The sequence below is a fragment of the Candidatus Poribacteria bacterium genome (assembly GCA_009839745.1).
Taxonomy (GTDB): domain Bacteria; phylum Poribacteria; class WGA-4E; order WGA-4E; family WGA-3G; genus WGA-3G.
In genome coordinates, this window is sequence record VXPE01000122.1 from 72,337 (window position 1) to 115,417 (window position 43,081).

At 48.3% G+C, this 43,081-nt stretch carries 41 protein-coding genes and 1 tRNA gene (1 of these 42 cut by a window edge); 14 read left to right on the forward strand and 28 right to left on the reverse strand.

Annotation, left to right across the window (positions count from 1 at the left end):
- Nucleotides 1-270 carry the final stretch of a transposase gene (locus F4X88_19495; protein ID MYA58467.1) on the forward strand. 294 nt of this gene lie to the left of the window's left edge, so 270 of the gene's 564 nt are visible here — the last part of the coding sequence; its start codon lies off the left edge, out of view; it ends in the stop codon at nucleotides 268-270.
- Between the two features lie 28 nt (nucleotides 271-298).
- Here F4X88_19495 and F4X88_19500 read toward each other — a convergent pair whose 3' ends face one another.
- From F4X88_19500 to F4X88_19510, 3 genes are read right to left on the reverse strand one after another with little or no spacing between them, the layout of a single operon-like run.
- The gene (locus tag F4X88_19500) at nucleotides 299-727 is read right to left on the reverse strand and encodes a tetratricopeptide repeat protein (protein ID MYA58468.1); all 429 of its coding nucleotides are present in this window, start codon (nucleotides 725-727) and stop codon (nucleotides 299-301) included.
- 8 nt (nucleotides 728-735) lie between these two features.
- The gene (locus F4X88_19505) at nucleotides 736-1,125 is read right to left on the reverse strand and encodes a tetratricopeptide repeat protein (protein MYA58469.1); all 390 of its coding nucleotides are present in this window, start codon (nucleotides 1,123-1,125) and stop codon (nucleotides 736-738) included.
- Nucleotides 1,092-1,490: a hypothetical protein gene (locus tag F4X88_19510; protein ID MYA58470.1), complete on the reverse strand. Its 399-nt coding sequence runs from the start codon at nucleotides 1,488-1,490 to the stop codon at nucleotides 1,092-1,094. Before F4X88_19510 ends, F4X88_19505 begins: the two co-directional genes overlap by 34 nt.
- Before the next feature lie 182 nt (nucleotides 1,491-1,672).
- On the opposite strand from F4X88_19510, the gene F4X88_19515 reads away from it, so the two are divergent.
- The 6 genes from F4X88_19515 to F4X88_19540 all read left to right on the forward strand — a co-directional run bounded on the left by F4X88_19515 (nucleotide 1,673) and on the right by F4X88_19540 (nucleotide 9,458).
- Complete coding sequence (locus tag F4X88_19515; protein ID MYA58471.1) at nucleotides 1,673-2,737, forward strand: Gfo/Idh/MocA family oxidoreductase; 1,065 nt, start codon at nucleotides 1,673-1,675, stop codon at nucleotides 2,735-2,737.
- 295 nt (nucleotides 2,738-3,032) lie between these two features.
- Nucleotides 3,033-4,148 carry a hypothetical protein gene (locus tag F4X88_19520; protein MYA58472.1) on the forward strand — a complete coding sequence of 372 codons (1,116 nt, stop codon included), beginning with the start codon at nucleotides 3,033-3,035 and terminating at the stop codon, nucleotides 4,146-4,148.
- A gap of 42 nt (nucleotides 4,149-4,190) precedes the next feature.
- The gene (locus F4X88_19525) at nucleotides 4,191-5,663 is read left to right on the forward strand and encodes an arylsulfatase (protein MYA58473.1); all 1,473 of its coding nucleotides are present in this window, start codon (nucleotides 4,191-4,193) and stop codon (nucleotides 5,661-5,663) included.
- Nucleotides 5,664-5,697: 34 nt separating this feature from the next.
- Entirely contained in the window at nucleotides 5,698-6,540 is an 843-nt protein-coding gene (locus F4X88_19530; GenBank protein MYA58474.1) for a phytanoyl-CoA dioxygenase family protein, read from the forward strand.
- 195 nt (nucleotides 6,541-6,735) lie between these two features.
- Nucleotides 6,736-8,346 (forward strand): sulfatase-like hydrolase/transferase, encoded by a 1,611-nt coding sequence (locus tag F4X88_19535; GenBank protein MYA58475.1) that lies wholly within the window; start codon nucleotides 6,736-6,738, stop codon nucleotides 8,344-8,346.
- 14 nt (nucleotides 8,347-8,360) lie between these two features.
- A complete protein-coding gene (locus tag F4X88_19540; GenBank protein ID MYA58476.1) occupies nucleotides 8,361-9,458 on the forward strand; it encodes a lactonase family protein in 1,098 nt (365 codons plus the stop codon).
- A gap of 269 nt (nucleotides 9,459-9,727) precedes the next feature.
- Here F4X88_19540 and F4X88_19545 read toward each other — a convergent pair whose 3' ends face one another.
- The 3 genes from F4X88_19545 to F4X88_19555 all read right to left on the reverse strand — a co-directional run bounded on the left by F4X88_19545 (nucleotide 9,728) and on the right by F4X88_19555 (nucleotide 14,609).
- Complete coding sequence (locus F4X88_19545) at nucleotides 9,728-11,326, reverse strand: arylsulfatase (protein ID MYA58477.1); 1,599 nt, start codon at nucleotides 11,324-11,326, stop codon at nucleotides 9,728-9,730.
- Between the two features lie 186 nt (nucleotides 11,327-11,512).
- The gene (locus F4X88_19550) at nucleotides 11,513-14,236 is read right to left on the reverse strand and encodes a DUF3857 domain-containing protein (GenBank protein ID MYA58478.1); all 2,724 of its coding nucleotides are present in this window, start codon (nucleotides 14,234-14,236) and stop codon (nucleotides 11,513-11,515) included.
- Nucleotides 14,237-14,255: 19 nt separating this feature from the next.
- On the reverse strand, nucleotides 14,256-14,609 hold the full coding sequence (locus F4X88_19555) for a nucleotide pyrophosphohydrolase (GenBank protein MYA58479.1): 354 nt from the start codon (nucleotides 14,607-14,609) through the stop codon (nucleotides 14,256-14,258).
- A gap of 246 nt (nucleotides 14,610-14,855) precedes the next feature.
- On the opposite strand from F4X88_19555, the gene F4X88_19560 reads away from it, so the two are divergent.
- From F4X88_19560 to F4X88_19580, 5 genes are all read left to right on the forward strand, one after another.
- The gene (locus F4X88_19560; GenBank protein ID MYA58480.1) at nucleotides 14,856-15,596 is read left to right on the forward strand and encodes a phytanoyl-CoA dioxygenase family protein; all 741 of its coding nucleotides are present in this window, start codon (nucleotides 14,856-14,858) and stop codon (nucleotides 15,594-15,596) included.
- Nucleotides 15,593-16,597 (forward strand): hypothetical protein, encoded by a 1,005-nt coding sequence (locus F4X88_19565; GenBank protein ID MYA58481.1) that lies wholly within the window; start codon nucleotides 15,593-15,595, stop codon nucleotides 16,595-16,597. The genes F4X88_19560 and F4X88_19565 overlap by 4 nt, the downstream gene beginning before the upstream one ends.
- An 82-nt stretch (nucleotides 16,598-16,679) precedes the next feature.
- A complete protein-coding gene (locus tag F4X88_19570) occupies nucleotides 16,680-17,621 on the forward strand; it encodes a methionine synthase (GenBank protein ID MYA58482.1) in 942 nt (313 codons plus the stop codon).
- A gap of 135 nt (nucleotides 17,622-17,756) precedes the next feature.
- Nucleotides 17,757-18,044 (forward strand): hypothetical protein, encoded by a 288-nt coding sequence (locus tag F4X88_19575; protein ID MYA58483.1) that lies wholly within the window; start codon nucleotides 17,757-17,759, stop codon nucleotides 18,042-18,044.
- An 11-nt stretch (nucleotides 18,045-18,055) separates the two neighbouring features.
- Nucleotides 18,056-18,826, forward strand: a complete 771-nt coding sequence (locus F4X88_19580; GenBank protein MYA58484.1) for a sulfite exporter TauE/SafE family protein — start codon at nucleotides 18,056-18,058, stop codon at nucleotides 18,824-18,826.
- Here F4X88_19580 and F4X88_19585 read toward each other — a convergent pair.
- The 5 genes from F4X88_19585 to F4X88_19605 all read right to left on the reverse strand — a co-directional run bounded on the left by F4X88_19585 (nucleotide 18,823) and on the right by F4X88_19605 (nucleotide 27,419).
- Nucleotides 18,823-19,446 (reverse strand): CDP-alcohol phosphatidyltransferase family protein, encoded by a 624-nt coding sequence (locus F4X88_19585; GenBank protein ID MYA58485.1) that lies wholly within the window; start codon nucleotides 19,444-19,446, stop codon nucleotides 18,823-18,825. The two genes, F4X88_19580 and F4X88_19585, sit on opposite strands and share 4 nt — an antisense overlap.
- A 112-nt stretch (nucleotides 19,447-19,558) precedes the next feature.
- On the reverse strand, nucleotides 19,559-20,143 hold the full coding sequence (locus F4X88_19590; GenBank protein ID MYA58486.1) for a hypothetical protein: 585 nt from the start codon (nucleotides 20,141-20,143) through the stop codon (nucleotides 19,559-19,561).
- Between the two features lie 140 nt (nucleotides 20,144-20,283).
- The gene (locus tag F4X88_19595; protein ID MYA58487.1) at nucleotides 20,284-21,147 is read right to left on the reverse strand and encodes a LysM peptidoglycan-binding domain-containing protein; all 864 of its coding nucleotides are present in this window, start codon (nucleotides 21,145-21,147) and stop codon (nucleotides 20,284-20,286) included.
- Between the two features lie 12 nt (nucleotides 21,148-21,159).
- Nucleotides 21,160-22,032, reverse strand: coding sequence for a hypothetical protein (locus tag F4X88_19600; protein ID MYA58488.1), 873 nt, complete (start codon nucleotides 22,030-22,032; stop codon nucleotides 21,160-21,162).
- Between the two features lie 200 nt (nucleotides 22,033-22,232).
- Complete coding sequence (locus F4X88_19605) at nucleotides 22,233-27,419, reverse strand: hypothetical protein (protein ID MYA58489.1); 5,187 nt, start codon at nucleotides 27,417-27,419, stop codon at nucleotides 22,233-22,235.
- Between F4X88_19605 and F4X88_19610 the strand changes: the two genes are divergently transcribed.
- Together F4X88_19610 and F4X88_19615 are read left to right on the forward strand one after the other, a co-directional pair.
- Nucleotides 27,418-27,831, forward strand: coding sequence for a hypothetical protein (locus F4X88_19610; GenBank protein ID MYA58490.1), 414 nt, complete (start codon nucleotides 27,418-27,420; stop codon nucleotides 27,829-27,831). The two genes, F4X88_19605 and F4X88_19610, sit on opposite strands and share 2 nt — an antisense overlap.
- Before the next feature lie 738 nt (nucleotides 27,832-28,569).
- Nucleotides 28,570-29,310, forward strand: coding sequence for a phytanoyl-CoA dioxygenase family protein (locus F4X88_19615; protein ID MYA58491.1), 741 nt, complete (start codon nucleotides 28,570-28,572; stop codon nucleotides 29,308-29,310).
- A 4-nt stretch (nucleotides 29,311-29,314) separates the two neighbouring features.
- Here the strand turns inward: F4X88_19615 and F4X88_19620 are convergent, their stop codons facing one another.
- From F4X88_19620 to rpmG, 17 genes are all read right to left on the reverse strand, one after another.
- On the reverse strand, nucleotides 29,315-30,325 hold the full coding sequence (locus F4X88_19620; GenBank protein MYA58492.1) for a hypothetical protein: 1,011 nt from the start codon (nucleotides 30,323-30,325) through the stop codon (nucleotides 29,315-29,317).
- 80 nt (nucleotides 30,326-30,405) lie between these two features.
- A complete protein-coding gene (hemG, locus tag F4X88_19625; protein MYA58493.1) occupies nucleotides 30,406-31,824 on the reverse strand; it encodes a protoporphyrinogen oxidase in 1,419 nt (472 codons plus the stop codon).
- A 35-nt stretch (nucleotides 31,825-31,859) separates the two neighbouring features.
- Nucleotides 31,860-32,810 (reverse strand): ferrochelatase, encoded by a 951-nt coding sequence (hemH, locus tag F4X88_19630; GenBank protein ID MYA58494.1) that lies wholly within the window; start codon nucleotides 32,808-32,810, stop codon nucleotides 31,860-31,862.
- Between the two features lie 12 nt (nucleotides 32,811-32,822).
- A complete protein-coding gene (locus F4X88_19635) occupies nucleotides 32,823-34,280 on the reverse strand; it encodes an MBL fold metallo-hydrolase (GenBank protein MYA58495.1) in 1,458 nt (485 codons plus the stop codon).
- An 8-nt stretch (nucleotides 34,281-34,288) separates the two neighbouring features.
- Nucleotides 34,289-35,368, reverse strand: coding sequence for a uroporphyrinogen decarboxylase (locus F4X88_19640; GenBank protein MYA58496.1), 1,080 nt, complete (start codon nucleotides 35,366-35,368; stop codon nucleotides 34,289-34,291).
- 19 nt (nucleotides 35,369-35,387) lie between these two features.
- Nucleotides 35,388-36,236: a LamG domain-containing protein gene (locus tag F4X88_19645; GenBank protein ID MYA58497.1), complete on the reverse strand. Its 849-nt coding sequence runs from the start codon at nucleotides 36,234-36,236 to the stop codon at nucleotides 35,388-35,390.
- Nucleotides 36,233-36,493: a hypothetical protein gene (locus F4X88_19650; protein ID MYA58498.1), complete on the reverse strand. Its 261-nt coding sequence runs from the start codon at nucleotides 36,491-36,493 to the stop codon at nucleotides 36,233-36,235. The genes F4X88_19645 and F4X88_19650 overlap by 4 nt, the downstream gene beginning before the upstream one ends.
- Before the next feature lie 96 nt (nucleotides 36,494-36,589).
- On the reverse strand, nucleotides 36,590-37,660 hold the full coding sequence (locus F4X88_19655; GenBank protein MYA58499.1) for an alcohol dehydrogenase catalytic domain-containing protein: 1,071 nt from the start codon (nucleotides 37,658-37,660) through the stop codon (nucleotides 36,590-36,592).
- 220 nt (nucleotides 37,661-37,880) lie between these two features.
- The gene (locus F4X88_19660) at nucleotides 37,881-38,723 is read right to left on the reverse strand and encodes a hypothetical protein (GenBank protein ID MYA58500.1); all 843 of its coding nucleotides are present in this window, start codon (nucleotides 38,721-38,723) and stop codon (nucleotides 37,881-37,883) included.
- Between the two features lie 263 nt (nucleotides 38,724-38,986).
- Nucleotides 38,987-39,385, reverse strand: a complete 399-nt coding sequence (locus F4X88_19665) for a 50S ribosomal protein L7/L12 (GenBank protein ID MYA58501.1) — start codon at nucleotides 39,383-39,385, stop codon at nucleotides 38,987-38,989.
- 113 nt (nucleotides 39,386-39,498) lie between these two features.
- A complete protein-coding gene (locus F4X88_19670; protein MYA58502.1) occupies nucleotides 39,499-40,065 on the reverse strand; it encodes a 50S ribosomal protein L10 in 567 nt (188 codons plus the stop codon).
- A gap of 286 nt (nucleotides 40,066-40,351) precedes the next feature.
- Nucleotides 40,352-41,050 (reverse strand): 50S ribosomal protein L1, encoded by a 699-nt coding sequence (locus tag F4X88_19675; GenBank protein MYA58503.1) that lies wholly within the window; start codon nucleotides 41,048-41,050, stop codon nucleotides 40,352-40,354.
- A 95-nt stretch (nucleotides 41,051-41,145) separates the two neighbouring features.
- The gene (gene rplK / locus F4X88_19680) at nucleotides 41,146-41,568 is read right to left on the reverse strand and encodes a 50S ribosomal protein L11 (protein ID MYA58504.1); all 423 of its coding nucleotides are present in this window, start codon (nucleotides 41,566-41,568) and stop codon (nucleotides 41,146-41,148) included.
- Nucleotides 41,569-41,675: 107 nt separating this feature from the next.
- Nucleotides 41,676-42,242, reverse strand: coding sequence for a transcription termination/antitermination factor NusG (gene nusG / locus F4X88_19685; protein ID MYA58505.1), 567 nt, complete (start codon nucleotides 42,240-42,242; stop codon nucleotides 41,676-41,678).
- Between the two features lie 31 nt (nucleotides 42,243-42,273).
- Entirely contained in the window at nucleotides 42,274-42,735 is a 462-nt protein-coding gene (gene secE / locus F4X88_19690; GenBank protein ID MYA58506.1) for a preprotein translocase subunit SecE, read from the reverse strand.
- Nucleotides 42,706-42,779 (reverse strand) — tRNA-Trp (locus tag F4X88_19695). The genes secE and F4X88_19695 overlap by 30 nt, the downstream gene beginning before the upstream one ends.
- Nucleotides 42,780-42,839: 60 nt before the next feature.
- Nucleotides 42,840-42,992 carry a 50S ribosomal protein L33 gene (rpmG, locus tag F4X88_19700; GenBank protein ID MYA58507.1) on the reverse strand — a complete coding sequence of 51 codons (153 nt, stop codon included), beginning with the start codon at nucleotides 42,990-42,992 and terminating at the stop codon, nucleotides 42,840-42,842.
- Nucleotides 42,993-43,081: the final 89 nt, after the last annotated feature.

The window sequence follows — 43,081 nt, forward strand, 5'->3', positions numbered from 1 at the left end:
AAAGCGTATTGTAACTATGGTATTGAAGATGCCTTAGCGGCCTCCGGGATTTCGCTGAAACCCATACGTAAGAAAAACGCTAAACGTCAGTATCCGCCTCATGAAGTTTATCTCCAACACTTCCACAGAAAGCGCGTGGAGGTGACCAACAGTCTCGTTGAGCAACTTTTACCGAAGTCGATCCATGCGGTGACAGCAACCCGTTTTGAGTTGAAAGTCTTTCTGTTTATCATCGCTACAAGCATTAGACAACTCTTTGGAGAACAATAGCAACTTGGGTTATCATAGGCTACAAGCATTATCGCTCTTGCACTTGTGTCAACTGTTTTATAATTTGGGCTTTGAGGTTTTCATCCTTTGCTTTCTCTGCCAAATCCAATGCGCTTTGAAAATCTGTTTTCGCTTCGTTGGTGCGCCCCAAAGTGTTTTTGGCAATACCTCGATTGTGGTAGGCATTGGCATAATCAGGGTTTAAGTGGATAGCCGTGTCATAATCGGGGATGGCTTCGTTATGGTGTCCCAGCAGGAATTTTGCGAGTCCCCGGTTGTTATAGGCTGCTGCAATATTTGGATCAAGGTGGATAGCCGTGTCGAAATCAGAAATGGCTTCAAATAATTTTCTTAATCTTCCTTTCATAGTACCTCGATTGCTGTAAGCTCCTGCATTGTTCGGATCAAGGCGGATAGCCGTGTCACAGTCGGAGATACCTTCAAAATGTTGTCCCATCTGGCTCTTTAGACCCCTCGGTTACTGTAGGCTTCCGCGGAATCTGGATTTAGGCGGATCGCTGTATCAAAATCAGAGAGAGCTTCCGAATGTTGCCGTATTTCCGCTTTCACAATACCTCGGCGGTTATAGGGTTCTGAAAAATCTGGGTTTAGGCGGATCGCCTCATTATACTCCGAGATAGCGGATTGATAATCTTTTTGATTGTAGAATGTGTTTCCTCTATTAAGGCAATCTTGGGCAGATAGAGTTGAGTCTTCAGTATTTTCATTGAGGGGTTCCTCCCATAGGATTGGACTTCGACCCTGGATCCGGATAACTGGGCTGAAATTCCAGCACCTCTGAATCAAAAGTAGGAGGTATCTTATTCTGGGAGTGTTGCTGCTTCTTGGGTGTATTCCTCGCTCTTTCTACTTCTTTTATTCCAATTAGACCATAGTACTCGCGTCAGTGGGATGCCGAAAACTCCGGCTATCAGTATATAGAGTAAATTAGAATGCAATTTTGTCCTTTCATCAAGTCTTGCGAGCTGTGTGTTAAGTTCTTGGACGTTTTTGTTTAGCTCCTTCAGATTTACGCTTAGCTCCTTCATATCTTTACTCAAGTCTTTCACATTTCTGTTGAGTTCCCCTACATCTATTTTCTCGGTAACTGTTATAACTCCTGAGTCTGATGGCGCAGGTTGACCTGATGCGATAAAGACAACAGAAAGGAGAAAGAAAATCCCTAATATCCCACACAGCGTGTTCCGCCCATTTCGCATTGTAATTCTCCTATACTTTTATACCATGAAAGCAGCATGCATACTTGCATTAACATTTTAAACTATTTTAGCAGATTATTCAAGAATTTTCAAAAAATGAGATTACGAAAACGACTACAATTTTCCCTTGACTTCTAAAGGCGAAAGGCTTAAAATCAAGAAGACATAATACGAATAAGGAGATGGAAATGCGAACAATTAAATTAGGTTTGATTGGGGCAGGCGGTATCTCAGGAGCGCACTGCAGCACACTTGCTGAGATTGAAGGTGCTGAGATCATCGCTGCTGCCGACCTCGTCCCTGCAAACCTGGAGCGTGCGACAGAACAGTGGGGTATCAAGCGCACGTTCACCGATTACAATGAAATGCTTAAAATGGACGAGATCGAGGCGGTGTATGTCTGCACGCCGACAGGTGTGCATGCGGCACCGACTGTCGCCGCGCTGAACGCTGGCAAACACGTTTTTTGCGAGAAGCCGATGGAAGCGACGTTGGACGCTGCTGCGTCAATGTGGCGTGCTGCAAAAGAAAACGATAAAATCCTCATGGTCGGTTTGAAACTCCGATATTCACCAGAGGTCATTAAAGCGAAAGAGATTGTTGACGCTGGGACCCTTGGCGATATTTACTATGTTGAAACGGTTGCAGATAGACGGCGCGGGAATCCGGGTGGCAGTTTTATCCGCAAGGCGACAGCGGGTTTAGGGGCATCTGCGGACATCGGTGTCTACGCCTTGGATACCGCTCTCTATTTGATGGGACATCCGACACCTGTCGCAGTTTCTGGTATCACCTCTAACTACCTGAGCCACCACAACACGTGGAATCCTGCCCTGAAAGAGACCGAAGTTGAAGATTTCGGTGTCGGTTGGGTGGTTTTCGAGAACGGTGCGCGTATGGTTTTCAAAACGTGCTGGTGCATGAACATGGATTCGCTGGGTGGGACGATTTTCCTTGGCAAAAAAGCGGGACTGCGTCTCGGTATCGGTGAAGTTCGCGGACCGGAGGAGGGTGTGCGCGTCTATGGCGACAAAGACGGTGAGATTTTTGACCAAGAATTCACGGAGTTTGAATCGGTGAGCGTATTCCATGAGGAAGACACGGCATTCATCGATGCTGTTCGTGAAGGGAAACCGTCACCGATCGATCCTTACGGCGTGATGCTCACGAACGTTATTATCCAAGGGGTTATCGACTCTTCAAATGCGGGTGGACGTGAAGTCGCAGTCACGGTGCCGACTTTGTAATATTGTAAGGCGAGGTCTCTATACCTCGCCCTTCGTTTCTGGTGTTTATTTTACTATCTTTTTTCACCCTTGTAGACTCTATACAATATGTACAGAACGCTGCTGGATTTACAAAACTGGTGTTCAACCGAGATCCACGCTTCGGCGCGGAGCATTGTGAGTTTGTCCCTTTCACTGTAACACGCGTTCTCATAGAAAGTGCAGAGGCGTTTCAGGATGAAGGTTGTTGAAATTACGGGTAAAATTCATCGGATGTGTATAATACAAACACAAAGAGGTTTTTTAGGAGCTGAAGATGGCATCTATTAAAATCGCGGGGAGGAAATTCAAATTGGCATCCCGAATGGCACGGTTATACGCGCTTTTTATAGATATTGCGATCTTAGGTGCCGGGCAATCCGTTTTGGGACTTCTTTTATCGGTTGCAATGATCCTGTTTCTTGGAGATAGCTTCTTCGGAGATAGCCCCTTCAATATATTCGGGAAAGTGATGTCTGGTATTGTTGGACTCAGCGTTCTTGCTTCTTTGTTCAGTGCTGCCTTGTGGATATTCGGTCTGTTTTTTATCGACGGCTTCAGAAAAGGTCAAGGTATAGGGAAAAAGTTGTTGTCGCTACAAGTGCTGCGTTTGAAGGATGGCAAACCGTGTACTTTCAAAGATGCTTTCGTTCGCCGATGCGCAGGTATCTTTCAACCCCTTGATTTACTCTGGTTCCTCGGGCAAAAACAGCAACGACTCGGGGATAAGTTTGCAGAGACAGTTGTTGTGCAATATGAGCCGGAATTGGCACAGACCGAGGTTGAAACTGAAGACCCAGATCGGGTTTTAGAGCGTGTTATCGTTGCGATGAAAAACCGGCTTTCAGAGGCACAGGAGAAGGTTGCCGCCTCTATCGGTGTTGAAAAACAGTTTCAGGATGCTTATGAAAACGCTGTTTCCCAAGCGGAGCGGTGGCAAGAACGCGCGATTATCTCTCTTGAAGCCGGACGTGAAGATCTGGCGCGTGAAGACCTGGAAAAACGAAACGAATATCGACGGTTAGCAGATCAATATAAAAACCAGTTGGAAGATCAGAAACAGATGGTCGGGAATCTCAACGATCTCCTTGAACATCTGCAGCAGAAGACGATGGAGGCAGAAGGGAAAAAAGCCGTTGTCATCGCACAACATAGAAACATCGATGCTGAAGCGCATCTGCGCGAGATGCTAAAAGAGATACAGGACAGCAAAGCATTCGACGCGCTTGCGAAAACGGAACAGGATGCGACCGAGGCGGCCACTTTGGCGAAAGTAGCAGCTGAGGTGGATGTCGCATATCAGGATGCGAAGTTAGCGCGTGAATTTTCGAGTTACGCTGAAGAGGCATCGCTTGATAAAGACCTCGCTGAATTAAAGGCGAAATTACAGTAGATATCTAACGCAACTGACCGAACCGTAAGGTAAGTTTAAAAAATGGATACACACAGCTCCCCAAACATTGTCTTTATCATGGCAGACGATATGGGATATGGTGATGTCGGCTGCTATAATCCCGATTCAAAGATTCCGACCCCGAATATGGATAAACTCGCGCAGGAGGGAATCCGCTTCACCGATGCACACTCCCCTTCTGCAGTCTGTACGCCGACACGATACGGGGTCTTAACCGGACGATACTGCTGGCGAAGTCGTCTCAAACACGGTGTGCTCTACGGGTACGAACCTCCGCTTATCGAACCCGAACGTCTAACGGTCCCTGGATTGCTGAAAGATGCGGGTTACAATACTGCCTGCGTCGGTAAATGGCATCTGGGTCTCGAATTTTCGACCGTTCCGGGATACGATTTCGATTTCCATGCGCCGCTCCCGTGGCAGAACGCAGAACGCGAATTGGAAGAACATATCGACTTCACGGCACCGCTCACCGGGGGTCCAATAGATATCGGCTTTGACTATTTCTATGGAAACGCCGGTTGTCCGACGTGCCAACCGCCTTACGGCTTCATTGAAAACGATACGTTTGTCGAGATTCCGAGCGTCTATCATGACGTGCCAGAGTTTACGAGTCGCCGTGGGATGATGGTCCCCGGATGGGAGCACAAAGATGCCGATCCGATTATTGCACAGAAGGCGGTTGAATATATTGAGGGACACGCCGATGCGGATGCTCCCTTTTTTCTCTATCTAACGCCTTCCGCACCGCATGAACCTTGTACAGAGGCAGTCGTCCCAGATTTCGCACGTGGCAAAAGCAGCGCGGGTCCCCGGGGGGATATGGTGTGGCTTGTCGATTGGATGATCGGTGAGGTGATGGATGCGTTGGCGCGGACTGGCAAAACCGATGAGACGCTTATCTTCGTTACGAGCGATAATGGGGCATTGCCGGGTGATCGAATTCCAGGGGACAACAGCCCGATGCCGTATCACCTCTACGATCATAAGTCATGCGGCGATTGGCGCGGCTATAAGGCACATATCTGGGAGGGTGGACATCGTGAACCTCTGATTGCCCGCTGGCCCGGGGTTATTGCACCCAATACGCAAACCGACGCGTTAACCTGTCTCATCGACCTGATGGCGACGTGTGCGGCTATCGTTGGAACAGAAGTCCCCGAAGATGCGGGACAGGACAGTTGTAATATTTTGCCTGCCCTGTTAGGTGAAGAGATAGAGAGTCCCTTGCGAGAGGCTATCGTTCATCACTCCAGCACGGGTGTTTTTTCTATCCGTCACGGCGAGTGGAAGTTGATATTGGGGACACAGGGGTCAGGTGGATGGCCTCCACCACGGGATGGGGGTCCGAAATCGGATGTGCCAGGGCAACTGTATCAGATTTATGAGGATCCAGCTGAAACAAACAATCTGTGGGACGAACACCCAGAGATTGTGGAACGCCTGACGGGATTGTTGGAGAGATTTAAACATGAGGGACACAGCCAGATGTGAAGGTTACAAACTGTTACGAATTGTGTAAGGAGTTATGGCTATGGACACAACGACGACACTTGATTCGCTTTTCCGATTATCGGGTCCGTCTCAGGCAGACCTCGACTCTTTTCATAACGATGGCTACATCGTGTATCCAGACGTATTCACAGACGACGGTAGAGAAGGGTTGATTGAAGAAATCACGCAGCGCTTTGAACCGGCGCGCCAGTTCATTGAGGCGTTGCATAACGGTGAGGAACAAGCACGCTCCTATTTTACTCGTCCATGGAACGATCGCGGTGAATACAGCGACCGACTCATTGACGATCCCTTCATTACGACACTGATACGCGCAACTATCGGGGACGCATACCACTTCTGCCACTCTGCCCTCAATATCGCTCCCCGCGGGATCGGTCCACTTGGATACCATCAGGACCATCACCATTGGAAACATGAGAACCCCGTTAACCTCGCCGAGCGTGATAACTACTATATACAGATTTTGTACTATCCGAACGGCTTCACACGCGGGGATCGGAACCTTAAAGTTATACCGGGGAGCCATAAGGTCGCACCGACGAAAGCGGCGACACCTGAACGGATGCTCACAGGCGATTTCGACGGAGAAGTTGGACGCAAACTACAAGAGAAACGGCTTGAATTGCCTCCGGGAAGTATGGTCTACATTAACGCTCGCATCTTCCACGCGGTGGAGGCGAAACCCGTGGATTCCGCGCAGCTTTATCGTATCTTCGCTATTGACATCTTCAAGGAAGCGGGACCGCCGCACCGTTACACGCAGGAGATTCCTGAGGAATGGATGGCGAGTGCGACACCGTTCCGTCAGAAGCTATTTACTCGTGAGGCGTATACAGAAGGGTGTTGGCGTTAGGAGTCACGAGTAGAATCGTTGCCAAAATTTTTAATGATTCGCAAGGCGTTAAATGAGACGATTGGTTTGCTAACATTCTTCTCTCATATCCGCTTGCGTGTTTTTGCTGGGGTATTTCTGCGTATTGTTGCAAGCTGCCGTCTTCATCTATTTTTCATAACTGTAGTCCGTAAGGAAAAGGTAACTTAGAAATAAATGAGCACATCAGATCGCCCGAACATTCTTTGGATCTCTATAGAAGATACGACCCCACGCTTTGGTTGTTACGGGGATACGGTCGCGAGGACCCCGAATATCGACCGACTTGCTGCTGGTGGCTGTCGGTTTCCGAACGCGTTTTCGACTGCCGGTGTCTGCGCACCGAGTCGCTCTGCTATTATAACCGGCATGTACCAAACTTCAATTGGGACGCATCACATGCGGACAGCGCATACGAACCAAAACACGCCCGACATGCCGACCCCATACTCTGCAGTGCCACCCCCCTATGTGAAAACCTTCACTGAATACCTCAGAGGAGCAGGCTATTACTGCACCAACAACAGTAAAACAGACTATCAGTTCACCCCTCCTATCACAGCGTGGGATGACAATAGCAATCAAGGGCACTGGCGAAATCGTGAGGAAGGGCAACCCTTCTTTTCCGTTTTCAATCCGACTGTTACGCACGAGAGCGGTATGTGGGAACGGGAGGATCGCCCGTTGATCACAACGACAAATCCAGATGACGTGCAGTTACCCCCGTATCTGCCGGATACACCGAAAGCACGGCAGGCGTTGGCGCGTCAATACGACAATCTCTTCACCGCGGATGCCCGTGTCGGTGAGTTGCTCGATCAGTTGGAAGAAGATGGACTTGCGGAGAATACGATTGTCTTTCTCTGGAGTGATCACGGCGAGGGACTGCCTCGCGGCAAACGGTGGCCCTACGATGCCGGTATCCGTATCCCGTTGATTGTGCGCGGACACGATTCGCTGACTGCTGATAGTGTTAGTGAGCAACTCGTGAGTTTGATTGATCTCGGTCCAACGGTGCTCTCACTTTGTGGGGTGCAAGCACCGGAACATTTACAGGGTCAACCCTTCCTCGGACCGGAGAAGATGGAACGCGAGTATATTTTCGCGACCCGCGATCGCTACGACGAGTCTTACGATATGATCCGCGCTGTGCGGGATAAAAAGTATAAATACATCAGAAACTATTATCCTGAAAAACCGTATCTGCTCTGGATTCCGTATCGCAATCGGCACCCGATCATGCAGGAGATGTGGCGGTTATACGCCGCAGGTGAGTTGGAAGGCGATCAGGCGGTTATGTTCCGTTATCCGCGTCCTACTGAAGAACTCTACGATGTTGAAAACGACAGGTATGAACTCAACAATTTGGCGGGTGATACTGGGCATCACGACGTTCTGGAAAGGATGCGTGGCGCGCTGACGCAGTGGCAATCCGAATTCGGGGATATGGGGGATATATCCGAGGAGCAGATGGTTGCGAAGTGGTATCCTGATGGCACACAACCCCAAACGGCGGCTCCGATTTTTATTCCGATTAATGCCGAACACCCGGGTATGGAGGTGGCACATGAGGCTGGCGAGTGGGCAGCACCTCTCGTTCTGCAACTTCACTGCTCAACGCAAGGGGCATCAATTGCTTATACAACCGAGCAGGGAGATGACGCACGCTGGAAACTGTATACTCAACCCTTGCAGCTATCAAAAGGCGAAACCACCGTGCGTGCAAAAGCGATCCGCATCGGCTATCGTGAAAGTGAAGAGAAAACAATTCATCTTAAGACTATATAAGGAGATTTCGGATAATGGCACAACAGAACAGCCAAGACTATTTCGTTTATGTCGGCACCTATACACAAGGAGATAGCGAAGGGATTTACGTCTACCGCTTAGACGGAGCGACGGGTGCCTTGGAATACAGCAGCAAAATGACAGGCGTTGAGAATCCGTCGTTCTTGGAGATACACCCCAGTGGACAGTATCTCTTTGCTGTCAATGAGGTAAGCGAGTTTGAGGGTGAAGAAGATAGTGGGGCGGTTACGGCGTTTTATATTCATAAAGAGACCGGGGAGATTAGTTACCTCAATCAACGTGCTACCGGCGGGGGTGCCCCATGTCACATGAGTGTGGATGCCACCGGTAAATGCCTACTTGTGGCGAATTACGGCGGTGGCAGTGTTACTGCTTTCCCCGTAGGATCGGACGGCAGGCTCGGTGAAGCCTCTGATTTCGTGCAGCATGAGGGATCCAGCATCAATCCGCAACGGCAGATGGAACCTCATGCCCATGCGATTATGATCGATCCGGGCAATCGGTATGCCTTCTCACCTGATTTGGGACTTGATAAAGTTCTTATCTATCAATTGGACGCAGAAAACGGGACACTCACGCCTAATACGCAACCGTGGGTACGCGTGCAACCGGGGGCAGGACCGCGACATTTCGATTTCCATCCAAACGGACAGTACGCATACGTGATTAACGAGATAGATTCTACTTTCACTGCTTTCCGATATGACGCGAGCGCGGGAACGCTGGCTGAGTTCCAGACAGTCTCAACGCTTCCTGACGATTTCGATGGCACCAGTCATTGCGCCGATGTCCACGTTCATCCTTCTGGGAAATTCTTGTATGGGTCGAACCGGGGACATGATAGCATCGCGATTTGTACGATTGATTCAGAGACGGGGATGCTGAGTCCCATTGGGTATGAGTCAACGCAAGGACAAACACCGCGAAACTTCGGGTTGAATCCGGAAGGGACCTTCCTCTTTGCCGCTAACCAACAGACCGACACGGTTGTTACGTTCGCGATTGACGCTGAAACGGGTGAATTAAATGCGACAGGAGCCGTAGCAGAGGTCCCGACCCCTGTCTGTTTGAAGCTGTTGCCGTGCGCTTAGTTTTTACAAATTTTTAACTATGGGAATCTGGGCACTGCTCCATTACATTCCGCAGTGGTTTTTGGTTAACATCGAGCTGGTCCAGATGCTCAAAGGGTGCTGACTTCACCAGATACCCTCGTGAAACGAAGTGGAACGAGGCCCAGAGTTATAGTAAAACCCGTAATTACCTTTACACTTTTTTGCATCGGCGAGGTTAGGAAACCTCGCCTACCGGGGGCAGAAGTGTAAACTTATTTTCAAAATCTACTATAATAGTTTAAAAAGTGCTATTGCTGTTGCTGTCTGCGTTTCTCTTGGAGTTGATCCCAGGGATAGATGAAACAGCGATCTGCCCAGTCTCGGTAAAGTCCAACAAGCTCATTTAGTTTTTGTGGATGCTGCGTCGCGAGATCGTTGATTTCTGTCCGTTCGGCTTCCACGTCGTAGAGTTCCCAATCGCCGGGGAACTTGCGGACCAGTTTCCATTTATCTTGACGGACCGCACAATTGCCTTCGTGTTCCCAATAAAGCACCTCTTTACCGTTATCCTTCCCATCGAAAATCGGTACTAAACTGGTTCCCTCTAACGGCAAGATCGGTTTCCCGTTGTGTTCCTCAGGATAGGTTGTCCCTGAGACTTCAAGGCATGTCGCCATGATGTCCGGCAATTGTCCGGGTTGATGGCGCAACTCTCCTGCCGATTTTATGGCATCCGGCCAATGTGCAATCAGTGGTGTAGCGATACCGCCTTCATGGACCCAGTGTTTGTATTCTCGGAACGGCGTATTGGAGAGATTTGCCCACGGCACCCCGTAGCTTTGATAGGTGGTTTCGGGACCGGGCATGATGCTCGGATCGTTGCCCCGATAGATGGGTTGCCCGTCGGAGGTTGTCTCAGTACTAATGAGTGAATCGCTGTCGCGTATTGCGGGGGGTCCTCCGAGTTCTTCGGCACAACCGCCGTTATCTGCTAAAAACAGGATGAGCGTGTTGTCAAGTTCACCCGTTTCTTCCAACGTGTTGATAATTCTTCCGATACCCGCATCCATGCGCGTGATTTGCGCTGCGTAAACCTCCATACGGCGTTGATTCCATTCCTTGTATTGCACATCGCTCCAAGGTGGCTGTGAAGGATCGCGCGCCGTGAGTTGCCACGCCTCATCTAAAATCTTCATTTCCCGCATCCGCGAGAGCCTTTCCTCTCGGAGTTCATCCCATCCCGCAGCGAAACGTCCATTGTAGTAGGCGATGTCTTCTTCGTGGGCGTGCAGGGGCCAATGCGGTGCCGTGTAAGCGACGTAGGTGAAAAACGGATTATCGGGGTTCTTTTCGGTGTGATTGCGGATAAAGGTCGTTGCTTCGTCGCTGATAGCATCTGTGAGGAAGTAGCCTTCAGGAAGTTCGTCGTGTTGGATACGTGTGTTATTGCGCGTCAGCGTGTTCGGTTTCCAAAAATTCGCAGCCCCGGTGATAATACCGTAATATTGGTCAAATCCACGCTGACACGGCCAACTATGCTTGGGCCCATCAGCACCGGCATGCCGAGAGATATGCCACTTTCCGCTCATATAAGTGCCGTAACCCTCTGAACGGACGGCATCAGCAATCGTAATACAACGATCATTCAGGTCCCCACGATAGCCTTCCAATCCATCATCGCCCATCATGTGTCCGACCCCAGTTTGGTGGGGGTGTAGCCCAGTAAGCATGGAAGCACGGGATGGACAACAACGGGCGGTGTTGTAAAATTGTGTGAACCTCAGCCCGCCTGTAGCAAGCCGATCCAGATTCGGAGTGTGAACTTCGCCGCCGTAGCAACCTAAGTCAGAAAATCCCATATCATCGTTCAGGATGAGGACGATGTTCGGTTTCCTATTTTCATTCATGGAATGAGTATCCCTTTCGTTCGTGAAATTAGTGTTGTTTTTGGTAATACAGTATGTTACTATTAATAAAAGGAGTGTCACTTGAAAAAATATACTTAACCTGAAAATCACAGAGACTCATAAATACCCACAGATTTCTGGAGGAAAAAATGATTGCAAATTTGATTACCCTCTTCCGTAGAGTTGTTACCGTTTTGACATGCGACTGTAACTTCCCATATTTAGCAGCAAATGGCTGCCATCTTCACTCGCAAGCGAAGTAAAAAGCAATTTTGCCGCTGGATATGCAACCGCTGGAAGTATCTTGTTTTTTAGAGTAAACAGAAGTTGGTAGGTAATGATATTATCAACTTGCCGATACTGTCGAGTAAATTCCGCGCTCTCCATGGTATGATGGCTATCCTCTGGTAGCGTGGCACTCCACCCATCTGGAACCTCAATACGAATCGTTTTCTCCACTTGCGTTGGATAACCGAAGTCCAATGAATAGACGCGTTGGTCGTCAGCAAACGCTTCAGCATACTCTCCAAATTCATCAATTGGTAAAGGCATCAACATGTTTTTGCTTAAAGGTATTGCGTAATTCTCAACGCGAAAGCCGAGCTTAATTTCCACTGGTACCTTGAGTTCATTGAGGTCTGACATCTCATGCCATACTATCTGAATACCGGGAAATTGTTGACTGAGTTCAGTCGCCAAAGTGGCTTTCATTGCCCGAGGCTGTATCTGTTGATATGCCCACCGCGTATTTAGGTCATACTGCCCGCTTGTCCGAATGCAGAGTGTCCCTTCTACAGTCCCTTGATTGTTTAGGGTCATATCCGTGATGCTCACAAGCCTATTGGCGTCGGCTGGGAAAACAGGTGTTTCCACGAATTGACCGTGTGTGTCGGCAATGAGAAATCCTGTGCGTCCTTGTGTGTTATAAGGTAGGTCTCCGTAACTACAAGTTGCCGAGGACGGATCTAACCAAATGTAGGTATTTGCGCCAGTTCGGATAGCGGCGATCATGTGATTAAATTGGCTGAGTGCGGGGAGTGTCGCGTCGACCTGCTCGTAGGGTGCGATGCTAATCAAAACTGGGTAAGCCTTGATCCCCACCAAATCTAACATTGAAATCAGAAGTGTGGTTTTATCCTTACAGTCGCCGTATTGCACTTGAAAGACTTCAGCGGCAGGTGAGGGTTGATAAGCACTCTGCCCCAGTTCAATACCAACGTAACGAATATTTGCGGCGACAAAATGGTAGATGGCGCGTATTTTTTCCGCTTCTGTTGTCAGATTTTCGGTTAATTGTTGAACTTTTTCTTGAATCTCAGTGTTGGGTGTATATCTCCCTTTCGCGAGTTCTTTATACCATAAGTAGACATCGTTCCAGTCGGCAATTGAAGAATAACGTAAGCGTGGCACGATGTCATTAATATGGGGCATGCCTTCCTCTATTGTCAGCGCGGGTGTTTCACCGTATTTCCAAATATACACAACGGTGTCATTTTCTGTGTAGGACACTTCAGGTTCCCGTGCGTTTGGGGTATCATTCGCAATTTTCCATCGAAGATGCCACGCCTCGGGTATTTGAAGGGCGTAACTCGTCTCAAGTGTAGCCTCTGTCGCTTGGAAATTGTATGCGCCTGTGATCCATGTCTCACCTCCAGGTACTTTATCTTCAAGTGTTATCTGATATTCAATGCATACTCCGGGGGCGAGACCGACCATGGAGATGACCTTCCACATTGCGTCGGAATAGAGATTCTGGGACAATAACCCAGGGGGTGTTGCATCGTTATAGGCTTCATCGGGGGGATACAGCACGGTGCCGTCCGCCGTAATTGTTCTTGCTACATTCACACCGATGTTTTGCGCTGTAGGTTGATAAGGAATGGCAATATCCCCGTATTTTTGGATCCCCCTTTCGGTGAGGATCTTAACGACTTGATGCGTTGTATAGCGAGATTGCCCCGTCGGTAGGATATCGTGGCTGAAATGGTTGAAGAGGACTAAAGTATCGGCATCGGGATAATCGCTGGCATCTGGGGCATTCGCGATAATGTGCTCAACATCCGGATTGAGAAGGGCAACGGGCGGCACATCAGCAATTTCCGTTGGACCGAAGTTCTGTTGAGCGAGTGCTTGGAGTCGCGTTAAAGATAGGAGGTTGTCTGAATCAATTTCTAAAATCTGCCGGTATTGGAGCTGCGCTTCAAAATAACGTTCCTGGTTCTCATAAAGTGTGGCGAGTTGCTCCCTTGCCCAGATTTCGTTTGGAAATAACCGAATTGATTCCCGTAGTTCCGCGATGGCTTCACCTATTTCACCGCGCTCTAAGTAAATTAACCCCAAGTAGTTGTGTAAATTTTCGCTTTCGGGTTGTTCACATCTCGGATCAAAAGACAATGCCGTGTGGAGCACCTGAATCGCTTCGTCAAAACGCTGTAACTGTTTGTAGGCTAAACCGAGGTGATTCAAGGCGTAGAGATTATCCACTGAAACGTCAAGGACTCGCTCGTAGTATTCGGCGGCTGCCGCATAATCCTGCAATTTTTCAGAGATGTATCCAGCGTAGTTTAGAGCCGTAATATTTTTCGGTTCCAGTGCTAAAAATGCTACGAATGCGTCTCGCGCGTTTTCATACTCTTCCAGTTGGAAATATATCTCAGCGATTTTGTGTTGGACATCACTTGCGTCTGGTCGAATTGCAACGGCGGCTTCGTAAGCGGTCAGCGCGGCGCGCCAGTTTTTACGTTGTAGTTCTGTATTGCCAATTTCAACCTGCTCGCGCCACTCGCGATTCTGTTCAATGAGTGGATCCACTACCAACGGCGTTGATGGACTTTTTTGGAAAATTGCACATCCATGGCTGATAAAAAGCAGGATTAAGACTAAAAGTACGCTGCCTCTCTGGAGCCTCATTGTCCGTCTCCTTCGGCGGTTAAGTATCTGATTCGGTGTCTTTCAAAAGTTTAGGGTTTTTGCTGTGCCGTTCTTTATCTCGGCGTGTCTTTTTTTCCATTGACTTTTTGAATGCGTCCTCAAGTGTGATGCCTGTTTGATTCGCGAGACAGATAAGTACGAAAAGGATATCCGCCATTTCTTCACCAAGGTCCAAGTCTTTCTCATTCTCTTTGAAACTCTGTTCTCCATACCGGCGCGCCATAATCCGTGCTAATTCGCCGACTTCTTCCATAAGGATGGTGGTATTAGTTAACTCTGAAAAATAGCGGACCCCAAAGGTGCGAACCCAGTCGTCCACAAGTTTTTGACAATTTTCAAGCGTATAGTCCATATCAGTTTCGGCTCCATTGGTGTTCTGTACTCACGACTTACGAGGCGCGCGATAATATGCCTCGAAGACTATAGTAGTGCCTTCAAAGTGGTTATGCGTAAATTCAACTTTTAATATTTTAACAAGATTTGGAACAGAAGTAAACCTTTTTTTCTCGAGGTGTGTTTAAGCAAACAATGAAAATCCTTGATTTTTCCGAACGTTTGGTGTATACTTTAATATCACCACTTATTCAGGAGGGACTGCATGGGACTTACGAGCAAAGAACAGCATTTTTACATGGAAAACGGCTATCTTCTGAAAAAGGGACTTGTCTCTTCAGAAGATATTGCGCGAATTCAGACGGAGGTTGAAGATATACACAACCGTATGGCAGCACAACCTGCTGATGGCGTTGGGATTTCTTGGGAAGTCTACGATACAGAGGATCACCCGCCACGTATCAAACAATTGATGCACAGTGAGTTAGTGAGTCCAACGCTGAACCGCCTGCTTCGTTCTGACGCAGTGTTGAACATACTGGAAATGTTGATGGGTAACAACATCTCTCTCTATCATAGCAAATTACTCCCAAAATCGGGTGGCGATGGGACGGCTATCCCGTGGCATCAGGACTACGCCTATTGGAAAAATGATCAGAACAAGCCGGTTATGATTAATTGTCAACTGGCTATCAGCGAGGCGAACCTTGAGAATGGGTGCATTCAGTTTGTACCCGGTAGCCATAACTGGGGTTTACAAGAACATGAACGGAAACATCAGACGTTTGGCGTGTTTTTACCCGGACACTACCAAGAACGGGAAGATGCCGTTGCTGTCGAGATGGAACCGGGAGATGGGGTCTTTTTTAATGCCTTGATTATTCACGGATCTGCCCCCAACAATTCAACGAACGACCGGCTGATGAATACATTCGCTTACAATGTAACTGGAAACGGTGAGACCCAATGTCGGGAAGTCTTACGTGGAAAATCTCTTAGCACATGAAAAAATTAACGGATGTCTGGAAAATTCTTGGGTTCTTGCTTATTGGTGTTGCGGTAGGTTGCGGTGGTGATGAATCCAGCAGCATAAACGTTGCACCGCACATTTTGGTGTTTGAAGCAGAATCGAATATAGTGCCACCAGGGACAGAGGTGCCAATTCGCTTGGAAGCTGGCGATATTGAAGGACATTCCCTCTCATATACGTGGACGGTTACGGGGGGTGAGTTAACGGAGAACGCCTCTGGTGCTCTCTGGCGGGCACCGGAAGTTGAACGGAAATATCAGATTGAAGTCACAGTAAGCGATGGGGAAAATGCTACGAGAAGTGCGCTTGATATCCAAGTGTGGCGGACCCGCCCTGGCGACTATTATCCGTTGGCTGTAGGGAATGTTTGGCATTATCGGGACGCAAGCGGTACTGAGATTACTTTCGAAATTGTGGATACAATCCAGATCCAACGCGCAGGTGGGGAAACCATTGAAAGTTTCGTCCTTCAGAAATCGAGTAAGGCTGAAGGTTTAGAGAATGTTGTAAACTACTCTTACCTCGGAACCAGCCTTGATGAAAAGGGTGAGGTTTCAGCGATTGTCCAACACGCCCAGAATACCACATCCGGCACAGGTGATACCATTTTGTTTGTGCCGTATCTCCCACTCTACCAATTCCCACTTATCCCGGGCGAGAAGTGGGAGGTCAATTTTCAGGCACAATTAGTTCCCGAACTCTTTCCGATTGGTGGTGGACTCGACGAATTTGAGGTGATTTCAGAAGATACCGTAACCGTGTCGGCGGGAACTTTTGAACATGTCTTCCAAGTTCAAGAATCCTTTCGATGGGGATTTGATATTGAAAATCAAAATGTTCCACTCGACATCACTGTTGTAAAAAAATGGGTTGCACCGGATGTCGGGATTATCAAATTTACACAATCACAGACTCGGGGCGATGTAACTGTTGACACGGTCTTTGAACTTGAGTCTTTTGAATTAGTTGAAAATTAAATCTGTGAAGAATACAACAAAAAAACCAGAAATTTTAACGACAACCGTGGGTTCTTATCCTGTTCCCGCCTGGCTTCTGTCAATGCCAACAGAGCAAACGCTGCTTGATGCGACGCGGGTCGTCGTAGACATTCAGCGGCAACACGGTATTGACCTACCGACAGATGGCGAACTTTACCGTTTTGATGCCAACCATCCAGATACCAATGGAATGATTGATTATTTCATCCGTCCACTTTCTGGTGTGAGAGCAGAAGTGGGTAGACAAGAATGGCATGAATTTCGGCAGATGCAGACGATGTCGTTCCGTGCGAAACCGGCAGGGGTTGTTGAGAACGCCCTGGGAGAAGGCACGTTAAACCTCGTTTCTGATTGCGAGCGCGCAGTGAGCGTATCTGGGAAGAATATCAAATTTACGGTAACGAGTCCTTACATGCTTGCGCGGACGTTGCTGGACAAACATTACGGCGACTTTGATGCGCTGCTCACCGCTGTGGCAGAAGTGTTGGCGACACAGATCCGTGAACTGGATTGTGCGTGCATTCAAATTGATGAGGCGAATATACCCGGTAACCCACAAGATGGACCTCGCGCTGCCGAAGCGATTAATATTGTTCTTGATGCGTTTAGCGGAGAGAAAGCGGTGCACTTCTGCTTTGGGAACTATGGGGGCCAGGTAATCCAAAAAGGGAACTGGCGTGCTCTGGTGGACTTCTTGAACACGCTCCGGTGCGATCACTTAGTTTTGGAACTGAAACATCGTCCTGAGGCGGACCTTGAGGCACTCAAGGACGTTACATCAGATACTGTCCTCGGTATCGGTGTGATTGATGTAAAGGTAAATCCGGTTGAGACTCCAGATGAGGTGGCAGCCAGCATCGAAACAGCGGAAAAAACATTGGGGGCTGGACGGATTGGCTGGGTGCATCCGGACTGTGGTTTTTGGATGCTCCAACGTTCTGTAGTGGATCGAAAGATAGAGGCACTTGTCCAAGGCAGAGATAAGTATTTAGGACTTACCTAATTTCCTAACAGATCCGGTGCGGTTAGAAACTGCACCTATCGGGACTGGGAAAATAATGGGATCTACTATAAAACCCTTACAGATTCCCAATTGCATTAGAACTGACCAAACACAATTGTAGAACGAAGTGGAACAATGCTTAGAAAATTTGAAGTTCAGCTGCCGATGGTAAAAAAATTTCAGAGCGTTGCTGGTGCTGCTGCGGGAATAGGATTCATACTGGGCACCCTGATTCCTGCCGTGGCTATTTTTATTTTAAACTGGCAGTGTCCGTTTGGAGATGGAATTCTTCGGATCGGCGGTTTTTTGGTAATTACGGGGTTTGGCAGTTCCATCATTTTCGGCAACATTGTTGCTCTCGTTCTCATCGGCTTCGCGAAATATCGCCAGATACTATCCAATTCATCAAAAAAGGGAAAATAATAGGGGATAAAGTGGAATTCAATTTTTTGCACGTTCTCTTACTGTTCGTTACAGGTATTGCCGCGGGTTTCTTAAATACAGTTGCTTTCGGTGGCTCATTGCTCGCTTTACCTATGCTTATCTTCCTTGGGCTCCCCACTGCAGTCGCAAACGGGACGAACAGAGTAGCGATTTTCTGCCAAAATTTCAGTGCCATCGTAGGATTTCGTCGCAAAGGGGTCTCCGATTTCGGCTATAGCATCCTACTCGCCATACCAGCAGTTATCGGTGCTGCGATAGGTGCTACCATCGCGGTTGATATCAGGGACGCAGTATTCAACCTCATCCTCGCTGCTGTGATGATTACCATGCTGGTTTTAACACTGATTAACCCAACGGAGCGTTTAAAGAACAGGATGGAGAGCAATGATACGCGTTCCAAGATTATTTCGATGGTTGTTTTCTTCTTTATCGGAATTTATGGTGGATTCATCCAAGCGGGTGTAGGCTTGCTTGTTATCACTGCCTTACGCCTTCTTACCGGTATAGACTTAGTTCGGACGAATGCGATTAAAGTTTTTGTTATCTTCTTCTATACTGTGGTCGCGCTGGGTATTTTTATCATAAAAGACAAAGTCAACTGGTATTTAGGACCAACGCTGGCAATTGGTAACGCATGTGGGGCATGGCTTGGAAGTCATTGGGCAGTCGAAAAAGGTGATAAATGGATTAAAGTGGTGCTGATTGTCGCTGTTGTGGCTTTTGCGATCCGTCTCGTTTGGCTGAGTGTGAGTGGAAGTTAGCGACTTAATTCTTGATACGAAAAGATAAGGCGGTGGATAGCAGTAATGTGTGAGGTGAGTGTGAGTATACCGAGTGTACAAAGAAGAATCATTCCTGTACTTTGGAGGTAGGGAAGTTTGTGTAGAAGTGCTCCTTGTAGCACAGTCCCAGCTCCGAGCAAAATAATGCGTTCCGGTCGTTGCATGAGTCCTACCTTGCAGGTCACCTGAAGTCCTTCCGCTCTTGCCCTTACATAGCTGACGAGTATTGAACCGAACCATGCGCTGAACGCGAGCACTATCCCGAGTAGACTTTCCAAACTGTAAAAGTAGATGAGAGCTCCAAGGAGCAGAAATCCTTCCGAGTATCGATCAATGACGGAGTCCAACAGTGCGCCGGATGCGCGTGAATTTCTCTGTGCGCGTGCCACTGCCCCGTCTATCATATCAAAACTCCCCCCGAACAGAATCAGGATCCCCCCGGTGACGAGACGCCCTGTTGCAAAGTAAAAGGCAGCGATGAGGTTCACGACGAACCCGCAGAGCGTCACCATATTCGCTGTAATACCGATTGCAACCATTTTATTTGCGACGAGAGACAGAATAATTTCAAGTCGGGGTTTTAATTTCGCTTCAAACATTTTTTAATTTTACCTTGCGGAGTGATGAAGGGCGTTTGAACTATGGGATGCGTTGCCTATATCCGCTCTCCATTTCATTACGAGCTACGGGTTTGGGGCCAATGAATACCTCTTAACTGAAAACCGATGACTGACAACTGATAACTGATTGTCGTAAAGACTCTTGCCGATTTTTGATTAATTCCGAGGCAGGAATCAGTGCGGCTTGACAGAGGAGTTCCAAAATTGCGGATTCAATGTCCGTTGGGTATCGCGCGATTTTCACTTTTTCGTGTTCAGAAAATTTTGCATCCGGTGGTGTCACGAGTACAATGCCGTCGCTCCATATAAGTTCCGGATAGGCGTAAGTGCTGTCATAAGCTTCGTCGAAAACCGTGATGATAGGGTATGGCAATTTTAGGAGTTCCAATTCAGCGTTCTGAATTGCCTGTGCACAATCCAACGAGGTCCGACGTTGGACTGTAGCGATGTGAACAACAGGCAGATTCCACAAAATAACAGGTTTTTTGAGGCGATGTGCCAATGTTATAAGCCGTAGAAAACATCGCCACTCTGCAGCATTGCTCAGACTTTGTGCGTCACCTTGCACAAGGATGACTTTGGTGTCCTGCATCCATGCGAGACCGGCAAATCTAAAGGTCCCCTTACTGCCCGTTCTATCGCCGTAAAGTTTGATTGTCTGAGTGAAGGGAGGCATTTTTGCGTGGGTGTCTCCCTTAGGATATTTAGCGATATTTGATGACATATATCCAGGACCTTTGATACATAGCGAATTGTATAAAAAAGGCAGGGAGGGGCTTGAAACACCCTCCCTGCCTAAAAGGTGATGGATTTCGCCTATTCGCCGCTACGTCCACCGATAGCGTTGATAGCAAACAAACCGACACCCGCTGCTAAAGTTGTCAGAAAAACCAGAGCGCGCTTAGATGAGGAGAGTTCCTCGTGGACACCTTTGGCATCCTCAAGTATCATCTTGACCTCGTTGATTGCCTTTTGGTTGGCTTCAACGCTCGTCAACAGCATCTTCACATCCCCTTCGATGGATTCAATGCGTTCGTGTGTTGCTGCCGCTGCCATTGTGTGCTCTTTGATCATCTTCTCGATCCCTGCGAAATTTTCGTCAAGGTGGGCAATCTTGTCAATGATAGCCGCTTTTTTCGCTGCCAAGGCTTCTTTGATACTGGAAGAGACTGCGTCACTGGATTGACTCACAGCGGCCATTAACTTTTCTTGTGATTTCAGACTTGCCTCAAGCGCCTCGATTTGCGCCTTGAGTTCGTCCATATTCTTGTTGAGTCCGTTAATTTCTGCTTCGAGTTTATCCCGCGTTGCTTCGGATTCCGCCAATTCCGCCTTTAGTTTCTCAAGTTCCTCTTGCTGCGCGGCAAGTTCCTCTTCAGCAACTTCCTTGACCTCTTTCATCATAGCGATTGGAATACGCAATTCTTCGCCGGGATAGATGAGGTGTGGATTGGTGAAGTCGTTATATTTGCTCAGTTCGCGCCATCGGAGTGGATCCTTAAGATGCTCTTGACAGAGATCCCAGAGGGTATCACCTTTTACAATGGTGATGAGCGTAGTGCCGTCGTCCCCCGCATGGGGTGTGATTTTCGCAGATGCGGATAACACGTAAACACCACTGAGTGCTGCGCAAATGTACAGAATTAGTGCCAACTTCAGTGTGCCTCTTAGCATTTTCATCAGTTATCTCCTTTAAAATCTATAAGAGAGGGACGCAAAGTGAGTCGATCCGACACCGTTAATTTCACTTGCCATGCCATCTTGAATGGCATAGTCAACCTGCAAGCCGCCGATGTTTACACCAAACCCTCCGAAGAGGTTTTGCGTGTCGCGTGAGGCTTTGATCCCGCCTCGGATGGCAAGAGCAGTGGACTTGTAAGTGACAATGGTATATTCAGTACCGAGTCTTAGGGTTGTCGCGCTCTCATCAAGGTTGACCATCTCTTGCTCGAGATCAGCTGCAAATGTGACGACGTTACCGACATAGAGATTATAGGCTGCCCCGAGGCTAATTACCATCGGCACAGTATCTTCACCAAGAGCCGCCCCCAAATATTTCACAGCGAGTCCATAATGGAAAGTCGGGACTTTTTCTTCGCCCACATCTATGTGCAGGGCATGTCCCATGAGTCCGACATCCACACCGCCAAACCCACTCTGACTTTCAACGCCCTCTGCGCCAAAGTTATCCGTCAGCATGCGACCTGTTAGACCGACACCGAAGCTTCCGAACCCAATTCCGTAGGAGAGGGAATAGGCGTTTGCACTATAGTTAAATGTGCCTCCGTAGCGTTCCCTGGCATCATATTGCTGGATACCACTGACGCCTGCATTTGTGACAGCAAGTCCGATAGATCCTGCTGACCCAAGTGCTTTTGTCAATGCGATGAAGTTATGGCTTCTATCCAGATCGAGTTGTTGTGTTGAAAAATTGAGACTTAAATCCGCTGCGGAGCCGAGTCCTGCTGGGTTCCAAACGGTTGCAGTGGCATCATCGGCGATTGCTGTGAAGGCACCGCCCATGCCGATCGAGCGCGCGCCGGCACCAAGCCGTAGGTGTGGCATGGCATCCACTCCGGCAAAGCTGACCGGTGACACCGCTAGGATAAGAAAGAAAAGTGGTATTAAACCGCATAGCAATTTCGAGCCTTGTTTGCAAGCCCATCTAAAACTGTGCTTTGTCATTAACATTATATCCTCCAAAAGACTGTCCACATCGGGAATTGGACACCTATCCAATTCCCGATATGCAGACTGCGGTATACTTAGCGCGTCAGCGCGAGTTTGAGAATGGCATATTCTGGCTCGAAACCGTCTGCGACCATAATCTGACAGAAGTAAACGCCTCGAGCTAAGTCTTCGCCAGCGGTGGACGTTCCGTCCCAACCGATTGCACCTTTGCCAACGTACTCGCCTGCATCCCAGACCTCGTTATCAACAAGGACTCGAACTGGACGGAGCGTCATATCATAAATGACGATGCTCACTGTAGATTGTCGAGTCAACGTGAAGGAAATACGCGTAGTGTCCTTGAACGGGTTGGGTGCGTTAATCGGACGCGATGCCAATACTGGGCCTTCCTCACTTTCAACAAAGAAGGTAAACTCATGAACCGCCATGTTCGCTTCACGGGCACCGCTACTCTTATCAGAAACGTTACCCTCTTTATGCGCCATGTCAGATACTTCAAGTTTAACCGTATGTTGCCCGAAAGCGAGTTCGGCAGGTGGTGTATACACTACCTGTGATGCCGATTTCTCATTCGGTTTGAGGTTAATCAGTTGGTCATCAAGCACGAAGCGGATAGAATCAGGATCTACACCAGATTCAGCATCGGCATAGGTTATCGAAATCTGCGGACGGCGCTCAGTCAGGCGTGCCTCATTTTGTGGGGCCGACATCGTGATAACCGGAGCGGCAGTATCAAAGTCGATTGTGAAACTACCCTTTGCTGTGGCAGAGTTGCCGATTGTATCGGTTGCGCGGACTTCAATCGTGTAAGTTCCCTCATCAAGAGGTTCTTCAGGTATGAAATCCAAGCGTGTGATACCCTCAACATCGTCTTCGCCATCGTCTTCGGTGCCACCTTTCACCTCTTTACCATTGCTATCCATCAGGACGATATCCATATCGTCAACGCCTGATGCATCGTTGGCACTCGCGGAGATGACCGGGAGTCCAGCACGGATAGTTCCGGTTGGCGTAATCGAGGTGATTGTAGGTGCGACGTTATCAACGACCAGTGTGAAGGTCCATGAATGTTCTCTTTTACCGCCTTCGCTAATAGCAATAACTTTGACGGTATGTGTTCCTGCTGTGAAGCTATCGGCAACCTGAAGTCGCCCATCAGCGATCTGTACGGGTGCGATGGAACGGAGCGGTTGGTCGTTAATACCGAACTTCACACTTATAACCTTGGATTCCGCATCGTTGACAACGGCTGAGATTGTTACCCAACTTTCACCGCTGATGGTTCCAGAGGGAGCCGCTTCCGTGATGACTGGCGGTGTTGTGTCTGCGGGAGTCCCTTCGATAGCGAACTCACGAGTAGCCTCACCGATGTTTCCGAGTCTATCGGCAACTTGCACGGTGACGCGATACGCCCCACCACCGAGTTTATCAGTCCGGGTATAGACCAATGTGCCGTTATCCGCTTCAATTGCATCCTGATCGACTGCGACATCAACATCCCCTGCTTCGGGGTGGATGCGTGCTATACCGACTGTTGGACCGGCAGTCAATTCCGTAGTTGCCCACGCTAAGACTTCCTGACCGTTACTGTCGGTACCGCTACCTTCACCATCGTTATAGGTTGCGTGAACGGTTGGCAAACTCGCTACTGTATGGTCTTCCGAAGGTGTTTGAATTTCGACCATCGGACCGGTGGTATCCAGATTGATTTCTTTCAATGGGAAAGCAACTGAACCGTTCCGTTTGGTAACAACGGCATGCGGTGTATAGATTCCATCGGCTAACGCTGAAACATCTACCTTGAGTGAGAAGGTATCTTCAGGATCTTCGTCACTTTCGCTTGGCACGTCACTGCCATCAACAGAAGCTGCCAGTTGATCACCAGCATCTAACACTAACGAACCGTTGCTGACATTAAAGCCGAAAGTCAGTGAACTCCGCAGTGGAATCGGTTCGGTGGGTGTTCTGAGAACATCCACTCCGTCAACGGCTGTAACCTTCAACTGAGCGACATCTTCAACTCGGAAGTTCAGCACATTCACTGTGATTGGCGGAGACATCTCGTCTCCCTCATTACTTTGCACATTACCGAATTCGTCAACTGCAAGAGCGTGGATCGTATAAGGCAGATTTTCAAGCCCTCCGACATCGGTAGTAATGTCGAGCATCCCGGCTTCACCATCAATCGGAGTCGCGTTCCCATCGGGATCGACTTGAATTAACTGAATCGAGGCATACGTGCTCGGATCGGCAGTCGGTTCAGCGGTATACGTTGCTATCGGTGATTCGACGGTTTCATCAACGATTCCACCGACGGTGTAGTTGCCATCTGCGTCTGGTTCAATAGCCCCGGCGACATCAGCAACGGCGACAATGTTTGTTGGCCCGAGTGGGGCGACATCGTCATCGTTATCCACCGATAGATGCGTCTTTGCGCCCGGACGTCCCGGAACTTCCTCAGCACCGCTGGTAATTGCGACCGCAGTTACCATATACTGGTTGTCATCTTTGGAGGCATCTCGTGCTGCGTCGGTCTCGGCTGTGATGGTATCATCCAGAACTGTTGTATCCACTTCAACTGACCATTTCAGATAGGTTGGGTAGTGGATGGGTTTTCCTGATAATGCATCCATGGCAGTCGCTTCCGCTGCCACCGCAACGAGGTCGGTGATAAAGTCGCTATTCTGCTGTAACGCTGCGACTTCTTCTGCGGTAGCGAGCACGCCGGTATCGGCTGTGCCGACGACTTCATCGTTGATTACCAACTGGAGGGAGGCGATCTCTGGATATGTGCGTTGGGGCGTATATCCATCGATAACGACAGTGCCTTGTGGACCGCCACTATCTACGTTGGTTTCCGTAATGGATTCAGTGTTGAGGACGAGTGCTAACACCTCAAGGTCAACAGGATGCACACCTGCATCCAATTTGATAGAGAACGGATCCGACATAGTGGTCAACTGAAGTGCGTTGGTTGCCACGGCACGGACCATGACAGAATCGCCTGCGCTTGCGAGTGCATCAAAATCGGCTACATCCCAACTCACTTCAAAGGTTGATACATCTTCGCCTTCAGCGAACATGTGAGTTTCACCAATAGCATGCCATGCCCCATCTGCTCCCATGTATTCTACCGTGATAGATGCGGGGTGAACTGTGCGCGTATCCACGGTGACAGTCAACATTACGCCGTCTGTGGTGTTCGAGAAGATGGTTCCACTTTCGTAGGGTTCATCGGCATCGCCATCCCCGTTTCGGTCGCCGATACTGACGGCTGTAACGCTTGCTTTGTCAGCTTCTGGCATGACGACTCTGAGTCGGGTAGGTTCAGCGTAGGAACCGACGTTGAAGAGGGTATCAATTCCCATTGCGCGAATGCCGTAGTCGCCATATATCCCTTGGGGAATAGGCATTACGACGTGTTCACCTGGCTCAATCGTCACCGGCACGAGGTGATCAAGGATGCGTATAGAGGCACCTAAAGCCTGGTGTATCGCTGCGGCTTGAGCATCATTTAGCGTTAAGTTCCTTATCCCTAAATTTTTGAAAAAATCATTGGCTGCAGTTTGGATCTGCTCTGGTGCGATCAGTGCTACAATTGCCTCAGGATTGGTCGTCTGAGCGAGATTGAGTATTGATGCATCGTCAAGTCCACCAACAACCCGTGGGAAGTTCTGCTTGAGGAGTCGAACGATCTGATCTCCGCCTTGCTCAAGAACAGCTGTCCAAATTCTGGAGGACAACATGGTAGACTCAACAGTGAGTGGCATCCAGGTGCTTGTCGGCATGCCGTAGGCATCGAGTCCAATCTCTTGATAGAACAAGTATCCTTCACCTGCCCCTACATTAGCAACCTTCGGCAACCCTGTAATATTAAGCAGGACGGGCCCAGGATTGTGAGCGGTGGCAACATAGATACCTTCGCTATTCTCGTAACCGGCAGTATTGGTATCTCCGGGTGTGATCATGATGTCGGCTTGCGGTGCAGTAGTATCAACGGTGAAGGTTTCTTGGATCTGATCTACTGGATTACCGTTAGCATCGCGGACTAAAGCTTCTAAATAATAGTTACCATCGGCAACGCTATCAATGCTTGCGGTCCAGAGTGACTCGGCTTCAGGGTTGATACGTGGCACAGTGAATACGGAAGCCAACAACGGATCGAAGTTCCTCTCAAAATCTTGCATCAGCCTATTCGTATTACGGAGCAACAGATTCTGAAGTCTGCGTTGTTGTTTTGGGGTCATTACGCTGAGGATATCATTGACACCGGGGAGTTGTCCGCTGAGAACTTGGCTGATTATGCTCGCGGCTTGGGGCGATCCCAAAATTTTGGATATCTCAGCACTGACATTAGGAGTGAAGATTGCGTCAACAATACCGCGATCGGCTAACTGAAGGTTGCGCGGGTCAGGCATCGCCCAACTTTCAATTCGGAGTGTTGTCGTTGCGTTCAGAATCGCTGCCAAAGACACATTCTCCGGATCCTGGGCGAGAGCAGCAAGTTTTTCACGACTCAACGTCATGAATTCCACGGGTTCCGCGAGCGTCACTTCAAAGTAGTAGTAGATGCTCGTCCCAAGGGGAATGCCTATTTCTGTTTCCCAAACGACCCCGTTTTTCCCATGCATAGAATGCATAGAAACGGATAGGTAGTCTCCTTTTAAACCCGTTTGTGAATAACGGAGATTAACATCGGAGAACAACTCGGTTTCTAAACTGGGCCATGCGGGTAGATTGGTAGCTGCGAGTGTTTCTTCCAGTCGGAAGGTATAAGGGATGGTATCCGCTTGGAATTGTCCCGGCGCGACCTGTCTGCCCTCAACGGTTCTCCCTCCAGAAAGATTAAACGTAACCCCACCGACGTTTGCTGATGGCACGCGCGTATAAACGTGCAAACTATCACTGGCGAGGTATTTGCTGCTTTGCTCTAAGTAGGCAAAATTGGTAAAATTTGGGGTTATCGCATTTCCGAAGTTCTCAGCATCTAACTGACTTGCTTCATTCGCGAAAGCAAGAGATTGACGTTCAGACGTTAGAATCTGCTTGATTTGCTTTTTGGGGAGAAACCCTTTTGGTACTAATGATAGGATTGAATCTGCGATAACTTCTGCTCCACCCGGCAGCCCTAATGCGGCAGCGATCCCCTCTACAAACCGCTTTCCAGAAGTTGTATTTAGGGAGAGACCCCCGAGACGCGATGTGCCGAAAAGTGGTTGATTCTCGGGCATTATCGGAGTGAAGGGATCTGCAGGTGGCATGACATCCGCTGATGGGGGTTCCACGACGGGTGGCTCTACGACTGGGGGCGTTGTATCCACGGGTGGCTCTACGACTGGGGGTGTCGTATCCACAGGCGGCTCAACTACAGGCGGTTCGACCACAGGTGGTTCCACGACTGGCGGTTCGACCCCTACGTTCAACAATCCTGCAAGTTCGTCAATCGCTTCTACGTCTGCAAGCAAAGACTGTACCTGTGGATCATTGAGCATTGCTTTGAGTGCTTCATCTGTTTTCAGCAATTCTATGAACTTCGGATCTGTGTCCGGTGCAAAATTCAATAGTAGATCTGGAGCCGCGACGACAGTCCCAATGAGTGCGGGATTTCCACTCAAAATCCCTTGGATCTGGTCTGATTTCAGCCCCTCGAGAACATCTGGCAAGACTGCTTGAATATCCTCACGTTGAAGCAACTCGCTGTATTTTGCAGCCACCTGTTGGGCGAGAGAAACTTCTTGCCCGAAAACAGTATTCGGAATTGAAGTGTAAAGAACACACACTGTAAAAATCAAAAAACAAACGAGTGTTCGTTTTTTCATTAACTCATCCTCCTCGTTAAGTCTGCGCGCTCGCAAGACTAAGTACTGAGTTTCTTAGATGGGCAAGCGAGAATACAACTAAAGACGACTGGGGTAGATGTCCGCCCATCCAATCAACATCCTACCAACGAGCGTTAAAATTTCCCGATACCGATGTAGCCATGGGATAGCGTTAATATAGCCTATGGCACAGGTCAAAAACGAATGAAAAGCGGGCATCTGACTTTAGCAATTTGACCCTGCGGGAATTTTTTTATTATTTTAACATAAAGTGGCAAAATTAAGCAAACATTTAATCGTTAAGTATCAGAGAGATTACGTTACACCGGTAAATCGGTAAACAAAATCGTCCTGCAGTTACGTGATGTTTTGTGCAATCGGTAAAAATTTGTTCCCGCCGCATCGGTATATCATCGATTAAATTGCAGTCCGCCTATATAATGATACCACAACTCTTAAAATATGTCAAATCAAAATTTCAAATTTTCGTAGAGATTTCTGGCTATTTTCGTAGAAATCCACAATCTATTTGACATATTACCAAAAAACGCTTAAACTGTCAAGAAAAATAACGCCGGAGAAAAAAATGGCTATCTTGACTGAATCTGAAAAGAACCAATTGGATCAGCACGGTTTTTTGCTATTGGAAAGTCTGATACCTCCAGATACAACAACGGAACTTCGGGAATACGCTTTATCACTGGCTGTAGCAGAGCAAGAAGCCGGTAAGGGTCATTCATATCTTGCGAATGACAGTGCACAACGGGTCTGGAATCTCGTTGACAAAGGCGAAATATTTGAAGAGGCTATTCAACACCCAAAGATGCTCGCCGCGATGGAGTATTTACTCGGTGCTGATTGCACACTGAGTTCCTTTACAGTCAATGTGCTTTATCCGAGCGCACCGGATGCTGGTCTCCATATAGATTATCCGCTATCCGGACTCCCTACCCCCCGTCCAAACTTTCCTATGGTTGCCAACAGTGTGTGGTTCTTAGATGACTGGACGCTTGAAAATGGTGCAACCAGTTGCGTGCCGGGGAGTCACCGACGGCTCGAAGCGTTACCCGAACCCGGTGTGGCATACGACGATGCGCTGCAGATTTGTGGACCGCGTGGCTCCGTCCTGATCGTCAACGGTGCAATATGGCATGGGTCATCAGAAAATAGAACGAATGAATCGCGTGTTGGGTTACTCGGTTTTTTTTGTCGTTCTATGCTGAAGCCGCAGCAAGCACACCTTGAATTGGTATCGGATGAGGTTATATCACGTGCTACACCGACTTTAAAACGGTTGCTGGGTTTCGATTCGTTGCCGAATACGAACGATTAGTACCTCAAGGGACAACGTGATTTTTTTCCGCCATCACTATCCACTCGGATTTAGGTGTTTTCGGTGCCAATTGGTACATCAATCGGACTGTGATTGTATCCCCAGTCGCACTGGGTAAAGTGTCAAAGATGTAAGTTCTCTCCTCACTTGGGAGAAGACGGTTTTGCGCTTTATCCGAAATTGAGATTTGCTCTGTTTGTCGTTCAATGCCTTCCGGAGAGAGAAGTTTCACTTCAAGAATGATGGTCCGCAATGTGCCACCTGGCAAGATGTGCCCGGTTTTGCTTTGTAGTTTTACACTCGCTTTTTCAGGTGTGATTTCAAGTCGAAGCGTTGCAGCGCGTCTGAGTTGTGCGACACTCCGGCTGCCGCGCCACGTATGCTTTCTGCCTTTGATGCTTTCATAACTGGCTGTGCTTTGGAGTCGTTTGACGACCGGCATGTGGCATGTCGCACAACTCTTATTCCCCTCGGCGAATTTGGAATTGAGAAAACTGGAAACCTGGTCGTGCTCAGGAACGGTCAACTGACCATGGCAGGTACTACAGAGCGTTGTTGGTGAGGTATAGATGGGGTTGGTTATATTCGCATGGAAGTAAGTCTCTGCGCTTGCTTGTGGTCCGTGCATGGCACCTTCAGCATCGAGATGGCAAACGAGGCATGAAACGCCGGTTTCCCGTTGTCCATTTCTCAGTTTTGGCATTTCCCCAATGCCTGTGATGAGAATCGGTTGCGGGGCATGGCACCCGTCACATTTCGTTTCCCTATCCGCAATTTGATTTGCGATTTCCTGATAGATTTCGTCAACCCATGCCTGGGCGTGCATCGAATTTTCCCATTCCCTCCAGATTGCCGGATGACAACTTTTACACTTTCCCTCCTGAAATCCCTGATAGGCTTCTTTCACGCGATCAGTAGCATTCTCAGCACGAAGGGCGAGACTCCCGATTAATGTCACCAATACACATCCGAAGAATCCCAAGCCAATGGTAACTCTGCGTTGACACGTTCTCATAAAGTATCGCGAGCTGGAGCTCGCTCCTACAAAGGAGAGTCGGGAATCGGAGTTCCCTCCTACAAGAAAGCTAAAGAACCTTATAGTGCGTTTAAGAGTGTAAGTGCTGCCGCCTCTCCACTCTGAATACAGTCTGGGATCCCAACCCCATGGTACCCATTTCCTGCGAGTGCTAACCCCGGCAGTGCGCTCGCGAACTGCTCTATACTACTGACAACCTCTTGGTGCCCGACCTGATACTGTGCCATCGCTTGTGCATGTTTAGTAACATCGGCAAACCGCGGGGCGTTTTTCAGTCCGAGAAGTGGTGTTAAATCTGCCTGACACAATTCGATGAGCTCGATCTCAGTTTTTCTGGACGTGGGTTCGCCAACGAAGGCGCGCAGCAGAACGTGATCGGTTGGCGCGCGATTTTCAAATTTAACGCTACTGAAAGAACATCCGATGAGAGAGAGGTTTTCCGTAGCAGGCACAACAAATCCCATGCCATCCAATGGGTGTGTGATATCCTCACGGCGGAATGCCAAATTGACTGTTGCCGAGGAGGCGTAGGGGATTACTTTGAGTTTTGAGGTAAGCGGACTTGATAGATCCCCGATGAGTGCTGCTGTATGTGGGGCAGGAAGGGCAATGCAGAGAAGTTCGGTGTTTAGCATTTCCCCGTTAGCGAGTGAAACATGCCACCTGTTCCCATCGCTCGCTTGCTGAATACGTTCCACTTTCGCATTTAATCTGATACTGTTGGATACGGCTTGGGTAAGTGTATCTGTCAGTGTCTGCATTCCAGACTTAAACGAAAGAAAAAGGCTGTAGCGAGGTCCACTTGTGTCTCGACTCGTTTCGGACGCTTGTTTTTTCTGAGCGCGGAGTGCCTTGATAATGCTGCCGTGCGCCTTTTCCATTTCCAAGAATCTGGGGAACGTTGCCTTTAGGCTTAAATTTTCGGCATCTGAGGTATAAATACCTCCTATCATAGGTTGTGCCATCCGTGTGAAAGCTTCAGTGCCGAGGCGACGCCTGACGAAGTGTGCGACTGCTTCGTCTGTGTCCCGTCCTCTGCGGGGAATAATGAGGTCCAGCACCATTCGCAATTTGCCGCGCCAACTGAAGAGAGGCGTTTTTAAAAACGGCATGAACGCCCCTGGCGCCATCATGTAAAAACCTTCAGGGACAGGATGCAACGTCCCGTTCCGAATTATAAAACTTCGACGGACTTTTGGGTTGGTCCCAATGAATTGATCCGCAATACCAAGTTCTTCGCATAATGCCTTTGCCGCGGGTTTGGTGGAAATAAAGGCATCGGGCCCGTGTTCCATGAGAAATCCATCGCGGTGTTCAGTTTCAATGATACCACCGACACGTCCACTCGCTTCAAGGAGTGTAACGTCAAGCGGAATATCGCGTGCAGCAGCCTCGCGCTGCAAACGGTAGCAGGCGGCTAAACCTGTGATACCGCCTCCGATAACAATGGCATGTTTTCTACCCGAGTTTTCCGACATAAGGTTTCATTCAAGCAAAGTGCGTAAGTCCTCATTTATTTTTCTTGTGTGGCCTTTTCACAGACAAAGTCCGCTAACATCCCGATAAACTTAGGATGATCCCCGACCGTGCCTGCCCGAATGAAATCGATGCCACACGCTTCCGCGGTTTCTGCCGCCTCTATGTCCAAATCATAGAGCACCTCGACATGGTCGCAGAGGAAACCGATTGGTGAAGCGACGACGGTATCAACGCCCTCTTCCTTCCGGGCTTTAAGCCAATCATTGATATCGGGCTGTATCCACGGAATAGGGCTATTTTCCACCTCGCTCTGATATGCTAAACTGAATCGGGTTTTTCCAATTTGTTCAGCGACTGCCTCGCCTGTTTTTTCAAATTGTTGTGTATAGGGTGAAGTATTCGCCGCTGCCTGGGGGATAGCGTGCGCAGTGAAAACAAGTTCAGCGTGTGCTAACTTGTCGCCACATGCCGTTTCAATGATTTCAGCAATGGCACCAACGTAACCTGCGTGTGTGTACCACGGATCGAGATAATCAACAGTCGGTTTCTCACCATCCACTGCATCGATTCCTTTTTTTACGGTTTGTTGGTACCATTCCCAACTGACTGCAGATTGGTGGGGCGCCATGATAATTCCGAGTATTTTGCGGTGTCCTTTTTGTGCCATTTTCGCTATGACCTCTTTTAAATAGGGGTCCCAATGTCTGAATCCAGCGTAAACAGGCAAGGGTAGATCGCGGGCTTGCAGTGCGGTTTGTAGTGCGTCGGCTTGTTTAAAAGTCAATTCGTTGAATGGCGAAAATCCGCCCAATTTTACGTAGTGGGCTGAGATGTCTTTTACACGTTCCTTTTGAGATTCAGCCTCCCCAGCAATCCCTTCGACAAAACAGTAGGCTTCGCCGGGACACATATCTTTATTGTATTTTTGACAGCAGCCGGGTGTGGGTCCACCGAATGCCACGAGTAAGACGCTATCGTATTTCATTTTTGTTTCCTCCTATGCCATATTCGCTAACTGTGCTGGCATATACCTTGCATCAGCGGCGATCGCCTTCGCGAAAGCTTCACGAGCGAGTGCCTCGTCTCCATTGGTCCGATGTGCGAGTCCAATACAGAAGTAGGCTTGCGCGAGTTGTGTTCCTTCAATCCCAATGACGAGCGATTTATAGATGGACTCCAGTCCTGTCTTTGTTTCGTCGCCGTTGCGATAGGCAGAAAGGATGTGGTTGTACCCACGCAAAAGATATGCTGGCGCGTGATCAGGGTCCAATTCAAGTGCAATATTGAGTGCTTTTTTGGCTTCAGCGAAGAAGTCCCCCTTTTCAAGGACACTTGACACGGTGCGTGATGCTTGTGTGAGCAAATTTGCGTATTCCGTCCAAGCGTCGGGTAGATTCGGATATTGTTGGGTTGCGGTTTTTAAAATAGCAATTGCTAAACCAAAGTCATTACCTTCCGCGACCTCTTCGGCGGTTTCTCGGTAAGACTGAAAGTCTTCAAGTGCTTGTGTTTTTTGGTGAAGTTTTTCGGTATCCGCTGTCGGAATAGCCGAAGGTTTCAGATGTTGCCAACCCGGTTCTGGATCGTCGATTAACCCGCGATATACCCGCAAAATTGCATAACGGGGTGTTCCCCATACTTCAGCAATAGCGCGAATCCAGTCGGGTAAGTTGGCTTCCATTTCAGCGAGCAGTGTATTCAAGGACATGCCCCGTTCAACACGTTTTCGGACTTCTGTTAGGAAATAGGACTCAATCTCAAGCAAGCGGTCGATTTCGGTGTCACGCGCTAAGGGTCCGTGTCCCGGTAGGACAGATTTAGGTCCGTATGCCCGGAGCTCCGTAATTGTATTGATCCAATCGTGGTTCGCCATGAGTCCTTCATTCATAACGGGCTGTCCAAAGATGGGGAAACTCCCTGTCATAACGGTATCGCCAGAGACGATACAATCTTCCGCTGGAATTCTGATAGCAGTGGCATCGTCCGTTTCTGCCTTTCCCAAGTAAACGAGATGTAGCGGTTGATTCCCCAAATCGAGTTCAGTTTCATGTGTGAAGGTCTGTTGTGGTAGAAAAGGCGGATCGCCGAGTGTGAAGCCGCGGGAACGCAGAAATGCCTCCTGCCGTGGGGACCTATTCACCATGAAATCTTTGGTCATCTCGCGAGCGACAACCGTCGCTCCAGCGTCATGGAAAACAGTGTTTCCATTGGTATGATCCCAATGGTAATGTGTGTTAATTGCATACAGTATCGGTTTATCCGTAATAGTGCGGATGGCATCACGCAACCGTCGTGCCATCATTTGGTTGACTTGTGTATCAATTACCGCCACTCCTTTATCTCCAATGATAATAGAAGAATTTACAATATTACGAAAAAGATATACTCGCTCTGTCACTTCAACGAGCTGCCCGTATTGTCGTGGGGCAAAGGGATTTTCAAGGATGTTTTTCATTTTTTTAATTAAAAAGTTTTTGCGATGTGTACGAAATGCTTAACATTTTCAAATGGCGTATCTCTGTGTAGACCGTGACTCAAGTTCAAAATATGTCCAGTTTTTCCACCCTGTTTTAGACAGGTCTCAACGGCTTCGGTGATGTCTGCAGGTGTGCCATCGCGAAGAATGTCGTTATCGACGTTTCCTTGAAAGGCGACGGCACCGTTCGCGTTTGCTTTGGCTTTGCTAAGGTCTACACATTTTCCAATGCTTAGAACATTTGCCCCACTCTGATGCATTAAATCTATGTAACTACACTCTTTTGCGAACAGGATTCCTGGGGCTTCTGGATTGAGCTCGGCGAAAATCCGCTGATGATAAGGAAAAGCGAACTCTTTATATATCTGCCGCGGTAAGACATCGGCGATGGACTCGAACAGTTGCACTATTTGGACCCCCTCGCTGATTTGGTAGTTCAAGTAGTTAATAGTCATATTGGTCAACTTGTTTAGCAGCCGATGTAGGAGGTCAGGTGCTTCCTCCATCATTTGAAAGACCGGTGCTGCTTTTTCAGACGCTCCCGAACCTCGTTTGATCGGACTTTCCCCTGCAATGAGGAAAAAAGCAAGCGTCAAAGGTGCCCCGGCGAAACCGATAAGGGGCAGTTCCTCATTCAAGGTTTCGCGTAGGTTGCGAATGACTTTTCCTGTGAACGCCAATTGTGTAGGGGGTTCATCAACGGGTCGAAGTGCGTCTATTTGTGCTTGTGTGCGGATCGGTGGGTTTAAAATGGGTCCTGGATGGAATCGGAAATGTGCGCCCATGGGGGCGAGAGGGGTAAGAATGTCTTTGTAGACAATGATGGCATCAACACCGATACGTTTGGGCAGCAGCGATATTTTGACTGCCGATTCGACCTCCGTTTGGGACATCGGTGCAGGGCAGGTTCGAAAGAGGCGTTCCAATGGGAGATTAAGCTCACGTCGAATCTGTCGGTAAACGGGATCTGATCTGCCTGCTTGCCGCATCATCCACACTGGGACACGCTCCACAGGCAGACATCTCGATGCGCGAAGAAGTAAGTCATTTTTTAATTGTCGTTTCATACGGGTTGGAATTACCTCTTTAGCGTGTTTTTAGATCGCCCCACATCGTTGCCAATTTATCTGTAGGTTCCACCGGAGCGACCCCCAGAACTTTGCCGACTCCTTCTTCCATGAGTGTTTTAATATCCGCCTCACTCAAGGCATCGCTGAACATAGCTACATCGTCGATGATGCCTTTGAAATATCCGCCGTCACATCCGTGGCCTGCCGGGCAGAGTCCACTTCCGATGAGTAAGCCTTTTTCAGGTTCACCGACCTTATTCGGTCCCTTTGCTTTAAATGCGCCATCGATGTAGAGTTCGTATTCAGTGCCGTTGTAGATACCGGCGACAAAATACCATTCTTCTGGTTTATCGACGGGTGTGTTCGCGGCGGCACAACCGGCTTGGCAGCTTTTGAACTCAAAGTTGCCGTCGTTCCACAATTCAAACCACCAATTCGCGCCGCCACCGTCCCCCGGGTTCCCGTTTGCAATGATGAGCGTAGCTGATCCCTTACCGGCTGGATTGTTACCGCCAACAGCCGTCGGATGCATCCAGAAGGTGACTGTGAATACCTCCGGATTGAACAGAAGTGATGGAGCGATTTCAACGTAATCATCCTTTCCATCGAAGATGACGGCTTTCCCGAACTGTCCGTCTTCCCATTTCGTGCCTTCTTTGAGTTCACCATCGTTGTCGTTCCCGGACAAATCTTCGGCAATTTTTCCACTCCCTTCATCGAAGAGCCAGATTCCCACAACCGTCTTTGGATCAATTTTGGCGTTGCTTGTCGTAGCACAATATAGGGTGAGGAATACGACTCCAAAGCCTACAAGCATCCTGCACCCCTCGGATTTGTCAACAAGGCATCTTACGAGAGAATTCATTGTGAAAGGTCCCCCTTCTGGTGTCGCTCAAGAAACTGCCTGAGTTTGGCAAAACTTTTTACGTTTTTCATGATTCTGCCGCTTTCCCGTTCTTCGAGATAGAGAAAAAAGCCCATAAAATAGAGGCTCACTAAAAACAGCAGAAATCCTATGAAACACTGTGCGATTGCCCAGTAGTTTGGTTTTAAACTGAGGTAAGGGGTGACAGCGCCAGTGTCGGTCTTTGCGTCGGTTGCGTCTTGCTGAGGCCATTCCACCGAAACGAAGCCACTCCACCCAGTTATTCCAAGAGATAAGAAAGCGATTGAAAGGACAAAAAGGATGAAAAATGGGATGCCCATATTCTTTACAAGTTAAGCAGAAACTTTTATCAAGCCCTTCGTACAACCGTCTTCACGATTGCGGACCTTTGTTATCCCTTCAACAAGTGATTCAAGCGGGAATTCGTGGCTGATGATTTGGTCCATATTGACATCGCCACTCGAAATGAGCTGCACTGCCTCTTCCCACGTATCAGGTGCCAACCAAGAGAACCTGATGGTTTTGTCCATAAGAATCGTATCAAGGATGGGAACCTGCATTACATCCGTATCGCCAGGCAGTCCAAAGATAACGACAGTTGCGTGTCTACCTGTAACTTCTAAGGCGGTATGGATCGCGTCAAGTGAGCTGGTCGCTGTAATTGCACGATCTGCCAATTCGCCATCGTTGAGTTCCTGAATCAGAGTACCTAAGTCTTCTACATAGTGCGGGGAGTTGGTATCACTAACGTTGACGACTACGTCAGCTCCGAGTGCCTTACCGCAATCCAAACGATAATCACGGGTTCCGACAAGGAGGACGTTCTTCAAGCCGCGGCTTTTTAGGACTTGCACCATCATCAAACCGATAGGACCGGGTCCGAAGACGACGGCGGTTTGACCTTCTTCGGCGTTAAGATTGTTGACGGCATAGAGTCCACATGCGAGCGGCTCTGTGAGTGCACCTTGGTCATAGGTCACGTTATCGGGTAACTTGACTGTCCATCGATAATCTGAGACTGCATATTCCGCGAAGCCTCCATCAACACCTACACCTAAGACGCGTTTTTCGGGACACAAGTTGGACAATCCTTTCTGACTCCAGAAGGAATCTGGATTAGATTGAACAGGATTGACGACAACTCGATCTCCTACTTTGAATCCACCTGTTTTTCCTGCTTCGCTGCCAACCTCGACGACTTCACCGGTAAATTCGTGTCCAAGGATAAGTGGTCCTTTCCCGTCGTCGGTTTCAAGCGAACTATTGCCGAAATAATATGCTACGTCCGAACCACAGATACCTACCGAACGGACCTGGACGAGTAGGTCATTGTCACCGGCTGCTGGCACGGGCCGATCTTCGAGGCTCATTGATTCGGGTTCATAGAAAATTTGGGATTGCATTATCCTTCTCCTTAAGTTTTTAGTGAATACAGTAATTTTAGCATATCCGAAATTTAAATTACAATTTTTAATTTTTCCTTGCGGAGGAACGAAGTGGGTTTGGACTTTTAGATGCCTTTCTTATATCCGCTTGCGTGTTTTTGCTTGGGGTTTTTGATAGGGTGTTTCTGCGTATTTCTGCGTATTTCCGCGTATTGTTGCAAGCTACGGGTTTGAGAGTTCAAAAGGTAAATCGCATTTCCAGAAATAGCAGCCGACTGCAGAACTCACCGAGAAGCACTGTGATGATGGCAATAAAGAGGAAACCGGTCGCAGCTCGTGTCGCACCAAGCACATCACGGGCAACAGATTTCGGACGTAAGCAGTCCCACGTAATGAAGTAGAGGAACAACGTGCCAGCGATCCCTATGAGTACCCGCATGCTGAAGATGATCTGATAAAAGAGGTTAAAAGATACGGTATCTGTGGATTGCTGTCTGAAAAAGAGGTTCAAGCAGAGGAGCAGTGTCACACCGGAAAGTGTGCAGAGTAGGACAGTATTAAACCGTTTCAGATAAACCACAGGCAAATCAGGGACCACGAGGTACCAATGCCCAAACCACATCCCGCTGTGGACTGCCCCGAGTAGTGCAGCCGCCATCAAGAATTGAAGTGATAACAAAAACATTTCGCCCGGAAGTTGTATGATTTGAAGATACCGCTGGGTACTCAAAATCAACCACACCCCACCGGAGATAAGTCCACTCAAGAAGAGGAACCTTGTAAGGAGTGGCGTTTTGAACCACCAACTCAGTGTGTAGACGAGGACAATGAAAACGAAACAGATAACAGAAATGGACTCGGGATTCTGCCAATATCCGAAGAAGTTACGAAATGTGACGGGCTGCTGATGAAGCACAAGGTTTGCACATCGCGATAATCCGCTTACGAGCAGATAGATACTCCCCATTAAACGGTAGAAATTCGGACCCACTAATCCTGTAGGGACTAAGAGGAGGAGCGCAAACCCACCCACTGCCAGTTGGCTGAAAACAAGATAGAAGACATCAAGGATACTAAACATCCGATGAAGGTCCTATTCCTAATGAAGATAAAGAAATAAATCGGGTAATTACTACGAACAGGGTCGCTTGTAATCGTGCTACTTATAGCACGTTTGGAAGTCCCTGATAAAATCATCAAGTTTCGTCAAAAAACGGTAACCCATTACAGTTCGCCGTAGAGCGATGAATTGGAGCATCGCTATGCTCAAGAACCATAATGGGTTTACCTGTCGTGCGCGATTTAAACGCGCGCTGTCTGTGATGTAAGACGGCATACTTCCGTCTATATGATTTCGACTTCGGCACCGAGAGCTTCGAGTTGTTCTTTCGTTTTCTCGGCTTCCTCTTTAGCAATGCCTTCTTGAATGACAACGGGTGCGGATTCGACTTTCTCTTTTGCTTCCTTCAATCCGAGCCCAGTAATCGCGCGAACCTCTTTGATAACTGGAATCTTCTTGGAACCGAAGTCTTTGAGCTGAACGTCGAATTCCGTTTTCTCTTCTTCTTCTTCCTCTGCTGCTGCATCCGCAGCAACAACTGGCATCATCCCAGGCATAGCCATTGCTGGTGCGGCTGATGCGGTGACTCCGAATTTATCCTCTAAGGCTTTGACCAATTCAGAAAGTTCCAGAACGGTCATATTGCTAATTTCGTCAATCAATTTTTCCAAATCTGCGGCCATGTTTTATCCTCTCTATAGGTAGTATCAAATTAACTCGATTAGAGATTTCCGAATCAAGTCTCGGGGACTTGGTTTCCCTCAATATTTGATATAAGCACTGGAAGTGCTATGGGTTAGGCGTCTTCCGCCTCTTTCTTTTGGTCGGCAACCTGTGTCAGTACGGAGGTTACCTGACGTATTGTTCCACTGAGTACGTTCACCATCCCTGTAACAGGTGAACCTTGACTTAAGGTGTTGACGAGTCCGGTGAGAGGTGCGCCGATAACCCCGACGGTGCGGGCGATCAGGACATCTCGTGATGGCATATCTTTCAGGGCTTCAACACCTGCTGCATCAATGATTCGTGTCCCGAGAATGCCACCTTTAACCTTAAGATTTTCGTGTTTCTCGCCAAATTCAAGCAAGATTTTTGAAGATGTCGCCGGATCTGTACCGGTAGCGAGGGCTGTATTTCCTTTGAGATAAGGTGCCAAGCCATCAATCCCTCTTTCTTGAGCGACAACGTTTATCAATGTATTCTTACAGACCTTATAGCGGATATCGGCGGCTCGGAGTTGGTTTCGCAGTTCGTTAATTTCTGCGACGGTCAGCCCCTGAAAGTCTGTGAGCAGCACAACATCGGCATTGTCAAAAATCTCACGAATTTGTTCTGTTTGATGAACATTTGCCTCATTCGGCATGTTTCAGTTCCTTTCTATATCGGTTGTATAGTAACCAGAGCGTGATACCTTGGTTCCCCTATACACCTATCAATTCGGTATACGATTGCATGCAAAAAGCCCCCAGGTGCCTGGAGGCTTAGATCCAAAGAGGAGTGAACACGGAACGACGCGATTTTACGGACGCTTTGGTCACACATCATTCGTTGTATTCCATTCAAGCCTCAGTAGGCAATTAAGCCGATGGCACCTACGTTCTACGACTTTATTCAGCTGTAGGACTCTTCCATATCGTATCCCGTGCGGATTATGCGAATTGCTGTGGATCTATCCGGACAGCAGCTCCCATTGTTGCTGATATAGCGACACTCCGAATGTATCTACCTTTCACCGCGGACGGACGAGCGGCAACGAGCGCACTCATCACTGCGTTGAGGTTCTGTTTAATACTTTCTTCCTCAAACGAGACCTTGCCGATTGGGACATGAACAATACCGGAAGAGCGCTCTACTCGGTATTCGATTTGTCCTGCTTTGATATCTTGGATGGTTTCGGCGACATCCATTGTGACAGTGCCAGCTTTGGCGTTAGGCATTAAGCCGCGCGGTCCCAGGATTCGTCCGAGTTTAGGCATGATACTTCGCATTAAGTCGGGTGTGGCAATTGTTGCGTCAAAATCGAGCCATCCGTCAACAATTTTATCGACGAGCTCGTCAGTTCCAACGAAATCTGCGCCGGCTTCTTCGGCTTGTCGTGCCGGGTCGCCTTGGGCAAAGACGACGACACGAACAGATTTCCCTGTTCCGTGTGGCAGTGCGACAGTGCCTCGGATATTCTGGTCTGCCTGTCGGGCATCTATGCCCAGACGCGATGCCAAATCCACGGTTTCATCAAACTTTGCGCTGCCTGTTTTTTTGACCAACGAGACAGCCTCGTCTATCGTGTAAAGTTGCAGTCTGTCTACGTGTTCGTTGATGCCGCGGTATCGCTTCCCTCTTTTCGCCATGTTGTTCTCCATAGGCCATATCTCTATAGCCCCGTTTCAAAGTGAACTTATCCGTATACCCACAATACCGTGTTTCGTCAGATGGATAAGCCGTGCTAATTAACCGTCAGCCCCATGCTACGAGCGGTTCCTTCCACCATTCGCACTGCTGCATCTAAGTCTGTCGTATTTAAGTCAGGTAATTTCGTCTGTGCGATTTCTCGAATTTGTTCCATCGTAATGGAAGCAACCTTGTTTCGATTGGGTTCACCAGAACCTTTGGCAATCTTTGCTGCGGATTTGAGTAAGACTGCGGCAGGAGGTGATTTTACATCGAAACTAAACGATCTATCGCTATAACAGGTGATGACGGTCGTCACCACCATTCCAGTTTGATGCTGCGTCTGTGCGTTAAACGATTTGATAAACTCCTGTAGATTAATCATGTAAGGTGCAAGGCTGGGACCAACGGGAGGTTGTGGTGTCGCCTGTCCGGATACTAACTGGAGTTTAACTTCGCCTGCTACTTTCTTTGCCATTGTTTTTCCCTATTTTGGGTTGTGAGCGTTCCAAATTGCATTTTACAGTCAGTAAAACAGGGTGAACTCACAATCACGGTTCTCCACTTAAAAAGTGCGATTCACATTTAGTTTAATTCTTCTACTTCGAGTAAGCCCAAATCAACGGAGGTAGAGCGACCGAAAAGTGAAATGCTGAGGCGTAATCGTTGGTGTTCCATGTTAATTTCTTCGATGTCCCCAGAGAATCCACTAAACGGACCGTTTATCACCCTGACCTTATCGCCTACTTCATATTCCATTGCGGGTACTGGTGGGACTTCCTCTTCCTCGGTTGACATCTGGAGCATTGCTTCGACGTCATCAGGGCTGAGAGGCGATGGATGTGAGGTGGGACCTAAAAAGTTCATGACTCCGGGTGTCTCTTGTATGAGAGTCCAACTCCTTTGCCCAATCGGATTATCGACATGTGGACCGAGTTCATGTGTGGTATTGACAAGAACGTAACCCGGATAAGAAGGTCGGAGGCTAATTTTACGTTGACTGTCTTTAACCTCTACAACCTCAGTCTCTGGGACATTAACTTGAAGTATCTCATCCTGTAACTCTTCCCTGGCGATCATGTTGTCAAGGTTAAGTTTAACCTTTTTCTCATGTCCAGTGTATATTTGAACGACGTACCAGTATCCATCCATATTCCGATTCACCAGTGTATGCACATTATGATTAACGAATAAAGAGAGTTCTGAGGAAAGCCATCCCGAAACCTTCAAGGGAATTATTCAGGACATACTGGCTTACGAGTACAGCAATTAGAGGGATACAAGCTACTGTTGCCGCTATCACTTTCCGATTCCCGTCAATACCCTCAGATTCAGCTTCTCTACTACTTTGCGGTTGATTCTCCCAACTTCGCATAATAAAGAAAACAACGATTGGAAGAGCTGCGAGAAATATCCAACCCAGTGGGTTGTTCCATTTTGGAAAAGCGGAGTTGCCATCGACTAACCCGATGAAAAGTCCTAACACGGCGGAAGCGATGATAACAGTAATGGTGCTGCCTTGGACTTCTTTGGCATCCGGTTTAGACACTCTCTGCCATTCTTGATTGATTCCCTGAATGTAATTTTTAAAACGAGTTATCATAAGATTAAAAGGCAGGCCAGGAGGGATTCGAACCCCCAACATTCGGTTTTGGAGACCGACGCTCTAGCCGTTGGAGCTACTGGCCTGCAAGTTTTGCATAGGAGACGGCACACCTCGCGGTAGTGTCTACGCCCCTACCCAAAAAGTTATCGTATTTCCTTGTGAAGTGTATGTTTTTGACAGAAAGGACAGTATTTCATCCGTTCATATCGACTTTGGTTCGTCCGACGGTTCCGAGTCGTCACATAATTCCGCCGACCACATACATCACATGCTAATATTACAATGTCTCTGGCCATAATAAGCACTCTACTTTCGATAAATGGAGCCGATGACCGGGATTGAACCGGTGACCTCGTCCTTACCAAGGACGCGCTCTACCGACTGA

Bases quoted from the DNA above. Each gene is read 5' to 3' on its own strand.
- F4X88_19525 (MYA58473.1), top strand. From the start codon at position 4,191: ATGGATACACACAGCTCCCCAAACATTGTCTTTATCATGGCAGACGAT.
- F4X88_19520 (MYA58472.1), top strand. From the start codon at position 3,033: ATGGCATCTATTAAAATCGCGGGGAGGAAATTCAAATTGGCATCCCGA.
- hemH (MYA58494.1), bottom strand. From the start codon at position 32,810: ATGAAATACGATAGCGTCTTACTCGTGGCATTCGGTGGACCCACACCC.
- F4X88_19555 (MYA58479.1), bottom strand. From the start codon at position 14,609: ATGGACTATACGCTTGAAAATTGTCAAAAACTTGTGGACGACTGGGTT.
- F4X88_19635 (MYA58495.1), bottom strand. From the start codon at position 34,280: ATGAAAAACATCCTTGAAAATCCCTTTGCCCCACGACAATACGGGCAG.
- F4X88_19640 (MYA58496.1), bottom strand. From the start codon at position 35,368: ATGAAACGACAATTAAAAAATGACTTACTTCTTCGCGCATCGAGATGT.
- F4X88_19605 (MYA58489.1), bottom strand. From the start codon at position 27,419: ATGCCACCTGCAGATCCCTTCACTCCGATAATGCCCGAGAATCAACCA.
- F4X88_19655 (MYA58499.1), bottom strand. From the start codon at position 37,660: ATGCAATCCCAAATTTTCTATGAACCCGAATCAATGAGCCTCGAAGAT.
- F4X88_19510 (MYA58470.1), bottom strand. From the start codon at position 1,490: ATGCGAAATGGGCGGAACACGCTGTGTGGGATATTAGGGATTTTCTTT.
- F4X88_19670 (MYA58502.1), bottom strand. From the start codon at position 40,065: ATGCCGAATGAGGCAAATGTTCATCAAACAGAACAAATTCGTGAGATT.
- F4X88_19675 (MYA58503.1), bottom strand. From the start codon at position 41,050: ATGGCGAAAAGAGGGAAGCGATACCGCGGCATCAACGAACACGTAGAC.
- hemG (MYA58493.1), bottom strand. From the start codon at position 31,824: ATGTCGGAAAACTCGGGTAGAAAACATGCCATTGTTATCGGAGGCGGT.
- F4X88_19610 (MYA58490.1), top strand. From the start codon at position 27,418: ATGACATCCGCTGATGGGGGTTCCACGACGGGTGGCTCTACGACTGGG.
- F4X88_19535 (MYA58475.1), top strand. From the start codon at position 6,736: ATGAGCACATCAGATCGCCCGAACATTCTTTGGATCTCTATAGAAGAT.
- nusG (MYA58505.1), bottom strand. From the start codon at position 42,242: ATGGATGGATACTGGTACGTCGTTCAAATATACACTGGACATGAGAAA.
- F4X88_19560 (MYA58480.1), top strand. From the start codon at position 14,856: ATGGGACTTACGAGCAAAGAACAGCATTTTTACATGGAAAACGGCTAT.
- F4X88_19570 (MYA58482.1), top strand. From the start codon at position 16,680: ATGCCAACAGAGCAAACGCTGCTTGATGCGACGCGGGTCGTCGTAGAC.
- F4X88_19665 (MYA58501.1), bottom strand. From the start codon at position 39,385: ATGGCCGCAGATTTGGAAAAATTGATTGACGAAATTAGCAATATGACC.
- F4X88_19565 (MYA58481.1), top strand. From the start codon at position 15,593: ATGAAAAAATTAACGGATGTCTGGAAAATTCTTGGGTTCTTGCTTATT.
- F4X88_19595 (MYA58487.1), bottom strand. From the start codon at position 21,147: ATGAAAATGCTAAGAGGCACACTGAAGTTGGCACTAATTCTGTACATT.
- secE (MYA58506.1), bottom strand. From the start codon at position 42,735: ATGTTGGGGGTTCGAATCCCTCCTGGCCTGCCTTTTAATCTTATGATA.
- F4X88_19515 (MYA58471.1), top strand. From the start codon at position 1,673: ATGGAAATGCGAACAATTAAATTAGGTTTGATTGGGGCAGGCGGTATC.
- F4X88_19540 (MYA58476.1), top strand. From the start codon at position 8,361: ATGGCACAACAGAACAGCCAAGACTATTTCGTTTATGTCGGCACCTAT.
- F4X88_19620 (MYA58492.1), bottom strand. From the start codon at position 30,325: ATGAGAACGTGTCAACGCAGAGTTACCATTGGCTTGGGATTCTTCGGA.
- F4X88_19590 (MYA58486.1), bottom strand. From the start codon at position 20,143: ATGCCTCCCTTCACTCAGACAATCAAACTTTACGGCGATAGAACGGGC.
- F4X88_19500 (MYA58468.1), bottom strand. From the start codon at position 727: ATGGGACAACATTTTGAAGGTATCTCCGACTGTGACACGGCTATCCGC.
- F4X88_19550 (MYA58478.1), bottom strand. From the start codon at position 14,236: ATGAGGCTCCAGAGAGGCAGCGTACTTTTAGTCTTAATCCTGCTTTTT.
- rpmG (MYA58507.1), bottom strand. From the start codon at position 42,992: ATGGCCAGAGACATTGTAATATTAGCATGTGATGTATGTGGTCGGCGG.
- F4X88_19575 (MYA58483.1), top strand. From the start codon at position 17,757: ATGCTTAGAAAATTTGAAGTTCAGCTGCCGATGGTAAAAAAATTTCAG.
- F4X88_19600 (MYA58488.1), bottom strand. From the start codon at position 22,032: ATGCCACACCTACGGCTTGGTGCCGGCGCGCGCTCGATCGGCATGGGC.
- F4X88_19545 (MYA58477.1), bottom strand. From the start codon at position 11,326: ATGAATGAAAATAGGAAACCGAACATCGTCCTCATCCTGAACGATGAT.
- F4X88_19645 (MYA58497.1), bottom strand. From the start codon at position 36,236: ATGAATTCTCTCGTAAGATGCCTTGTTGACAAATCCGAGGGGTGCAGG.
- F4X88_19585 (MYA58485.1), bottom strand. From the start codon at position 19,446: ATGTTTGAAGCGAAATTAAAACCCCGACTTGAAATTATTCTGTCTCTC.
- F4X88_19530 (MYA58474.1), top strand. From the start codon at position 5,698: ATGGCTATGGACACAACGACGACACTTGATTCGCTTTTCCGATTATCG.
- F4X88_19660 (MYA58500.1), bottom strand. From the start codon at position 38,723: ATGTTTAGTATCCTTGATGTCTTCTATCTTGTTTTCAGCCAACTGGCA.
- rplK (MYA58504.1), bottom strand. From the start codon at position 41,568: ATGGCAAAGAAAGTAGCAGGCGAAGTTAAACTCCAGTTAGTATCCGGA.